Below are 55,287 nucleotides of genomic sequence, written 5' to 3'. Positions count from 1 at the left end.
GCAGGACCTTCAGCAGGTTGTCGGCGACGAAGCTCGCCAGACGCGCCACGGCGCGGGCCGGCAGGCGCGGCCGGCGCACCAGCGGGGCGTGCCAGGGCTCATGCTGCGGCGCTTGGTCGAGGATGCGGTCCAGCGTCTCCTCGCGGATCTGGGCCGAGGGGTTGGCGAGCAGAGCGGTCATCGCCGCCTCGTCGTCGGACCGCGCGATGGCGTCGGCGACGGAGGCCGAGATCTGCTTGCGTCCGGCAATGGCCGAGAGGGCGCCGGCCACCGGCCCGCGCATGATGATGTCCGACAGATCCTCATCGGTCAGGATCGGCGAGAATTGCAGGACCGGGGCGCAGACCGACAGTTCCACGTCGCGGGCCAGCGTGTTGATGACGCCGTGCGGCGCGCCGGGCAGCTCCTTCAGCGCCTCCGACAGGATGCCGCGCACCTCCGTCGCCTGATCGCGGGCCAGTGCCTCCAGGCACTCCAGCGTCAGCCGCTCGATCTGCGACGCTTGGTCGGCGGACAGGTCGGGCAGCAGCCGGGCGACCTTCTGGGCCAGGGCGCCGCGCACCGCGACCTCCCGATCCTTGGCCAGCATCAGGTCGGCCTGCCGCGGCGTTCCGGCGTTGGTGGCGATGGCCTGACGGACCTCCGTCACCGCGTCGGCGGCCAGGAAGTAGAGCAGTTCCGGGCGGGTCTCGGGCGACGCGGCGACGCGGCGGCGCACCGCCGGGTCGGCGCTGCGCGCCATCTGCTTGGCGGCCTCGTAATCGGCGGGATCGAGAAGCTGGGGGTCGGCGCGGTCACCGCGGGTGGTCATAGGGACGCCTCCGCCACGGGAGAGCTTTCCCCCCTGGGGGCCGGAGCAACGGCGTAATGGCCCTTCCCGCGCTTCTTGGCGTCGTACATCGCCGAGTCGGCGCGGTCGGTCAGCTCCTGCACGGTCTCGCGCCCCACCCGGTGGACGGCGATGCCGATGGACAGCCCCAGCGGCTTGTCCGGCCCGGCGGAGAGGTGGCGCAGCGCGGCCATGCCGGCCAGCAGCCGCTCGGCCACCGCCACGGCCTGCGCCTCGTCGGTGCGGCCCAGCCACAGGACGAACTCGTCGCCGCCCAACCGCCCCGGCAGGTCGCCGGGCCGGACGCCGTTGGTCAGCAACCCGCCGATGGCCATCAGCACGGCGTCGCCCTGCTGGTGACCGTGCAGGTCGTTCACCGCCTTGAAGTTGTCGAGGTCCACATAGAGCAGCGCGGACGGCCCGCTGTCCGAACGGCCGAGCACCTCCTCCAGCCGCTCGAAGAAGGTGCGGCGGTTGAACAGGCCGGTCAGCCCGTCGCGCTCCGACAGGCGGCGCAGCCGCTCCTGATAGGCCAGATGCGCGTGGGCGATGCCGATGTGGTCGGCCACGCCGGACAGCAGCATCCGGTCCTCCTCGTCCCAGGGATCGGAATCGTCGCCACGCCAGACCACCACCGCGCCGTTGACGGCCTGACGGTGCTCCGTCCGGGCGGCCAGCAGCCGGTTCGCTCCCAGGGTCAGCTCCTGCGCGTCCTCGCCGGCGGCGATCTCCTCCAGAACCGGCCGCGACAGGTCGGACAGCAGTTCCTCCGGGATTTCCGCGGCGAAATCGGCGGCGGGACGCAGGGTGCCCGTTTCCGTCGCGCGGTAGATGCGGCAGCCGTCGGCGCCCAGCGCGCGGGCGGTCTCGACCGCGGCGACGCGCAACGCCTGCTGGGCGTCGAGCTGGTCGCGCAGCGTGTGGACGATGTGGGCGAGCATCTTCTCGCGGTTGCGCACCCGCGCCAGCTCGGCGGAGCGCAGCACCTGCTCCGTCGTCTCCCGGCAGACGCCGCGCGCGCCCACCCAGTCGCCCTGCGGCCCGAACAGCGGCACCGCCGACACGACGAAGCAGGCGGGCAGGTCGTCCACCCGCTTCAGCCACAGCTCCGCCTGATCGACCGGGCGGCGGCTGTCGAACGGCAACGGCAGGTCGCCCCACTCGGTCACCGCCAGATCCTTGGGGTTGCGACCAATCAACGCATCGGGGGTGTAACCCAGCGCGCCCTTGGGTGTAACGAAGACAAATCGCCCGTCGCTGCCCGTTTCCCAGGCAAAATCGCTCGAAACCTCGACCAGATCCTTGTAGCGGCGGCGCGACTCGATCAGCGTCTGGCGGAGCTGCCGCTCCAGCGTGGCGTCGCGTCCGAGCAGCAGGATTTCCCCATCGGGCAGCGGCGTGGCCGCCCATTCGACGATCATCACGCCGCGCGGCAGTTCCACCGGAAGGGAGCGCAGGCCCGGCGCCACGCTGCAGGTCGCCAGCCACCCCTGGATGTCCGCCAGCCAGCGCCCGCCGGCAGACAGCAACTCGTCCGCGGCGGCGTTCGCGGCGGCAACCGCGTGGGCGGAATCCAACCGGATCGCCGGACCGGGGAAGGCGGCCAGAAGCGTGGAGGTCGGAAGGGGGCCGGGCGGATTGACCGGCGGAACGTCGGATGTTGGGTCTGCGGACACGGTGCGAACCTGAGACTGCGCGGCGCGGAGTATACCGGAAAAATGCGCAACCATCCTGAATCTTTCTTCAGGCGGTCCGGATAGCTGCCATACGCAACCTCCCATTGAGCCCGGCGCCGCGCGCAAACGGAATCGGGCCGTGCGGCGAAGCGGCTTGCGGGCGGGCCGGCGAAGCCCCATTGTTCAGGCCATGATGGCTTCCCTTCGCGACACCGGGGTCTGGATCTTCGACCTCGACAACACCCTCTATCCCGCCTCCTGCAACCTGTTCGCCCAGGTGGATCGGCGCATCGGCGATTTCATCGCCGGGCATTTCGGCATCACCTACGACGAGGCGCGCGTCATGCAGAAGCGCTTCTTCCGGGAGCACGGGACGACGCTGCGCGGCCTGATGGTGGAGCATGACGTCGATCCGGTGCCCTTCCTGGATTACGTCCACGACATCGACGTCAGCCCGGTGGCCCCCTGCCCCAGCATGGCGGGCGCGCTGAACCGGTTGCCGGGGCGCAAGATCATCTACACCAACGGCTCCGTCCGTCACGCCGAGAACGTGACGCGGCAGCTGGGCATCGACGGCTGCTTCGAGGCGACCTTCGGCATCGTCGAGGCCGGCTATGTGCCCAAGCCCGACCCGCGCCCCTACGACATCCTGGTGGATCACTACGACATCGACCCCGCCCGCGCCTGCATGGTGGAGGACATCGCCCGCAACCTCGTCCCCGCCCACGCCCTGGGCATGACGACGGTGTGGGTGCGCAGCGAAGCCGACTGGGCCCGCCCCGACGAGGGCGGAGTCGGCACCGGCAGCCACATCGATCACACGGTGGACGATCTGCCGGCGTGGCTGGAGGAGATCGCGGGCTGAGCGGCGGCCGCAAGGCCCCTCCCTCCCCCGTGGAAACCCTTTAAGAACAAGGCAACGTTGACAAGGCAACGTTGACAAGGCGGCGCGGCCCGGCCCATGTTCCGAACCCTCGAACAGACAGCCCAGCGAATGCCGCCATGAGCCACGCCAGCCTCGAATCCGCCGTCAACGCCGCGTGGGAAACCCGCGACACCCTGAATGTTTCGACCAAGGGCGCCGTTCGCGACGCCGTGGAGGAGGCCCTGTCCGGCCTCGACTCCGGCGACCTGCGCGTCGCGCAGAAGACGGACGCCGGCTGGGTCGTGAACCAGTGGCTGAAGAAGGCGGTCCTGCTGTCCTTCCGCCTGAACGCCAACGAGACGATCCCCGGCGCGCCGGGCGGCGCCTCCTGGTACGACAAGGTGCCGCCGAAGTTCGAAGGCTGGTCCGAGGCGCAGTTCCAGGCCGCCGGCTTCCGCGCCGTTCCGGGCGCGGTGGTCCGCCGCTCCGCCTACGTCGCGCCGAACGTCATCCTGATGCCCAGCTTCGTCAACGTCGGCGCCTATGTCGACAGCGGCACCATGGTGGACACCTGGGTCACCGTCGGCTCCTGCGCGCAGATCGGCAAGAACGTCCACCTGTCGGGCGGCGTCGGCATCGGCGGCGTGCTCGAGCCGCTCCAGGCCAACCCGGTCATCATCGAGGACGATTGCTTCGTCGGAGCCCGCTCCGAGGTGGTCGAGGGCGTGATCGTGGAGCGCGGCGCCGTGCTGTCCATGGGCGTCTTCATCAGCGCCTCCACCAAGATCATCGACCGCAACACCGGCGAGGTCTTCGTCGGCCGCGTGCCGGCCTACTCCGTCGTGGTGCCGGGCACCCTGCCGGGCAAGCCGCTGCCCGACGGCACGCCGGGTCCGGGCCTCTATTGCGCCGTGATCGTGAAGCGCGTGGACGAGCAGACCCGCGCCAAGACCTCCATCAACGACCTGCTGCGCGACTGACGCCGGGGAAGACGCCACGATGAGCACCGCCGCCGCCGCTCCCTCCTTCGACCCCTGCGATCCCGTCGCGGTGGCGCAGGCCCTGATCCGCTGCCCCAGCGTGACGCCCGAGGACGGTGGCGCTCTGGGCGTTCTGGAGGCGGCGCTGGCGCCGCTGGGCTTCGTCTGCCACCGCCTGCGGTTCGAGGAGGAGGGCACGGCGCCGGTGGACAACCTCTACGCCCGTCTGGGCACGGAGGGGCCGAACTTCTGCTTCGCCGGGCACACCGACGTGGTGCCCCCCGGCGAGCTGAAGGGCTGGTCCATCGACCCCTTCGCCGCGGAGATCTGCAACGGCCGCCTCTACGGCCGGGGTGCGGTGGACATGAAGGGGGCCATTGCCGCCTTCGTCGCCGCCGCGGCCCGCCACGTCAAGGCCGTCAAAGAAACGGGGGACGCGCCCAAGGGCTCGATCAGCCTGCTGATCACCGGGGACGAGGAAGGGGTCGCCATCAACGGCACCCGCAAGGTGCTGGACTGGCTGCAGGCCAAGGGTGAAAAACTCGACGCCTGCGTGGTCGGGGAGCCGACCAACCCCAAGGCGCTGGGCGACATGATCAAGATCGGGCGGCGCGGCAGCATGACCGCCTTCCTGACCGTCCACGGCGCGCAGGGGCACGTCGCCTACCCGCATCTGGCCGACAACCCGCTGCCCCGGCTGGCCCGCATGCTCACCGCCATCACCGCGGAGCCGCTGGACGCCGGCACCCCGCATTTCCAGCCGTCGAACCTGGAGCTGACCACCATCGACGTCGGCAACCCGGCGCACAACGTCATCCCGGCGCAGGGCAAGGCGACGCTGAACATCCGCTTCAACGACCTGCACACCGCCGACACGCTGCTGGCGTGGCTGCGCGAGCGGCTCGACGGGGTGGGCGGCTCGTACGAACTGGACCATTTCGTGTCGGGCGACAGCTTCCTGACCCCGCCCGGCCCGCTGACCGAACTGGTGGCGGACGCCGCGGAGCGCGTCACCGGGCGCCGTCCCGAATATTCGACGACCGGCGGCACGTCGGACGCCCGCTTCATCAAGAATTTCTGCCCGGTGGTCGAGTTCGGCCTCGTCGGCCAGACGATGCACAAGGTGGACGAGCACACCGCGCTGGACGACCTGACCCGCCTGACCGACATTTACGGCGAGGTTTTGCGGAACGTCTTCGACCGGATCGGTTGACGTAAGGCTTCCTCCGCCCGTTCCCACCACCCTCCGGTGACCGCAACATGCCGCTGACCGCCCGGGACGTCGCCTCTTCCGTCTTCGGCGCCTATCGTCTGGCGCGGTTCGACCCCACCGGATTGCAGCATCTGGACCGCACCCCCGAAGGGGCGTGGAAGTCCTTCTACGCCGCTGTGATCGTCGCCCCGGCCTGGACGCTGCTGCTGGCGATCCGGCTGTGGGGCCAGGTGCCGGACACGCCGCTGTTCCAGCTCGTGGTGGTGGAGGCCATCGCCTACGTTATCAGTTGGACGGCCTTCCCCGTGGTCATGCACGGGGTGAGCGGGCTGCTGGACCGGCAGAGCCGCTACATCGATTTCCTGTGCGCCTACAACTGGTCGTCGGTCGTGCAGATGAGCATCTATCTGCCGGTGGTGATCCTGGCCGCCACGGGGATTTTGCCCGGCCCGATCTCCGAAGGGCTGGTGTTCGGCATCATGCTGGCAATGCTGACCTACCAGTGGTTCGTCATGCGCACGGCGCTGGACATCTCCGGCGTCGCGGCGGCGGTCCTGGTGCTGCTGGACCTGTTCCTGTCGGCGCTCATCACCGATTTCGCCGACGGGCTGCTGTAAGAGACCTTTTGCCCCCTCCCTTAACCCTCCCCCGCTTCGCGGTGGAGGGGATCAAGCCCCCTCTCCCGCGCAAGCGGGGGAGGGCCGGGGAGGGGACAAGAACGCTCGCCCTCTCTCACACCCCGCGGGTGCTGACGCCCGCGTCGGCGAAGGTCGCCATGCCGGCGTGGCAGGCGCAGGCCGACTTCACGATGTTGATGGCCAGCGCCGCGCCAGAGCCCTCGCCCAGACGCATCCCCAGATCGAGCAGCGGCTCCTTGCCGATGGCCGCCAGCAGATGGTCGTGGCCCGGCTCGACGGAACGGTGGGCGACCATGCAATGATCGAGCGCCCGGCGGTCAGCCTTGAACAGCACCGCCGCCGCCGCCGTGCAGGCGTAGCCGTCGAGCAGCACCGGCACCCGCGCCATGCGGGCGGCCAGGATGGCGCCGGCGATGGCCGCCAGCTCATAGCCGCCGAAGCAGCGCAGCGCCTCGAACGGGTCGTCCTTGGCCTGCGGGTTGGCGGCCAGACCGGCATCGACGGCGGCGACCTTGCGGGCCAGCCCCTCGTCGTCCACCCCGGTGCCGCGGCCCGTCCAGTCCTTGGCCTCGCCGCCGAACAGCGCGTGGCAGAGCGCCGCCGCCGCGGTGGAGTTGCCGATGCCCATCTCGCCGAGCGCCAGAAGCTGGACGCCCGTTTCCACGGCCATCATGCCGTAGGCCATGGCTTGGCAGCAGTCCTCCTCGCCCATCGCCGGGCCTTCGGTGAAGTCGGCGGTGGGGGTGTCGAGGTCCAGCTCGTAGACGCGCAGGTCGGCGTCGGCCACCTCGCAGAGCTGGTTCACGGCGGCGCCGCCGTTCTGGAAGTTCTGGACCATCTGGGCGGTCACCGCCGCCGGGTAGGCCGAGACGCCGCGGGCGGCGACGCCGTGGTTGCCGGCGAAGACGGCGACGCGCGGGCGGCGCACCTCCGCCGGGTGCTGGCCTTGCCACGTCGCCATCCACTGGGCGATCTCCTCCAGCCGGCCGAGCGCGCCCGCCGGCTTGGTGAGCTGCCGTTCGCGCTGGAGGGCCGCCGTGCCGGCGTCGAGGTCCGGCCCCGGCAGGTTGCGCACCAGCGCACGGATTTCCTCGAAGGTGATGGCGGGCTGCGTGTTGCTCATGGCGAAGGGTCCTGGCGCTGACGGCAGAGGATGTGATCGGGAAGCGATGAAAAAAGCGGCGCGACCTTGGACCATTCCCGACCCGCTGTCAAAGCGCCTCTCGTCCGGTCTGTCATCCATTGCTGGGCTGTTATCCGTTGCGGCGGGCCTGGGGTTGCCGTACTCCGAAGCGCCATGTCCGCCGATTCCCCCGCCCCGTCCTTCTCCCGCTGGACCTCCGATCTGGCGCTGGCCGTCGTCTTCCTGACGCGGCTGCCACTGCGCCTGTCCGGCCCACTGGCCGAGGACGCCCACGCCCGCGCCATGGGCTGGTTTCCCCTGGTGGGCGCCGGGGTCGGGCTGTTCGGCGGCGCCGTCCACGGACTGGCCGCGCTGGCCCATCTGCCGCCGCTGCCGGCGGCGCTGCTGGCGCTGGGCGCCATGGTTTGGCTGACCGGCGCCCTGCACGAGGACGGGGCGGCCGACGTCGCCGACGGCTTCGGCGGCGGGCGCGACAAGGCCCGCAAGCTGGAGATCATGCGGGACAGCCGGGTCGGCAGCTACGGCGTGCTCGCCATCGTCTTCTCGCTCGCCGTCCGCGCCTCAGCGCTGGCGGCGCTGGCCGAACCGCGCATTGTCATCCCCGCCCTGCTCGCCTCGGGCGCCCTGTCGCGCGGCGGCATGGCGGTGATCGCCCGATTCATGGACCCGGCCCGCGCCGACGGCCTCGCCGCCCGGCAGGGACGCCCGTCGCCCGGCACGATGGCCTTGTCGCTCATGCTGGCGCTGGCCGTGGCCGTGGCGGCGCTGAAGGGGCTTGCCTTTGCCGCTGTCCTCGCGGCCGCGCTGGCCGTCCTGGCGGTGGCGTGGCAGGCGCGGCGGCAGATCGGCGGCCACACCGGCGACGTGTTCGGCGCCGCTCAACAGGTAGCGGAGACCGCCGTTCTGCTCACCCTGGCCGCGACCGTTGCATGAAAAACACTCGCTGGTGGCTCATCCGCCACGCTCCCGTCCCGAATCCGGGAAACATGATCTACGGACGGAGCGACCCGGCCGCCGACACCGGCGATTCCGACGCGCTGGCGACGCTGGCGGCGCGGCTGCCCCCGCAGGCGGTCTGGGTAACCTCGCATCTGCGCCGCACCCGGCAGACGGCCGCAGCGCTGCGGCTGCCCGGCAGCGACATGGCGCTGGTCGAGCGGGCGCTGGCCGAACAGGATTTCGGCCGCTGGGAAGGGCTGTCCCACGACGCCGTGGCGGAGCTGCATCCCGAGGAGACCCGCCGATTCTGGAGCGACCCGGCAGCGGAAGCCCCGCCGGAGGGCGAAAGCTTCGCGGCGGTGATGGAGCGGGTGGCCGGCGCCATCGGCCGGCTGACCGACCTCTACGCCGGGCGCGACATCGTGGCGGTGATCCATGGCGGGTCGATCCGCGCGGCGCTGGCGCTCGCCCTGGACCTGACGCCGCAGGCGGCGCTGCGGCTGGCGGTGGCGCCGCTCTCGCTGTCGCGGATCGACCATTACGCCAACGAAGGGGACGGCTTCTGGTCGGTCGCGGCCATGAACGCGCTCGGAACCTTTCCGGGCAGCGGGCGTTGACCGGACTCCGTTGGGCTACCAATAGAGGGTCAGACCATGGCAAGAAGTGCTGACGATCGCGAGGCCGCCGAGAAGCTCTGGGGCATGATCAAGGGCGTCCGCATCTGCATGATGACGACGCTGGATGAGAACGGCATTTTGCACTCCCGCCCGATGGCCACCCTGCCGCACGCGGGATTCGACGATGGAACCTTGTGGTTCTTTACGCGGGCCGACTCACCGAAGGTCCATGAACTGAAGACGCACTGGCGCGTCAACCTGTCCTACGCCGACCCCGACAAGCAGGATTACGTGTCGGTGTCCGGTGTGGCGGAGACGGTGCGCGACCGCGACAAGATCCGCTTCCTGTGGCGGGACATCCTGTCCACCTGGTTCCCGCAGGGGGTGGACGACCCCGACCTCGCGCTGCTGAAGGTCAGCGTCGATCAGGCCGAATATTGGGACAGCCCATCGAGCGCGATGGTCTACGCCTACGGCTATGTCAAGGCGAAGATCACCGGCGAGCCGCCGAAGCCGGGCGATCACGCGAAGATCGCGTTCCAGTAGGAGCATCACAGGGGGCAGGGTTTGCCCCCACCCTTCCCATACTTCGCATGGGCCCCTTCTCTCCCCCGCTGGGCAGGGGAGGGAGTCATCTCCCGCGAACCTCTTCCCTCCCCTGCGTCCGCGGGGGAGGGTCAGGGTGGGGGCAAGTGCTCCCTCACTTCTCCTCGACCGCCGGCTTCCCGCCGCCATCCAGCGCCCCGACCCGCTTCTTCAGGTCGGTTACATCCGCGTGCATCCGCTTCAGCCGGGCCAGCCCCTTGTACTGGTCGAAGGCGCGGTCGCGCGGCACCGCCGGGTAGCCCATGTAGACGGCCTTTGCCGGGATGTCCGTCCCCACGCCGGAGTTCGCCGCCACCACCGCGTCGTTGCCGATCTTCACATGGTCGGCCACGCCGACCTTGCCGGCCAGCACCACGCGGTCGCCGATGGTCGTGCTGCCGGCGATGCCGACATGGCCGCACAGCATGCAATTGGTGCCGATCTGCACGTTGTGGCCGATCTGCACGAGGTTGTCGATCTTGGTGCCGGAGCCGATGCGGGTCGCCGTGATGGTACCGCGGTCGATGGTGGCGTTCGCCCCGACCTCCACATCGTCGCCGAGGATCACCGTGCCGATGGAGTTCACCCGGTGGATCAGCACGTTGGTGCCGACCACCTTGCCCGTCGCCTTGGCCGACTCCACGCTGCCAGGCTCGGGCGTCACGAAGCTGAAGCCGTCGTTGCCGACCGCGGCGTTGGGATGGATGATGCAGCGCTCGCCCATAACCACCCGCTCGCCGATGCGGGCGCCGGGGTGCAGCAGGCAGTCCTTGCCGATCACCGCCTCCGCCCCGACCGTGGCATGGGGCATGACGATCACGCCCTCGCCCAGCACCGCCCTCGGCCCGACATAGGCGAAGGGACCGACCGACACGCCCGCGCCCAGAATCGCTTCCGGCGCCACGAAGGCGGCGGGGTGGACCCCCGGCTCGGCGTGGACCGGCTTTTCGAAGACCGTGGTCAGGCCGGCCATGGCGAAGCGCGGGCGCTTCACGACGATCCAGCCCTGGAGGTTGGCCGGCACCTCCGCCCCTTCCGCGATCACGGCAGCGACGGCCTTGCCGTTGGCCAGCAGCTCCGTCAGGCCCTTTTCCATGGCGAGCGCCAGATCCTCCGGCCCCTCGGCCTCCGACGGATGGACGGCGCGGGAGATTTGCAGGGTGCCGTCGCCCTCCAGCGCCGCGCCCAGGGCGGCGGCGATCTCGGCGAGGGTGACCGGGGCGGCGGGGGAAACGGGAGTCATGGCTGGGCTCTGGCTGTCGGTCCGAAGTGGCCGGGACGCTAGCACGGCGGGCCGGTGCTGGCGAGGGCCGGCGCTTTTTGTCATTCCCCGGTCTGCAGCAGCGCCCCGCGCACCCGCGCCTGATGGAAGGAATAGAGGAAAGCCGCCGTGCACAGCCCCATGAACAGCGCGTTCAAGCCCACCGCCCAGGCCAGATGATCCCAACGCATCGTGCCGTCGAACAGGATGGCGCGCATCCCCTCGAAGACGTGGGCGGAGGGCAGCGACAGGGCGACCCATTGCAGCCAGCCCGGCAGGACGCTGACCGGGTAGTAGACGGCGCTGACCGGAGCCAGCATGAAGACGACGATCCAGGCCAGCCCTTCCGCCCCCATGCCGTAGCGCAGGATCAGCGCCACGATGACCAGCCCCAGCGACCAGCCGAAGACGATCAGGTTGGCGAAGAAGCCGGCCAGCGGCAGCCCGAGGTCGAACAGCGAGTAGCCGAACAGCGGAATCGCCAGCAGCGCCGCCGGCACGACGCCGATGACGGTGCGGATCAGGCTCATCCCGAACAGCGCCGCCACCCATTCGCCGGGGCGCAGCGGGCTGACGAAGAGGTGGCCGAGGTTGCGCGACCACATCTCCTCCAGGAAGGACACCGACACGCCGAGCTGCCCGCGGAACAGCACGTCCCACAGCAGCACCGCGCTGACCAACACCCCCGCCCCCTGCGCCACCCAGGCGCTGGAGGAGGCCATGAACTGGTTGATGTAGCCCCACAGGATCATCTGCATGGTCGGCCAGTAGGCCAGCTCCAGGAAGCGCGGCCAGGAGCCGCGCAGCAGATACCAGTAACGCAGCACCATCGCCCCGACCCGGCGCAGCGAGAAGGCCGGATTCGGGTGAACCATCGCAGCGGCGTCACTCGGCAGCATCGGCGGCCTCCCGCCGGCCGGCCCGACTGGCGTCCCGACTGGCGTCTTCTCCATTGGCACGGTCGCGGGCGATGTCGAGGAACACGTCCTCCAGCGAGGTCCGGCCATAGCGCGCCAGCAACCCCGACGGCGACCCGCGGTCGACGATCCGCCCCTGGCGCATCATCAGCACGTCGTCGCACATGCGCTCCACCTCCAGCATGTTGTGGGAGGCGAGCAGGATGGTGGCTCCGGACTCCAGGCGGTAGCGCTCCAGATAGGTGCGGATCCAGTCCGCCGTGTCGGGGTCGAGCGAGGCGGTCGGTTCGTCCAGCAGCAGAAGCTCCGGCCGGTTGAGCAGCGCCTTGGCCAGCGCCACCCGCGTCTTCTGCCCCGCCGACAGCCCGCCGGAGGGGCGTTCGAGAAAGCGGGTCAGCTCCAGATGCTCGGCCAGCTCCTCGACCCGCCGTTTCACTCCCTTCAGCCCGTAGAGATGGCCGTAGACGGTCAGGTTCTCCCGCACGGTCAGCCGGTGCGGCAGCTCGACATAGGGGGACGAGAAGTTCATGCGGGGCAGCGCCGCGTGGCGATGGCGCACCATGTCCACCCCCAGCACCTCCACCGTGCCGGAGGTCGGCAACAGCAGCCCGAGCAGCATGGAGATGGTCGTCGTCTTGCCGGCCCCGTTGCCGCCGAGAAGCCCGGTGACCGACCCCGCCGCGACGGTGAAGGAGATGCCGTCCACGGCGGTGACCTCGCCGGACCGGGCGGTGCCGTAGCGTTTGGTCAGGTTCACGGCCCGGATGGCGTGCTGTTTTGCGCATTGATCCATAGGCGGAGAATATGGCCGCTTGGCGTGCAAACGCCAGAGTGGCAAAACAGCACCCAGCCATTCGATGTGACGCCGCGGGAAGAGCGGCCTTGCCGGAAAGTCCGTCCCCATGACCGTCGGTTCCGCAACCGCCGCCACCTCCCTTCGCCACGCCATGACCCAGGCCGGCCGGCCGGGTCCGGCCCAGTGGACCAACCTGGACGGGCGCGTCACGCTGCGCACCCTGATCCTGATCCGCTGGATCGCCGTGATCGGGCAGCTCGCCACCGTGGCGACGGTGCAACTCGTCATGGGCTTCCCCTTGCCGCTGGGGCCGGTGCTGGCGGCCATCGGCGCCTCGGTCCTGCTGAACCTCGTGGCGATGGCCCAGCGCGGCGGGCGGCTGCGGCTGGCCGACCGGGACGCGGCGCTCTATCTCGGCTATGACATGCTGCAGCTCACGCTGCTGCTCTATCTCACCGGCGGCCTTGCCAACCCCTTCGCCATCCTGCTGCTGGCCCCGATGACGGTGGCCGCGGCGATCCTGTCGCGCTACAGCGTGGTCCTGCTGACCGGACTCAACCTCGTCTGCCTGACCGTGCTGGCGATGTGGCACTTCCCGCTGCCCTGGCCGGAGCCGATGCCCTCGGTCGCCCCGCTCTACGCCTTCGGCATCTGGCTGTCGCTGTCGGTGTCGGCCGGCTTCATCAGCGGGTACGTGTTCCGCGTGGCCGAGGAAGCGCGGCGCTTCGCCAACGCCCTGTCGGCCTCGCAGGTGGCGCTGGCGCGCGAGCAGCGGCTGTCCTCGCTGGGCGCCCTGGCCGCGGCGGCGGCGCACGAGCTGGGCTCGCCGCTCGGCACCATCGCGGTGGTGGCGAAGGAGCTGCTGCACGACATGCCGCCGGACAGCCCCTTCACCGAGGACGTGGCGCTTCTGCAAAGCCAGGTGATGCGCTGCCGCGAGATCCTGGCGGAGCTGGCCCGCAAGCCGGAGGCCGACGGCGGCGACCCGTTCGAGCGGCTGCCCCTGACCGCGCTGGTGGAGGCGGCCGGCGCGCCGCACCGGCTGGGCCACATCCAGTTCACGGTCGAGCGCAGCGACGGCTCCATGGGGGAGGAGCCGATCGTCCGCCGCAGCCCGGAGATCATCCATGGCCTGGGCAACTTCATCCAGAACGCCCACCAGTTCGCCGACGGGCGGGTGACGGTCGCCGCCTCCTGGGACGCGCGGTCGGCCACGGTGGTGGTGATGGACGACGGGCCGGGCTATCCCGCCCATCTGCTGAGCCGCATCGGCGAGCCCTACCTGTCCGCAAGAAGCGAGCGGTCGGGCCATATGGGGCTGGGAATCTTTATTGCACAAACGCTGCTAGAGAAAACGGGTGCCCTTGTAGCCTTTAGCAATAACCGTAGCGGCGGCGCGCGAGTTGTCGTACGTTGGGACCGTGGTGTCTTAGAACCAGAGGACTAGTGGTGGATAGCGCGATGACCACGGACGAGAGTCCAACGGGCGAAACCGCCAAGCTGACGTTCACGGGTGACGTTACCCGCAGCCTCCTCATCGTCGACGACGACGCGCCTTTCCGAACCCGCCTCGCGCGCGCCATGGAAAAGCGCGGTTTCAACGTGGTCGCCGTGGACAGCGTGCAGCTCGGCATCGACGTCGCCCAGGAATCGGCGCCGGCCTTCGCCGTGGTCGACCTGCGGCTGGCCGATGGCAGCGGCCTGGACGTGGTCAAGACCCTGCGCGACGCCCGCCCCGACGCCCGCATCGTCATGCTGACCGGCTACGGCAACATCGCCACCGCGGTCGCCGCGGTGAAGGCCGGCGCGGTGGACTATCTGCCGAAGCCGGCGGACGCCGACGCCGTGGAATCCGCCCTGCTGGCCGACGGCCGCCCGCTGCCCTCGCCGCCGGAGAACCCGATGTCCGCCGACCGCGTGCGGTGGGAGCACATCCAGCGCGTGTTCGAGCAGTGCGACCGCAACGTCTCCGAAACCGCCCGCCGGCTGAAGATGCACCGCCGCACCCTGCAGCGCATCCTGAACAAGCACGCCCCGCGCGGCTGATCCTTCTCCTTCCGACACGAAAGCGCCCCCTCTCCACACCGGTGAGGGGGCGCTTTTGTTTCAAGGCCCGGCCGTCCTCACGCCGGGGCCGGCTGCCGCGCGGTCTCCGGCGGCTTGGGGCGGTGGGCCGCGACGCAGGACAGGACGCTGCCGGTCACGCAGACCAGGGCGGCCAGCTCCATCCCCGTCGGCAGCCGCTGTTCCCAGAGAAAGCCGTAGAGCAGCGCGAACAGGGTCTCGAACAGGATCATCTGGCCGACCAGGGTCAGCGGCAGCAGCCGGCTCATCCGGTTCCAGAGGGCGTTGCCGACGATCGAGGCGAGGATGGCCAAGCCGGTCACCACGGCGGCGAAGCGCAGCCATTCCCCGGCGGCGTGGCCGCCTTGGGCGAACAGGAAGGCGGGAACCGCGAGCAGCAGCGCCTGCGCGCCGGTCACCACCCCGGTCAGCAGGCTCCAGTCATGCGCCGAGACATGGCCGAGCCGGGCGAGCCAACGGCTGTTGCCCACGGCGTAGACCGTCCAGGAGACGAGCGCGCCGACCGCGCAGAGCAGACCGGTCATCTCGGCCATCGGCATTCCCGTTTGGGCGTCGCCCAGCGCGCCGCCCACCGATTGCCAGCCGATGCAGAGGATGCCCGCCGCGCCGAGCAGCAGCGACGGCACGAGCTTCCGGACGGGAACGGCCCCATGATCCCGGCTGCCAATGACGGTGACCGCGACCGGCAGGAAGCCGATGATTAGCGAGGTCATCGCCATCCCGCCCATTTGCACGGCGGTGGCCAGCAGGGCGTAGTAGAGGATGTTGCCGAGCAGGCTCAGCCAAGCCAGAGCCCACCACTCGCGCAGGCCGAGCCCGGCGCGCAGGGCGCGCCAGCGCGGCAGCACGAGCAGGACGGCGAACAGGCCGTAGGCGAGATAACGCCCGGCGGCGAGCTGGAGCGGCGTGAAGGCCGAGGCCAGTTCCGGGGCGAGGAAGACCAGCCCCCACAAGGCCCCCGCGCCGATGCCGCAGGCGATCCCCAACCACGTCGCGCCCATCCTTGCTCCCAACCCTCTCTGATTTCCGGGGCGAGGATGGCATGGGACACCGCTGTGGTCTTGTCCCGGGCTACGGACTTTTGTGCCGGGTCTTGCGGCTTTGGCGCCGGTAGGCCGCGGGGGTCAGGCCGGTGGCCCGCCGCATCGCCCGCGTGAACGCGCTCTGGTCGGCGTAGCCGGTGCGATAGGCGATCTCCGCGATCGGCAGCTCCGACCGCGCGAGCCAGCCGCAAGCCCGTTTCAGCCGGACCTCCGCGAGCCAGGCCCGCGGGGTGGTGTCCAGTTCGGCGCGGAACAGGGCGTGCAGCCGGCTGACGCTGACGCAGGCCCGCTCGGCCATCGTCTCGGCGGTCCACGGCTTGGCAAGGTCGGGCTCGACCGCGGCCAGCAGGGTTCCGAGCCGCGACCGGGGCCGCGCCGGTTCCTCGGCAAGCGCGTCGAGCAGCAGGGGCACCCAGAGGCGAAGGTTGTCCGCCGACACGCCACGGCTGTCCAGCATCAGGCCCATGTAGTCGATCAGCTTGCCGGCCACCGGGGTCAGCGCGACGAAGGGATGGCGGATCAGCCGGTCGCCGACCGCCGGTTCCAGGAGAGCCGGATCGAGGTCCAGGATGAGCGAGCGGTTCGGCCCGTCGCTCGTCTGGGTGTGCGAGGAGCCGGCCTCGACGAACGCCGCCCGGCACGGCCCAAGACGGCCACCCTTTCCGGCGATGTCGATCTCCAGGGCGCCGCTCAACGGCAGGACGAGTTGAGCGAAATCGTGCCGGTGGGCGCTGTGCGCCGCGCCGTAGCTGCGGACATCGATGCTGAGGCGCGGCGATGTGGACATCGCCTTCCTATAACCGAAATCCGGCGCGCCGACCACCCGCCGAAAGGGGCGGTGGGGGTGGAGAGGGGCGGTTGGTGCGCCCATCCAAGCCCCTTTCCGCCCTCCGGTCTGTGACTCCGTCACACCCCGCCCGCGCGCTCCAGCGCCAGCAGCGCGTCGGGATCGCGCACCCCGACGCGGCCGCGCGACAGCTCCACGAGGCCCCGCCGCTCGAACTCCTTCAACTGGCGGCTGACCACCTCGCGCGCCGTGCCCAGCTCGACGGCCAGCGTCTGGTGGGTGGTGTCCAGCCCGCCGCGCGCGTCGCGGTGGTCGACCAGGAAGCGGGCCAGCCGCAGGTCGATGCGCCCGAAGGCCACCTCCTCCACCAGCATCATCATGCCGAGCAGACGCGTGCCGAAGGAGGCGAAGACGACGTCGCGGAACACCGCGGACCGCGCCAGCAGCTCGTGAAAGGCCCCAGCCCCGAGCGCGATGGCGTCGAGGTCGGTTTCGGCCACGCCCTCGGCGCTGTAGTCGGCGCGCGTCATCAGGCAGGCGGTGGTCAGGATGCAGGTTTCGCCCGCCCCGACGCGGTAGAGGACGATCTCCCGCCCGGTTTCGGCGGTCATCTGGACCCGCACCGTGCCGTCCAGCAGCATGAGAAAATTGTGGCACAGGCCGCCGATGCGGAACAGCACCGTGCCGCGCGGCACCGCCATCCGCGTCCCCTGCGCGCGCAGGACGGCCCGCGCGTCGGGCTCCAGCGCAGCCAGCGCCGGAAACGCACCCGCCCAGATACCGTCAATCTTTTCAATATGTTGCGGCAGCATGTCCGGCCCCCTTCGATCGGCGATGACCATTATCCGCGAAGGGGCTTCCCCGGTCCACCCCGCACCCTCGCCCTGGGCCACTCCACCCAATGGAGACTCCGGGGAGGGTACCCAATGAGCGTGTCTTCCCCACCATATGCACTGCGGGCAGCATGAAACGGCCGGACGGTCGATGACGTTCTAGGCACCGTAACGCCCCGAACGGGGTGCCGTTCGGCATGCGAGGAGGACCCGCTTTGGCGACCCAGGACATTCAGGATCAACCCCAGCGGCGGCAGTCGGCACCGGTCCCGGGACCGGTTTCGTTCGACCTGTCGACCGCGGCGGCCAGCGCGGTGCGCCGCACCACCGGCATGCTGCTGCGCCACAAGCTGCTGATCGGGACGGTGATCGTGCTGGGGACGGGCATCGCGGGTCTCGTCGCGCTGCGCATGACGCCGCTCTACACCGCCCAGACCCTGATCATGGTCGAGCACCGCAAGAACCAGGTGATGAACTACCAGGAGGTCGTCTCCGGCCTCTCGACGGAGCTGGGCGCCCTGCAGAGCGAGGTGGCGATCCTGAAATCCCCCGCCTTCGCGGAAAAGGTGGTCGACAAGCTCGGCCTGATGAACGACCCGGAGTTCAACGCGGCGCTGCGGCCCGAGCAGACCAACTGGTTCTACTACCTGAACCCGAAGAACTGGGTGCCCGACTCCTGGTGGAACAGCGCCCGCGGCGACCGCCCCGAGATCACGCTGAGCCCGGAGGAGAAGACGGCCAACGAGCGGACCTCGGTCGTCAACAACTTCATCGAAAATCTGGCGGTGCGCCCGCAGGGCCGCTCCTACGTCATCGCCGTGGATTTCGACAGCGAGGACCCGCGCAAGGCCTCCCTCATCGCCAACACCATCGGCGAGATGTACCTCGTCGACCAGCTCGACGAGAAGTTCAAGGCGGCCAAGCGCGCCACGGCCTGGCTGGAGGAGCGCATCACCGAGCTGCGCCGCGAGGCCAAGACGACCGGCGAGGCGGCGGAGAAGTACCGCGCCGAAAGCGGCCTGACCAACGCCAACGGCGAAACCACCCTGATCGCCCAGCAGCTGGCCGAGCTGAACACCAGCTATGTCCTGGCCCGCACCAAGCGGCAGGAGGCGGAGGCCAAGCTGCGCGAGGTGTCCACCCTGGCGCAGAGCCCGCGCGGCGTCTCGGCCATCGGCGACGTGCTGGGCTCTCCCCTGATCCAGGCGCTGCGCCAGCAGGAGGTCGAGCTTCAGCGCAAGATCGCCGACGCCGCCAACAAGTACGGCGCCCGCCACCCGACGCTGACCGCGCTGCAGAGCGAGCTGCGCGACCTGCAGGGCCAGATCAAGGCCGACGTGGGCCGCATCGTCCAGAACCTGAGCAACGAGGTGGAGCTGGAGCGCGGGCGCGAGGCCGCCCTGAAGACCAACCTCGACCAGCTCCAGGCCCAGCGCAACCAGCAGCAGGAATCCAACGTGACGCTGCGCACGCTGGAGCGCGACGCCGAGACCTCGCAGACCATGTACGAGGCGATGCTGACGCGCTTCCAGGAGATCGCCGGCCAGACCGAGATCCAGCAGCCCGACGCCCGCATCGTGTCGGAGGCGGCGATCCCGCTGAACCCGTCGCAGCCCAACAAGAAGATGATCGTTCTGCTGGCCCTGGTCGCCTCGGCCACGCTGGGCGTTCTGCTGGCGATGCTGCGCGAACAGTCGGAGCGCGGCTTCCGCAGCCCGCACCAGTTCGAGTCGGCGACCGGCGTGCGCTCGCTGGGCATCGTCCCGGCCATCGGGCGGCGGCGGCGCGGCACCTCGCCCGCGGCCTACGCCATCGACAAGCCGATGTCGGCCTTCGCGGAGGCGATGCAGAACCTGCGCACCACCCTGCTGCTCGCCAACCCGGACGGCCACCAGCGGGTGATCCTGTTCAGCTCCTCCGTCCCCGGCGAGGGCAAGAGTTCGATCGCCGCGGCCTTCGCCCGCATCTGCGCCAACGCCGGCCAGAAGACGATCATCCTGGACTGCGACATGCGCCGCAAGGGGCTGCACCCGATGCTGGGGCTGGAGAACCGGCACGGCCTCTACGAGGTGCTGTCCGGCGAATGCGCGCCGAACGAGGTGATCCAGACCGACCCGCGCACCGGCCTGCATTTCATCGCGTCGGGCCGCGGCTCCGCCCTGCCCCAGGACATGCTGGGCTCCAGCCGGATGCACCAGCTCATCTCGCGGCTGGCGCTGGAATACGACCGGGTGATCCTGGACAGCCCGCCGGTGCTGGCGGTGTCGGAGGGCAAGCTGCTGGCGGCGCTGGCCGACCAGACGGTCTTCATCGTGCATTGGGGCAAGACCAAGCGGGAGACCGCCATGGCCGGGCTGAAGGAGATCGTCGAGGCGGGCGGCGAGGTCGTCGGCGTCCTGTTCTCCCAGGTCGATATCCGCCGCCACGCCCAGTACGAGTTCCCGGACAGCGGGCGCTACCACGGCTACCGCCGCTATTACGCGAACTGACGGCGGCGCTTGAGAAAAGCGGGCGCTGGCCCCCACCCAACCCTCCCCCGCTTCCGCAGGGGGAGGAGAAAAAGCCCTCCCCTACGACAGCGGGGGAGGGTTGGGTGGGGGCCCGACGCCCGCACTTGCCATCACACCCAGAAAAGACCCGATGACTGCCGCCAAATGACCGCCGGACGACGCATTTTCCTGAACATCCGCGCGCTGGGGCTGGCCCGCGTCGCCACGCTGCTGAGCGGGCTGATCACCACGGCCTGGACCGCGCGCGCGCTCGGACCGGACGGGTTCGGCGTGCTCGGCTTCGGCACCTCCATGCTGGCCTACGCCGCGCTGTTCGTGAATCTCGGCCTGTCCACCTACGCGGTGCGCGAGATTGCCCGCGACCGGGAGAAGGCCACCGATCTCGCGGACCATGTGCTGACCCTGCGGATGCTGCTGGCCGTGCTGGTCGGCGGGCTCTACGTCCTGTTCGTGCTCCAGCTCGACAAATCGGCGCTGGTCAAGGCGGTGCTGCTGGTCCAGGCGGTGCAGTTGCTGGGCAACGCGCTGCTGCTCGACTTCGTCTATCAGGCGACGGAGCGGATGAGCGTCATCGCGGTGCGCGAGATCGGCACGTCGCTCGGCAACATGGTCGCCGTGCTGGCGCTGGTGCACGGGCCGGACGATTTGGCCGTCGCCGCCGGGATCACCGCGGTTTCCTTCGTCATCAACGCCGCCCTGATGCTGGCCCGCTTCAGCCGCGATTTCCGGATGCCGCGGCCGCGGGTGGACCTCGCCAAGTGGCGGGCGATCCTGAAGACCTCCGCCCCGATGGCGGTCAGCGTCTTCGCGTGGGCGCTGTTCTCCCACCTCGATCTGGTGATGCTCGGCTTCATGGCGCCGCAGACGGAGGTCGGCTGGTACGCCGCGGTGACCAAGCTGCTGGTGCTGTCGCTGACCGCGGGGAACATCATCCTCAGCGCCTTCATGCCGCAGCTCGCCGCCGCCTACGGCGACCGCGAGGCGATGCGGGCGCGGATGCGCGACTACGCCGCGACCATCCTGTCCATCGGCGCGCTGATCGCGGCGGGCGGCTTCACCCTGGCCCCGGCCATCCTGGGCACCGTCTTCGGCCCGGCCTACGCGCCGGCCGCCGACACGCTGCGGCTGCTGATGATCGCGGTCGCCATCGTCCACATCAACCTGACGATGGGCAACCCGCTGCTCGTCTGGCACCGGCAGTCCGGCTACATGACCGCCATCCTGATCGGCGGCCTGACCAACGCTGCGCTGAACCTGATCCTGATCCCGCGCTACGGGATCGAGGGCTCCGCCGCCGCCACCATCGTTGCGGAGCTGACCGCCATGACCGGCCTCGCCTGGCTGCACCGGCGCGAGGTCGGGCAGCTCTACCTCGGAATCGTCGCGCGGGCGGCGCTGTGCGCAGCACTCGCCATGGGGGCCACGCTGGGCTTGACCCACGCGCTGCCGGACCTGATGGCTCCCGCGCACCCCCTGCCCGCGTTGCTGATCGGCGGCAGTGTGCTGGTCGCGGTCTACGCGCTGGCGGCGCTGCTCACCGGGCTGGTGCGTCCGTCGCGGCTGCGTCGCCTGATCGTGGCGGCGGCATGACCCGTACGCCTCATCCCGAATCCCGAAGGACGCCGACCGGACGCACCCTTGCCGCCGGTCCGGGGTACCACGAACAAAACAATGCCCGATCAACGGCATAGCCATTTCACGCCATCCCGAACGGCCGGAACAATGCCGCGTTGCAAGACGTTCGGATTGCGCATGGCGCGGGTGGCGGATGGCGGCGCCTTTGGATGCATGCTCCAATCACTAGCAGGATCGAAAGACTATGCTCCCAAAGTCCTTTCCCGACCGGAACGTCTGCGTGCTTGGTCTCGGCTATGTCGGGCTGACGCTGGGCGTGGCCATGGCGGACGCGGGGTTCCAGGTGCACGGCGTGGAGGTGCGGGACGAGGTGCTGGACAAGCTGGCCCGCGGCGTCCCCCATTTCCATGAGCCGGGCCTCGCCGAGAAGCTGCGGCATGTGATGGAGCGCGGGCGCTTCACCTTCGGCCGCACGCCAGAGAGCGCCCGGGACTGCACCGTCTTCATCATCACCGTCGGCACCCCGCTGGACCGCGACGGCCGCGTGCGCACCGACATGATCGAGGCGGCGACCCGGCAGGTCGCCGACTGCATCCACGACGGCGATCTCGTCATCCTGCGCTCCACCGTGAAGCTGGGGACCACGCGTGAGGTGGTGGCGCCGATCCTGCGCCGCACCGGCAAGCGCTTCGACATCGCCTTCTGCCCCGAGCGCACGCTGGAGGGGCAGGCGCTGATCGAGCTGAACCAGCTTCCCCAGATCATCGGCGCGGAAAGCGTCGAGGTGGCGGCCCGCGCCTCGCAGATCTTCGGCATGCTGACGCCGACGACGGTCAAGGTCTCGACGCTGGAGACGGCGGAGATGATCAAGCTGGTGGACAACACCTACCGCGACGTCACCTTCGCCTTCGCCAACGAGATCGCCCGGCTGTGCAACGCCATGGAGGTCTCGGCGCTGGAGGTGTCGCGGGCGGGCAAGCTGGGCTACCCGCGCACGCAGCTGCCGCTGCCCGGCCCGGTCGGCGGCCCCTGTCTGGAGAAGGACCCGCACATCCTGATCGAATCCGCCCGCGGGTTCGGGGTGGAGATGGACATCACCGCCGCCGGGCGCCGCATCAACGAAAGCCAGCCCCACGAGGTGTCGGAGTTCCTGGAGAGGCTGACCGGCTCCATGCAGGGCTTCCCGCAGGAGCCGACCATCAGCCTGATGGGCCTCGCCTTCAAGGGCCGCCCGGCGACCGACGACCTGCGCGGCACCATGGCCAAGCCGCTGTTCGAGGAGCTGCGCACCCGTTTCCCCAAGGCACGCTGGCGCGGCTTCGACGCGGTGGTGGCGGCGGACGACATCCGCGGCTTCGGGCTGGAGCCGGCCAACAGCATGACCGAGGCGGTGGATGGCGCCAACCTCGCCGTCATCCTGAACAACCACCCGGTCTTCACCTCCATGCCGCTGCCGGATCTGGCGCGCCGCATGGACCGGCCGGGGGTGATCTACGACTTCTGGAACAACTTCAACAGCCGCGAGGTGGACCTGCCCGAGGGCACGGCCTACGTGGCGCTGGGCAGCCACGGCGCCGCCCGCTTCGCCCATGTCGCCTGAAGACATATCGCCTGAAGAAACGTCGCTTGAAGAAGCGTCCCCTGACGCTGTCGCCTAAGGAAAAAACAATGCCGAAACATTATCTCGTGACCGGGGGCAGCGGCTTCATCGGCGCCGCCCTGGTCCGCCGGCTGGTGCGCGACGGGCACCGCGTCCGCGTCCTCGACGACAACTCCCGCGGCCACCCGCGCCGGCTCGGCGACGCCGTGGACGCGGTCGAATTCGTGTCCGGCGACATCCGCGACCCGGCGGCGGTGGACAAGGCGGTGCGCGGCGTCGACGGCGTGCTGCATCTGGCCGCCGTCAACGGCACCAAGCACTTCTACGAGAAGCCGGAGGTGGTGCTGGACGTCGGCGTGCGCGGCATGCTGAACGTGCTGGACGCCTGCCGGTCGAACGGGGTGGGCGATCTGGTCGTCGCCTCCTCCTCCGAGGCCTACCAGACCCCGCCGATGGTGCCGACCCCGGAGGACATCCCGCTGGTCGTTCCGGACGTGCTGAACCCGCGCTACAGCTACGGCGGGTCGAAGCTGATCTCGGAGCTTCTGGCGGTCAACTGGGGCCGCACCGGCTTCGACCGCGTCGCCATCTTCCGCCCGCACAACGTCTACGGCCCCGACATGGGGTGGGAGCATGTGGTGCCGGAGTTTGTCCGCCGCGCCGTGGCCGCCATCGACCGCAGCCCGGAGGTCCTCGTGCCCTTCCCCATCCAGGGCGACGGCACCCAGACCCGCGCCTTCGTCCACATTGACGACGCGGTGGACGGCATCATGACGGTGATCGAGCGCGGCGAGCATTTCGGCATCTACCACGTCGGCAACCCGGAGGAGATCTCCATCGCCGAACTCGCCCGGCAGGTCGTCGCCGCGCTGGGGCGGGTGGCGGACATCCAGATCGGACCGCCCGCCCCCGGCGGCACCCAGCGGCGCAGCCCCGACATCGCCCGCCTGTCCGCGCTCGGCTTCACGCCGCGCATTCCGCTGAAGGACGGTCTGCCCGGCGTGGTGGACTGGTACGCCGCCCGCAGCCGCGACGGCGACGCCCCGATCGCCAGCGCCGCCGAATAAGGGACACGAGAGCCATGGAGCGAAACAGCCGCATCTTCGTCGCGGGGCACCGCGGTCTCGTCGGCTCGGCCATCGTCCGCCGTCTGGTGGAGGGCGGCTACGACGACCTCGTGCTGCGCGGCCGCGACGAGCTGGACCTGACCGACCAGGCCGCGGTGCGCGCCTTCTTCGACCGGGAAAAGATCGACTACGTGATCCTGGCCGCCGCCAAGGTCGGCGGCATCCTGGCGAACGAGCGCTTCGGCGGCGACTTCATCCGCGACAACCTGCTGATCCAGACCAACGTCATCGACGCGGCCTGGCGGGCGGGGGTGAGGAAGCTGCTGTTCCTCGGCTCCTCCTGCCTCTACCCGAAGTTCGCGGAGCAGCCGCTGAAGGAGGAGGCGCTGCTGACCGGCGCGCTGGAGCCGACCAACAAGCCCTACGCCATCGCCAAGATCGCCGGCATCACCCAGTGCCAGGCCTACCGGCGGCAGTACGGCTTCAACGCCATCTGCGCCATGCCGTCGAACCTCTACGGCCCCGGCGACCATTTCGACCCGGAGGGCTCCCACGCCATCCCCGGCATGATCCGGCGCTTCCACGACGCGAAGATGGAGCAGGCGCCCAGCGTCACCCTGTGGGGCACCGGCACGCCGCGGCGCGAGTTCCTCTATGTGGACGACATGGCCGACGCCTGCCTGCACCTGATGGAGCGCTACGACGGCGAGGACATCATCAACGTCGGCCCCGGCGAGGACATCGCCATCGGCGATCTGGCCCGGCTGATCCGCGGGGTGGTCGGCTACGAGGGGGCGCTGACCCAGGATCTGAGCAAGCCGGACGGCCACCCGCGCAAGCTGATGGACGTGTCGCGCCTGTTCGCCACCGGCTGGCGGCCCAAGGTCGGGCTGGAGGAGGGGCTTGGCCGCACCTACGGCTGGTTCCTGGAGAACGCCGCCCCGCCGGCTCCCCGGCCCGCCGCCACCACGACCGGCGAAGCCGCGGAGTGACCGCCGATGCCCGATGATTCCACACCCCTGCGCACCCGGACCGTGGATCCGGCCGCTCTCCCGCCATCGGTCCTGCTGGTGGCGATGAGCTACTGGCCGGAGCCCGCCGGCAGCGCGCCGATGATGACCGACCTCGCCACCGCCTTCGCCGCGGCGGGGACGGACACGACCGTGCTGACCGCGCGTCCCAACTATCCGGGCCAAGCCATCTACGACGGCTACGCCGACGGGGCCGAGGACCGCCGCACCGTGAACGGCGTTCGCATCGAGCGGCTGTTCACCATCCCGCCGAAGGGCGGCGGCATGAAGGGCCGGCTGATCCACGAGGGGGTGCTGCACGCCGGCTTCCTGGCGGCGCGCGCCCGCGGGCGCGTTGGGCGGCACAGGGCGGTGCTGTCGCTCTGCCCCTCCATCTTCAGCGTCGCCGTCGCCGACCGCTTCCGCGCGCCGGGTGGGCGGCACATCGCCATCGTGCACGACATCCAGTCGGGCCTTGCCGGCGCGCTGGGCATGGGCGGCGGGGCCGCGCTGAAGGCCATCCAGGCGGTGGAGCGCACGGCGCTGAACCGCGCCGACGGCATCGTCGTGCTGTCGGAGGCGATGGCCGACGTGCTGCGCGACCTCGGCGTGCGGCGACCGATCACGGTCATCCCGCCCCACGTCGATGCCGAGGCCATCCGCCCCCTGCCCCGGCCGGAGGGCCAGCCGCCGACCGTCCTCTACAGCGGCGCCTTCGCCCGCAAGCAGGGGCTGGACCAAGTGCTGGAGATGGCCCGCCACCTCCACGCGCTGCGCCCCGACGCCCGCGTGCTGCTGCGCGGTCAGGGCGGGCTTGAGGAGGAGCTGAAGGCCCAGGCCAAGGCGATGGCGCTGCCCAACGTGGAGTTCGCGCCGTTGATCGCCTCCGACCGGCTCGCCGAGGGCTTGGCCGAGGGCGACGTGCATCTGGTGCCGCAGCGTCCGGAGGGGGCGGCCTTCGCCATGCCGGGCAAGGCGGTGACCATCCTGGCCGCCGGGCGGCCCTTCGTCTGCACCTGCCTGCCGGGCTCGGCGCTCGACCGGCTGGGGACGGAGATCGACGCCTTCCGGCGCACCCCGCCCGACGCGCCGGAGGCCATGGCCCAGGCCGTGGCCGACCTTCTGAACGATCCCGCCCGGAGCGCCGCCATGGGCCGCCGGGGCCGCGCCTGGGTGGAGGGCAACGCCAGCCGCAGCGCCGTCCTGGCGCGCTACGCCGCGCTGCTGCTGGGAGACGACGCCGCATGACGAAGCCCGCCCTGGTCTTTTCCTGGGAGATGTTCGGCCCCTACCACATGGACCGGCTGGAGGCGGTCGGGCGGCGGCTCGGCCATCTCTACGACGTGGTCGGTCTGGAGATCGGGTCGAAGTCCCACACCTACGCCTGGGACTCCACCGGAGAGGGGCAGCATTTCCGCAAGATCACGCTGTTCCCCGGACGCTCCAAGGCGGACATCCCGTCCTTCCAGGTCTACCGCGCCCTGCTGCGCGAATGCCGCAAGGCGGGGGCCAGCCACGTCTTCCTGTGCCATTACGAGGAGCCGGACGTCTTCGCCCTGGCGGTGACGATGCGGCTGATGGGCCGGCGCGTCGTCAACATGAACGCCTCGAAGTTCGACGACAAGCCGCGCGTCCTCTGGCGCGAGGCGCTGAAGTCCCTGCTCTACAAGCCCTATCAGGCGGCGATCGGGGGCAGCCACCGCACCGTCGACTACTACCGCTTCCTGGGACTGCCCAAGGACCGGCTGTTCATCGGCTACGACACCCTGTCGCTGGAGCGGGTGCGCCGGCTGTCCGGCATGACCCCGGCCCCCGACGGCGTGCCCTTCGCCGAGCGGCACTTCACGATCATCGCCCGCTTCGTGCCGAAGAAGAACCTGTTCCGCGCGGTCGAGGCCTACGATCTCTACCGCCGGCTGGCCGGGGACGCGGCGCGGCCCCTGCACCTCTGCGGCTCCGGCCCGCTGGAGGCCGAGCTGCGGGCGGAGGTCGCCCGGCGCGGGCTGGAGGGGCACATCCTGTTCCGCGGCTTCCTTCAGGAGAAGGGGATCGCCGAGACGCTGGGCTCCACCCTGTGCCTGCTGCTGCCCTCGCTGGAGGAGCAGTTCGGGCTGGTGGTGAACGAGGCGCTGGCCATGGGCGTGCCGACGATCCTGTCCGACCAGTGCGGCGCCCGCGACGTACTGATCCGCAGCGGCCTGAACGGCCACATCGTCGAGCCCGACAACCCGGAGGGTTTGGCCCGCCACATGCTGTCCGTCGCGTCGGACGAGGCGGAATGGCGGCGCCTCAGCCTCAACGGACGTCCCTTCCAGGCGCTGGCCGACGCCGGCTATTTCGCGGAGGCCGTGGAGAAGGCCCTGCACAGCCTGGGCGCCCGCAAGGATGCCGACCAGGGCGCCGCCCAAAGCACCGATGAAAGCGCCCGCAAGGGCACCCGTGAAAGCGAAGCGTGATGACCGACCGCCGCAACACCCCCCACATCGTCGTCTCGGGCCGCCTTCCCCCGCCCATGGACGGGATGAGTCGGGTCACCGCCCTGGTGCTGGACCGCCTGCGCAACCGCGGCCCGGTGGAGGCCACGGTGGAGGTCGCGGACCTTTCGCCGGGCTGGAACGGCGGCGGCCTGCGCTACCACGCGGCCAAGGCCATGCGCGTCCTGCTGGCGGGCTTGCGACTGGCGGCCGGGGCGACGATCCCCGGACGGCGTTTCTACATGCCCGTCGATTCGGGGCTGGGGATCTTCTACACGGCGGCGCTGGCCGGAACGGCGCGGCTGTTCGGCTATGAACGGACGCTGCACCACCATTCCTTCGCCACCATCTCCAAGCCGACCTGGCGGATGAGCCTGCTGACCCGGCTGGCCGGCACGGACTGCATGCATGTGCTGCTCTGCCCGGCCATGCAGGCGCGCTTCCAGGCGCTCTACCCGGCGGCGAAAACGGCGATGAGCGTGTCCAACGCCATCTTCACCCCGCCGGTGCCGCGCCCGCGCCACGGCAAGTCCGGCCCGCTGCGCATCGGCCACCTGTCCAATCTGTGCGCCGACAAGGGGCTGGACACGCTGTTCACCCTGCTGCGCGCCCTGCGGTCGGAGGGGGTGGACGTCAAGCTGGTGCTGGCCGGGCCGGGCTTGGGCCGCATGGACAACGCGCTGGTCGCGGCGGGGCTGGTGGCCTTCGACGGCGACGTGGAATATCGCGGCCCGGTGGACGACGACGCCAAGGCGGCCTTCTACCGTGACATCGACGTCTTCGTCTTCCCCACCCGCTACCGCAACGAGGCGCAGCCGCTGGTGCTGTTCGAGGCGATGGCGGCGGGCGTGCCGGTGCTGGCCTACGACCGCGGCTGCATCGGCAGCGACATCCCCCGCCCCGGCCTCGTTCCGCAGGACCGGGACTTCATCCAGGCGGTGCTGCCGGCGCTGCGCCTGTGGGCCAAGGACCGCGACGCGCTGGCGCTGGCCTCAGAGCAGGCCCACGCCCGCGCCCGCGCCGCCCATGAGGCCGGGCACAGCGGCATGGACGCGCTGCTCGACCGCATCGCCGGACCGCTGCCCGAAGCCGCCGGGCCAGCCGTCCGGCCAAAACGCGCCATGGGCTGAGCGCGCCAGGGTCTGACCGCCCTCACACCCAGCGCGCCGCCCTCACCCCCACACGGGACAGAAACACCGCCAGCCCGGCCAGCGCGCGGGCGGTCCAGGGCGGCGCCGGGTCGAGGCGGGCGGCGTCGCGGGCGTGAAGGCGCTCGTCAAGGCGGCAGGCCTCCAGCAGGTTCAGCAGGTCGGGATCGGGGGCGAGCCGCCGCGCCAGGGCGATCTGCCGGGTGTAATGCCCATCCACCCAGGCCTCCACCCCGGCGACCACCGCGTAGAAATAGGGCGGGCCGAGCCAGGCCGGCAGCCCGCCCATCACCCGGCCCGACCAGCGCCAGAAGGCCGGAAGCGCGCTGCGCTTGTCCGGCGGCAGAACCGCCTCGAACAGCCGCAGGTGCCGCCGCTCGACCCTTCGGTGGGACGCGGCGAAGCGCAGGACCTTCGGGTCGCTGGTGGCGCCGGCGACGCCGTCGTAAAGGGCGACCGCCACGGTCTCGCCGACATGGCTGGCGCGCAGCTCGCGCCGGATGCGCGGCGGCAGGACGGACAGGTCGAGTTGCGGCGGCGCCAGCCCGATGGTGGCGGACGGCGGGGCCTCCGGCGAGGGGGCGGGCGACGGACTGAGCGCGTCCACGGGCTCAGCGCGCCCCTTCCGGACCGATGCGCGACCAGGGAATCTCCTGGAAGCCGATCTTCAGGGCGGGGGAGTTTGGGCGCAGGCGGTAGTCGTCCTTCGACGGGTTCATGAAATAGGGGTCCGGCTGATTGCCTCCTTGAACGGAGCGCGCCTGCGTGCGTTCCACGGGCGCCCCCGGCGCGCGCAGGCCGCGGCCCGGCCGGTCGAAGATGTTGTTCTCCAGCCTGTACTCCCCGCCGGTCAGCGCCGTCACCAGCTGCTCCACCGGAACGCGGGCGTGGATGATGTTGCGGCTGGCCTCGTTGTCGCGCAGGAAGCCCGCCGTCCCCGCCTTCGGCACCCATTCGAAGCGCAGGAAGCGGTCGCGCTCGTCGGTCAGCACGGCGATGTTGTTCTCCACCCGGTTGCCGTCGCCGCCATGGATGAACACCGACGCCCAGCCGGTGTCCTCAAGGAAGTTGCCCTCGACCCGCACGCCGTTGGTCAGGTCGTCCAGATAGACGCCGAACCCCTTATAGCGGGTCATCCAGCGCCCCGCCGCGTCGGTGGCGATCCCGCCGGTCCCCCGGATGTCGTTGAAGCGGATGACCAGCTTGGTGTCGATGTCGCTGCGCCCCAGCGTCTCGATGGCGCCGAGGTCGGCGGTCTCCCGCCCGATGTCGCGGATGCGGTTGTACTCGATCACGTTGTCGGTGTTCTTCGTCTCCGGGTTCCAGTTCTTCATGGAGATGCCGTAGCGCGCGGCGTGCCGGATGTCGTTGTGGGCGATCTGCGTGCGGGTCACCCCGGCGCTCATGATGCCGCCGCCGTAGAAGTTCACCTCACCGACATGGCGGATGGTGTTGGCGACGATCCGGTTGCCGGCGCTGCCGGGGGTGAGCTCGATCCCGCTGCGCCCCAGATGATCCAGCCGGTTGCCGCGCACCTCGCTGTCCGCGACGCCGACCAGTAGCACGCCGGTTCCGACGGCGGTGAAGCGGTTGTCGAGGACGCGGTGCCCCGAGCCGCCGGCCAGCCGCACCGCCGCCCCGTTGTAGGGCACGTCGGCGAAGGACAGCCCGTCGAGGGTGATGGAATCCGCCTTCTCCGCCTGGATCAGCGGGGCGGTGCGGGCCACCACCGCCTCGCCGTCGCGGGCGAAGGCCGCCGGGTCGTGGGGGCGGAGAAGCAGGCGCCGGTCCTTGGCGCTCCAGGCGAACTGGCCGGGGAATTTCAGGAAATCGGGATGGCCGAGCAGGCGGAAGGTGCTGCCGTCGCGAAACGGGTACCAGCCGTCGCGGTCGAGCACCAGCGTGCCGTTGCGGTCGATGCGCTCGATGCCGCGGATGTCGTCGGCCTGCCGCTCGCGGTCGAGCGCCTGGACGCGCACGCCGGGGACCGCCCAGGCCGCCTGGACGGTGCCGGGCGGAAAGCGGAACTGCCGCTTGTCGCCGCCGCCCTTGGTCTGCTGGGCGACGAACCAGCCGCTGCGGATCGGGTCCTGCGGGTCGAAGGCGCCGCTCTGCGCGGCGCGAAGCCGCACGCCGCCGGCGCTGACGTCCAGCCCCGGCTCGCGCGCCAGCGGGGCGGAGACGACGCCGTCCCGCTCCGCCTTGAATCCCGTCACCACTTCGCCGCCCGACAGGACCGGGGTCTCGCCGGGAAAGGCGGCGATGCGCAGCCCGGAATCCTCCGGACCCAGCGTCACCGTGTCGGTCAGCCGGTGGGTGCCGCCGCGCAGCAGGATCAGGTGCAGGCCGCGCTTGCGCGCCTCCTCCACCGCGCGGGCCAGCGTGGCGACCGGGCCGTCCCGCCCGTCCGGGGTGGGGGCGGCGACCCGCCCGGACCAGCGGTCGTCGCCCTGGGGGGAGACGTGGATCGCCGGCTCCGCCGCGAAGGACGGGGTGGGACCAGCCAGCAGCAGGACCAGCCACAACAGCCCGCCCGCGAAGAGTCCAGGAATCCGGCGCGTCATATCACCTCCGTTCCGCACCCCAGCGAAACTGGCGGCGGGGGGCGGATGAAGCAAAAGCGCGGACGGGGTGCCTCGAAGGTGCCGCGCGGATAGCCCTGACCGAACGGCCCTCGCCGTCTGCGCTCCCGGACGGGGGGACCCGAGCGGGGCCGGCGGTGTTGCTTTCCGGAGTGCCGCCTTCGCTCCCGGGGGCCGGCACGACGACACCGCCCCACCGGCCGTCACACCACCGGCCGTGGCCGGCGGTGACGCGCGTTCACGAGGTAAGGCGGAGTCCGGCATGATCGAAACGGCGTTGATCGCGCAGGTGCTGGTGGTGGCCCTGGTCGCCGTGGTGTTCCTCAGCACCGGCACCGCGTCGATGTTCCACCCGCTGACCTACTATCTGATCTTCCACACGCTGGTCTTCGTGATCCGACCGCTGCTGGTCCACGGCTTCGGCATCGACAACGCCTGGCTGTTCATGGGCTACTGGCCGAGTGCGGCGGAGTTCGTGAAGTCGCTGACGGTCAGTTCGGTCGCGCTCGTCGCCTTCTCCGTCGCCTGCGGCTGGGCCGGGCGGGTCAAGCCGGACCTCAGCCGGGCGCCCACCTTCACCTTCGACCGGCTGGACATCACCGCCTTTGCCCTGACCGTGGCGGCGCTGGGTCCGCTGGCCATCTATTCGGCGATCCTGCGCCAGGACGGCGCCGACTTCACCGGCACCGGCGACGTGCAGATGGAGCGCGACCCGCTGACCGGCCAGCCGGTCTACGTCAACACCACCGGCTACATCGCCGAGGCCCATTCGATGGGCCTGCCGCTGACGCTGGGCATCATCTGGGTCAGCCGCTTCCACCCGCTGTCCTTCATCCCCTTCATCGCCTTCGTCAGCTACCGCGCCTATCTGGGCTGGGGGCGCTGGGCGATCATCATGGGCGTGCTGGGCATGGTGCTGCTGATCCTCTACCACACGCGCACCAAGTGGTTCCGCTGGTGGCAGCTCGCCTGCGGCCTGCCGGTGCTGCTGCTGTTCCACACGCTGGGCAACAACCGCGACTTCCTGCGCGGCGTGCTGGCCGGCACCGAGAATCCGGGCAAGCTGTTCAGCATCTTCCAGGGCGGCGAGGGCTCCTTCGTCGAGAGCGTGTCGAACCAGGACATCGCCAACTTCGACTTCCTCGCCTTCATCCTGTGGGCGGTGCCGCAGCAGTCGGGGACCTACACCTGGTTCACCCAGTATCTCCAGCTCTTCACCGAGCCGATCCCGCGCATGCTGTGGCCGGACAAGCCCATCGGCGCGCCGGTCAAATGGGTGTCGCTGCACGATTTCGGCAACTTCTCCAACCTGACCACCTCGCTGGCCGGCGACGGCTGGATGAGCGCGGGGTGGATCGGCGTGATCGTCACCATGGTGGTGGTCGGCCTGATCCTGGGCCGGTTGCACCGCTGGTTCTGGGAGTCGGGCTTCACCAACCGCTACGCGGTGCTGTTCTATTGCGCCTTCATCCCGCTGTCGCTGCAATGGTACCGCGACGGCAACATCACCATCGTCAAGTTCGGCTTCTTCTCGCTGCTGCCCATCCTGCTGTGGATCGGCGCGACCAAGGCGCTGCGCCTGTGGATCGGCGACTCCGCCGGATCGCCGCTCGCGCAGAGCCGCATGTCCGTCTTCCACAAGCCCGCCTTCCGCCTGCCCGGCGTCCGGTTCCCCGCGGACCGGGCGTGAGGCGACCGGTGAAGGGCGGGTTAAACAGGATCGTTCTGCGCGGGCTGGCCCTCGCCGCGGCTCTGGTCCTGCCGCTGGCCTTCGTGCTGGACCCGCCCGACGGCGACCTGACGGAGTTGGGCGGCTACGCGGAGAATCGCTTCGGCCCCAGGACGCCCCAGGCGATCTTCGTGCCGCCGCTGGCCGAGGCGGCGCGGCCCGGCGCCGATTACGACGCGCTGGTGTTCGGCGACGGCTTCTCCCGGCCGGAGGCGGAGGAGCGCCACGGCCGCTACGGCCGTTACTGGACCGACCATCTGCGCAACCTGACCGGCCTGACCGTCGGCGTGCGGGCCGCGGGCGCCGCGCCGCTGGCCGCCTATCTGGCCTCCCCCGACTTCCGGGAGCGCCCGCCGCGCGTGGTGATCCTGCAGTTATCGGAGCGCGACCTGGGGGAATCCGTCGGCGGGCTGGACCTGTCCACCGTCACCACCCCCCGCCCCCACGGGGTGACGACGCCGCGCCCCCTCGCCGTCCAGCCCCTGCACCGCCAGCCGCTGACCCTGGAGCGCGCCCGCGCCCAGGCCTGGAACCCGCCGCCCATCGGCCACGCGCTCGACCTGCTGGTCAAGGCGCTGCCACGCGCGCTGCTGAACGTGGCCGGCGGCCCGGTCGAGGAGCGGTCCCTGGCCTATGCGGGCCTGTTCAGCTCCGCCGCCGCGACGACCAGCCTCTTCCGCGCGGAGGATTTCCAGCCCTGGCGCACCGACCGCCGCCTGCTGGAGGAGCGCCGCGCCGGGCTGCACGCGATCCAGGACGCGGTGGAGGCCAACGGGGTGACGCGCTTCCTGCTGCTGATCGCCCCGGACAAGGGCACGGTCTATGCCGATTTCCTGCTCGATCCGCCGCCCCAGCGGTCCGCGGTGGACGAGGTCATGGCCGCCGATCCGACGCTCCAGGCGGTGCCGCTGGCCTCCGGCCTGACGGCGCTGGCCGCCGGCGGGGTGCGCGACCTCTACGCGCCCAACGGCAGCCGCTGGGGGCTGGAAGGGCAGCTCTACGCGGCGCGGACGGTCGCCCGCACGCTGGGGCGGCTGGGCGTGCTGTCCGGCGCCGATCCCTCGCCCGACGTCGCCATCCTGCCCTGCCGGCCGGGTCAGGGCGATTGCACCCCCACGCGCACCCAAACCGACTGATGGACAGGACCAGGAGGAACCGCCAAGCCATGGCTCACGACACGTTTCCCGCGGACAATGTTTCGGCGGGCATCGCCCACGGCGTCGTGGCGATCGTCGTCACTCACAATCGCCTGCCGCTTCTGGCCACCTGCGTCGCGGCGATCCTCGGGCAGCACCCGCGGCCGGAGCGGCTGGTCGTGGTGGACAGCGGCTCCAGCGACGGCACGCCGGAATGGCTGGCCGCGCAGGCGGAGGAGCGGGACGACGCGCTGGTCGTGGTGCGGCAGGCCAATTGCGGCTCCGCCGGCGCCTACCACACCGCTTTCGAGACCGCGCTCGGCCTCGGCGCCCGCTGGATCTGGAGCACCGACGACGATGGCATCCCGCAGCCCGGCGCGCTGGCCGAGTTGCTGGTCCAAGCGCGGCACCACGGCCTGTCCATGGTCGGCCCTCTGGTGCTGGCGGCGGAGGACCGTTCCACCCTGGCCTTCCCCATGCAGGGCACCCGCGACCCGGACAGCCTGATGGCGCGGGCGGTGGACGGCTTGGCGCCGGGCACCATCGCCCTGTTCAACGGCACGCTGATCGGGCGGGCGGTGTTCGAGCGGATCGGCAACGTGAAGCGTGAGATGTTCATCTGGGGCGACGAGTACGAGTTCACCCTGCGCGCCCGCCGCGCCGGGCTGAAGGTCGGCACGGCGGTGAAGGCGCTCCACATCCACCCCGGCATGTCGCGGACGGAGCACAAGGTGCTGGGTGGCCGGCTGGGCACGGTGGAGACGATGCGCGCCGACCGGGCGCCGCATTTCTTCCGCAACATGGGCTACATCCACGCCAACTACGAGAAGGCCGGGGTGATCCCGCGCATGATCGCCAAATACACCGCCCATTATCTGGTGAACCGGGACTTCCGCGGCCTGCGGGTCTTCCTGGACAGCTACCTGTCCGGCCTGCGCGACGAGTATCCGGAGGAGTTGAAACGCCCGCCAGTCCGGCTGCCCCTGCCCGAGCGGCCGCGCGCCGCGCCGTCCTCCTCCAGCGAGGTCGCCTGATGCCCAGCGTCAGCGCCGTCATCGCCACCTTCAACCGCGCGCCGGAACTGCGCACCGCGCTGTCCCGCCTGCTCGCCCAGACGCACCCCGTCGCGGAGATCCTGGTGGTGGACGACGGGTCCACGGACGGCACCGACGTCATGGTGCGGGGGGAGTTCCCCACCGTCCGCTACGTCCGGCTGCCGCACAACGCCGGGCTGATCTACGCCCGCAACTTCGGCTTCGTGAACACGGCGGGCGACTATGTGCTGTCGGTGGACGACGATTCCTGGTTCGCCGAGCCGAACGGCCTCGCCCGTGCGGTGGCCTACATGGAAACGCACGCGGACGTGGCGGCGGTGGCCTGCAACATCGAGACACGCGACGGGCTGGTCTATTTCCCGCCGCAGGCCGATCCCTTCGACGCGCCCTGGTATGTCGGCTGCGGCCATCTGCTGCGCCGCAGCGCGGTCGCCGCCGTCGGCCTCTACATGCCGGAGCTGTACCGCCAGGGGGAGGAAAAGGACCGCTGCCTGCGGCTGATCGGCGCCGGCCACCGGGTGGTCGCCCTGCCCGGAATCATGGTCTACCACGACAAGAGCGAGAAGGGCCGCAAGCCGGGGCTGGAGCGTTTCTACAACCATCGCAACGACCTGATCCGCGAGGTGGCCCGCTGCCCCGCCGGCCTGCTGCCCTGGCGCTTCGCGCGGAGCTGGATCGGCAACAGCTGGAAGAACCTGCGCCACGGCCCGCGGCTGACCGACTTGAAGGTTCTGCTGGCCCTGCCGCAGATCCTCCGCATCGGCCTGAAGCACCGCGCCCCCGTCAGCGAGGACGCCTACCGCCGCTGGCTGCACCTGTCCAAAACGGCCGCACCGTTGTCCACAACGGTCCTTTCATCCCCTCCCCCGCCCAGCGGGGGAGGGTCAGGGAGGGGGCCGGCCGGCATCCACCGCACCTTCCCCTGAAGCCCTCCCCTAAGCCGACGTCCGCGCCAGATGGTGCCCGATCGCCGTGCGCAGCTTGTTCAGGCGGCGCGGCAGCTTGCGGAGCTGGCGCAGCACGGCGGGCTGCGGCGGGTTGATCGGCTCGCTCAGCAGGTCGGGGGCCATGCGGCGGATCAGCTCCGCCTGATGCTGGCTGGAGCGCCGGACGTCCACCGGCATGGCGAGCGCAATCGCCAGGAAGTCCGCGCAGTTGCCAACCTGGAAGAGCTGTCGCCCGGTCAGGTCCACCCCCTGGTCGATGGCCGACAGCCAGCCGGCCACCCGCTGCTCCAGATAGAAGCGGTCGCGCAGGTCCATCGTACCACCCGGCAACACGTCCGGCGTCTTGACCACCCAGGCCAGCCACTCGCGCAGCGCCTCGCAATGGGACGGTGGGTTGTAGAGCTTGCCGCGGAAGGCGTCGAAGATCCGGGCGGCGGTATCCTCGCCGTCGGCGGCGAGCCCCGGCGGGATCTGGCCCCAGTAGAAGCAGCGCGCCACCTCGAAAACACCGCCGTGCAGGACCACCGCGCCCTCCGGCACACCGTCCCAGGCGCCGTTGGCGTAGAACTCGCCGTCCATCGCCGCGGTGTGCCCGCCGGTGTGGGCGGCGTAGTCGCGCTGGCGCTGGGCGTCCAGCGGCGGGCAGGGGATCAGGTGATGCTCCACCCCGGCCAGCCGGGCCAGCTTCGGCGGCAGCTTGCGGTCGCCCGGCGTCAGGTCGCGGTGGTCGAAGGTGAAGGTGGCGAAGGGCACCTCGGCCTTCTGCGCCGCCGCCAGCAGCAGCCGGGTGTCATAGCCGGCGGTGAGCTGGAGCATCAGCGGGCGGTTGCCGCCCTCCGGCCCCGCCAGGGTCCGGTGCAGGTTGCGGATGGCGGTGACCAGGATCGATTCCATCCGCTCATAGGCGAGCGAATCGGAAAAGCCCGGCGGAACCGCGGGAAAGGGCCGGCGGAAGGTCAGAAAGCCCGGATCGTCCATCGGGCGGGCGGGGTCGAGCACTTGGGTCGGCAGCAGCCGGCGCACCCCCGTCAATCCGGAGCCGGGCAGCGGGTACCAGTCCAACCCGGCCTCGTGCGCCAGCGGGCGGCGGAAGCTCGCCTCCTCGCCCAGCAGTTCGGCCATCACCCCGGCACTGGAGGTGAGGGTCAGGGCGCCGTCCACCATCCCGTAGAAGCAGCCGAGCGTCCCGCCGGTGTCCAAGTGGACCGCCCGGTTGTTGAGCAGCAGCCAGCGTCCCGTCCAGGAGCGGCACAGTTCCGCGATGTCGCCGGCGCGCGACGCGGCCAGCGCCTCCACCGGGTCGGGGCGCGCCGGGTCGGTCTGCACGGGCAGCCCCAGCAGATGCCAGACCGTCTTGTCGGCGCCCAGCACGCGCCGGACCGGCAGGTCGGGACAATGGGACAGGACGAGCCCGCCGATGTCACGGCTCACCCAATCCGGACGGAGCGCGTGGGTGTTTTTGGACACGATGAATTGCCGCCGGTGCAGCATGCCGACTTCCCCCGGACCTTTCGCGAATGTCAGGGGGTAAACACGCCGCACGGCAAGGGAGGCAGGGCCCTACCCCTTTTCACCCTCCTTTGCGCCACCCTTCTTGCCTCTGCCCATCCGAACGGAGAATATTTCCCACGCTTGGGTGGCAGCGCGTGATTGACTCCGGGGGTCGGTACCTCTATACAGCGGGGCTCATTTTTTGCCCTGAGATCGAGGAGTATGGTGCCGTGAAACGCACGTTCCAGCCCAGCAAAATCGTGCGCAAGCGCCGGCATGGCTTCCGCGCCCGCATGGCGACCGTCGGTGGCCGCAAGGTGATTGCCCGCCGTCGCGCCAAGGGCCGCAGTGTCCTGAGCGCCTGATACGCATGGCGGCGCCGGACCCCAGGGTCGGGCGCCTGAAGCGGCGGCCGGAGTTTCTGGCCGTGGCCGGTACACGGCGCAAGCATGTGGCTCCCGGCCTTATCCTGCAGGTGCGCCGACACGACGAACGGCAGCGGCCCGCCCCTGGCGAGCCGCCGATTCGTCTTGGCCTGACGGCGAGCCGCAAAGTGGGGAACGCGGTCGTGCGCAATCGCGCACGCCGCCGCCTTCGCGAAGCGGCCCGCCAAATTCTGACCGCCCACGCGGCCCCCGGTCACGATTTCGTGCTGGTGGCACGCGCCGCGACGGCCGAAAGGCCGTGGACGGAGCTGGTGGGCGATCTGATCGCGGCGCTGAAACGCCTCGGTCTGTGGCGCGACGTCTCCAAGAGCGAGGCGCCAAAGAACGAGGTGAATGGCGGGCCAAACGCCGTCACTTCCAACGGCGGGACCGGCAACGGTTCCGGCGGCGGGGAGGTCGGCGCGTGAGCCCGCTCGCCTATTTTCTGCGCGCGCTCGTGGTCGGTTATCAGTGGACCCTGTCGCCCTTCATCGGGTGGCACTGCCGATTTCAGCCGACCTGTTCAAACTATGCGCTGGATGCGCTATCTAAGCACGGAGCAATCCGGGGCAGTTGGCTGACCGTCCGGAGGCTTCTGCGCTGCCATCCCTGGGGCGGGTGGGGATATGATCCCGTGCCCGAGCCGGGGCGGTCCACCCGCTGTTCGCACGGGCCGGACGAAGCGGCGCATCGATGCAGCAATTCGCATGCCGGCCTGAAAACCGGCGTTCGGCCCCCTTCTTAACAGAAGGCCCACGGCAACCGGGATGCCATGACCGATCAACGCAACCTCATCCTCGCGATCGCTCTGTCGATCGCCATCCTCCTGGGATTCCAGTATTTCTACGATGGACCCCGGGTGAAGCAGCAGCAGGCTGCGCAGCAGGCCGCCCAGACGGAGCAGTCGGTCGCCCCCGGCGCCGCGCCCGCTCCGGGCGCCGCTCCCGGTTCGGTGCCCGGCACGGCGGCTCCCGCCACGGTTCGCGACCGCGCCGGCCTGCTCGCCGAGCAGATGGCCGCCGGAACGCGCGTCAAGATCAACACGCCGTCGCTGCACGGATCGGTCAATCTGGTTGGGGGCCGTATCGACGACCTGACGCTGGCCGACTACCGCGTCACCCCCGATCCCAAGAGCCCGGAAATCGTCCTGCTGGCCCCCGCCGGCACGCCCGAGGCCTACTACGCCGAGTTCGGCTGGGTTCCGGAGGACAAGTCGCAGCCGGTTCCCGGCGCCGACACCCGCTGGACCGCCGCCGGCACCGCGCTGACGCCGGACCAGCCGCTGGTCCTGACCTGGGACAACGGCAACGGGCTGGTGTTCGAGCGCACCATCGCGGTCGATCCGAACTTCATGTTCACGATCACCCAGAAGGTGCGCAACACCGGCTCCGCCCCGGTCAGCCTGCTGCCCTACAGCCTGGTCAGCCGCGCCGGCACGCCGCACACCGACGGCTACTACATCCTGCATGAGGGCCCGCTCGGCGTCTTCGACGGCAAGCTGAACGAGCACAAGTACGACGATCTGCGCAAGGCCGGCACCATCTCCGCCCAGTCGACCGGCGGCTGGATCGGCATCACCGACAAGTACTGGCTGGTCTCGCTGGTCCCCGACCAGAAGGCTCCGATCACCGCCCGCTTCGTCCACTCCGCCCCCGGCGCCGCCGACCGCTATCAGGTCGACACGCTCGGCAAGGCCGTGGAGGTCGCCCCCGGCGCCACCATCGAGCTGACCGACCGCCTGTTCGCCGGCGCCAAGCAGGTCCGCCTGCTGGACGACTATTCGGACAAGCTGGGCATCGCCAACTTCGACTTGGCGATCGACTTCGGCTGGTTCTACTTCCTGACCAAGCCGTTCTTCTACGGGCTTGACCTGCTGGGCCGCCTGTTCGGCAACTTCGGCGTCGCCATCCTGGTCTTCACCGTGATCGTCAAGGCGGCCTTCTTCCCGCTGGCCAACAAGTCGTATCACGCGATGGCCAAGATGAAGAAGCTGCAGCCCAAGATGATGGAGCTGCGCGACCGCTTCGGCGACGACAAGGTCCGCCTGAACCAGGAGATGATGGCGCTCTACAAGCGCGAGAAGGTCTCGCCGGTGTCGGGCTGCCTGCCGATCCTGATCCAGATCCCGGTCTTCTTCGCGCTGTACAAGGTGCTGTTCGTGACCATCGAAATGCGGCACGCGCCGTTCTTCGGCTGGATCCACGACCTGTCCGCGCCCGATCCGACCACCATCTTCAACCTGTTCGGTCTGATCCCGTGGCAGCCGCCGCACATCCTGATGCTGGGCCTGTGGCCGATCATCATGGGCATCACCATGTACTTCCAGCAGAAGCTGAACCCGGCACCGCCCGATCCGGTGCAGCAGAAGGTGTTCCAGTTCCTGCCGATCATCTTCACCTTCATGCTCGCCAGCTTCCCGGCTGGTCTGGTGATCTACTGGGCCTGGAACAACACCCTGTCCATCGCCCAGCAGTGGATCATCATGCGGCAGGACGGTGTGAAGGTGACCTGAGGGTCCTTCCCATCTGATACCCGGCTTCCCTGACTTCCCTGTTTGATTTCAGGGCATCGACCGCCGGCAAGCGCCTCCCTTGACGGGCGTTTGCCGGCGGTTATGTTTTGGGCCGGTCACGATCATTCGTACCCCGTGTCTTTCGAAAGCGCCGTCCATGACCTCTTCCAGCAACTCCCCGATCTCCGGTTTCGACGAGGAGGCCCTGGAAGCGGGGCGGCTTCTGTTCGCCAAGGAATGCGATTTCATCTGGGGCGCCCAGACGGCGGAGCAGCTGCCGGAGGCCGACCTGCCGGAGGTCGCCTTCGCCGGGCGCTCCAACGTCGGCAAGTCCAGCCTCGTCAACGCGCTGACCGGGCGCAAGACGCTGGCCCGCACCTCCAACACGCCGGGCCGCACCCAGCAGCTCAACTTCTTCAACCTCGGCAACCGGCTGAAGCTCGTGGACATGCCCGGTTACGGCTACGCCAAGGAGTCGAAGGAGAAGATCGAGCTGTGGAACGACATGGTCCGCCGCTTCCTGCGCGGCCGCGTCACGCTGCGCCGGGCGCTGGTGCTGGTCGATTCGCGTCACGGGCTGAAGCCCAACGACGAAGAGATCATGACGATGCTCGATCAGGCGGCGGTGCCCTACGTCGTCGTCCTGACCAAGTCGGACAAGGTGCGGTCGCAGGAGCTGGCCGAGGTGAGCAAGCGCACCGTTGCGGCCCTGAAGAAGCACCCCGCCGCCTTCCCGGAGATCCACGCCACCAGCTCCGAGAAGGGCCAGGGCATCGCGGAGCTGCGGGCCAGCCTCGCCCAGCTCGCCAACCTGGGATGACCCGATGCCCTTCGAGCTGACGCCGGCCCTGCTGTTCCTCATCCAGGCCATCCTGCTGATCGCCGGCCCGTTCCTGCTGTGGCGGTTGTCCGGCCTGAAGCATGTGGCCCCGATGGTGGTCATCCAGATCCTGTTCGGGATCGCGCTCGGTCCGTCGGTTCTCGGGCAGGCCGCCCCGGAGCTTTGGCAACCGCTGTTCGCCAAGGGATCGCTGGCGCCGCTTTCCGGGCTGGCTCTGCTCGCCGTGGTCTTCTTCGCCTTCCTGACCGGGCTGCATCTCGATCTGGAGGAGTTCAAGGGACGCGGGCGCGCCTTCGTCGGGATCAGCCTGTCGAGCATGCTGGTGCCGACTCTGCTCGGCGGGGCGCTCGGCTGGTGGATCGTCAGCGCCTTTCCCGAGATGGCCGGGCCGAAGGCCGACCCGCTGCTGTTCGCCGCGGGGTTCGGCATCTGCGTCGGGGTGACCGCCCTGCCGGTGCTGGGCGCCATCCTGCGCGAAATGGGGCTGATCGGCGAGCGGGTCGGGAGGCTGGCGCTGGGCTACGCGGCGGTCAACGACGCGCTGCTGTGGATTCTCATCACCGCCGTGCTGGCCCTGGCGGCGGGGGGAAGCGGCGGCTTCGCCGGGGTGGCGCAGATCGCCGTGCTGGGCTTCGCCTATCTCGCCGCGACGGAGCTGTTCGCCCGCCCCTTGCTGACCCGGCTGATGAACCGCATCGCCCCGGACGGCGACGTCGGCGACATGGTGGTGGTGGTCACCTGCGCCGCCCTTCTCGGCTCCGCCGCGGTGACGGAGCTGATCGGGCTGCATTACATCCTGGGCGCCTTCGTCGCCGGCACGGTCATGCCGCGGCGGCTGGCGGCGGCCATCCTGGACCGGCTGGAGCATTTCGCCACGCTGATCCTGCTGCCCTTCTTCTTCACCCTGACCGGCCTGAAGGTCAATCTCGACCTCGCCGCCTCGGCGCAATGGTGGGTCTTCGCGCTGGCGACGGTGGCGACCATCGCCGGCAAGGTCCTGGGCACCGCCCTGCCCGCCTGGCTGTCAGGCGAGAGCGCCGCCGATTCCTGGCGGCTCGGCACGCTGATGTCCTGCAAGGGGCTGATGGAGGTGATCGTCCTGACCATCCTGCTGGAAGCCGGGGTGCTGTCGGAGGCCTGCTTCTCCGCCATGGTGCTGATGGCGGTGGTGGTCACCGCGCTGACCCAGCCGATGACGTTGCTGGCCGGACGGATCGCCGGCCGCCGGGCGGGCCACGCCGGCGCGTCCTGACCTCTCAGCCGGGCTTGCGCACGTTCCCGGTCACCACCGGATCGGCGCCCGGCCCCTCCGACCCGGCCTTTCCACCCCCGCGCGCCTGCTCCTTCAGCGCCTTGTTGGCCTCCGTCACCTCCTGGGCGTCGGGGGAGCCGTAGATCTCCTCGGCCCGCCGGGCGGTCTCCTCCATCTCGGCCTTGTGGGCCTCGGTGAACGGGTTGCGCGGCGTCGGCATGATGCGGTCGTTCATGGCACCGTCCTTTGCGGTTCATCCTACCCCGGGCGAACCGCCGGGCGCGGCAACGGTTCCCGGACGCGGCGCCCCCTGAAAAAGCCCCCTAGGCACCCCCGGCGCTTTCCGTTAAAGAGTCGGCGGAATCTCACCCGATTGGCCCACCCCGACGAACGGCTCCATCCCGTGCAGAACACGACCCGCGACGAGTGGCTCGCCAAGGCCCGCACCCTGTCCGAAGCCCTGCCCTACATGCGCCGCTACGCCGGGCGCACCTTCGTCATCAAGTACGGCGGCCACGCCATGGGTGACGACAGCCTGGCGGAGAAGTTCGCCCGCGACATCGTCCTGCTGAAGCAGGTCGGCATCAACCCCGTGGTCGTGCACGGCGGCGGCCCGCAGATCGGCCAGATGTTGCAGCGGCTGGCCATCAAGTCCAGCTTCATCGACGGCCTGCGCGTCACCGACAAGGAGACGGTCGAGGTGGTCGAGATGGTGCTGGCCGGCTCCATCAACAAGCAGATCGTCGCCGCCATCAACAACGCGGGCGGCCGCGCCGTCGGCCTGTCGGGCAAGGATGGCAGCCTGATCACCGCGCGCAAGCTGCGCCGCACCCAGCGCGACCCGGACAGCAACATCGAGAAGGTGCTGGACCTCGGCTTCGTCGGTGAGCCCTATCAGGTGAACCCGCAGATCATCACGTCGCTGGCCCAATCGGACATCATCCCGGTCATCGCCCCCATCGGCTTCGACCGCAACGGCGACACCTACAACATCAACGCCGACACCGCGGCGGGCGCCGTCGCCTCGGCGCTGGGCGCCACTCGCTTCTTCCTGCTGACCGACGTCGCCGGCGTTCTGGACAAGAACAAGGAGCTGGTGCCGCGCATGTCGCTGGACCAGGCGCGCGCCGCCATCGCCGACGGCACCGCGACCGGCGGCATGATCCCGAAGATCGAGACCTGCATCGACGCCGTCGAACAGGGCGTGGACGCCGCCGTCATCCTGGACGGCCGGGTGCCGCACGCCCTGCTGCTGGAGATCTTCACCGAGGGCGGGGCCGGCACGCTGATCGGCCGCGAGTGAGCGCATAAGCGAAGGGGACCCGCCATGTCCGACGTGCGCAAGGACCTGCTCCGCCAGATGAAGGCCATCCGCGAACGGATGGACCCGAAGCTGCTGGAGCGCGCCAAGCTGTCGGTCTTCGGCAAGGTCCCCTACGACCGCGACTCGGCGAAGGAAGCCGTCGGGCATTTCCTCGACTCCAAGGACGACGGCGGAGCCTTCCGCCGCAAGCTGGAGGACGCGCTGCGCCAGGACGGCGCACCCGTCGACCTTCCGGAAGGGGACGGCGCCGCCAAGGACGCCGATGGCCCCACCGGGCCGCCCCAGCCGCGCAAGCCGCGCCGCTTCGGCCGTCTCCTCTAAGGCGGGCCGCCATGCTCCACGTCTTCGCCTGCGACGGTGACCGGCTGCGCTGGGCCCGCGAGGCCGAGGGCGTCCGCACCCCGCTGCCCGCCGAGACCGTCTGGCTCGACCTGCAGAACCCGACTCCGGAGGAGCTGGCCCGCGCCGAGGCGCTGATGGGCATCAAGCTGCCGACTCGGGAGCAGATGGCGGAGATCGAGGAATCGAGCCGCCTGCGCCTCACCCCCGGCGCCGTGCACATGACCGCGCTCGTCCTGGTCTGGGCCGACACCGACCAGCCGCGGATCGTGCCGGTCAGCTTCGTGCTGGCCGGCGGGCGGCTCGCCACCATCCACGCCGTCGATCCGCAGCCCTTCCTGGCCTTCCGCCGCCGCGTCACCCGCAACGGCGGCGCGGAGCTGACGGCCGAGGCGGTCCTCGCCGCCCTGCTGGACGGGGTGGTGGAGCGCACCGCCGCGGTCCTGCGCCGCGTCGGGCTGGAGCTGGACACCATGGGCAGCCGCGCCTTCCGCGGGCGCGCCCTGCCGGTCAAGGGGGAGCGGCGGAACGACACCCGGACGCTGAAGCGCATCGGCCACACCGGACACCTGATCGGCAAGGCGCATGTCAGCCTGTCGACTCTCAACCGCCTGCTGACCTTCCTGGCCCGCGGCGAGGGCTGGACCCCGGCCAAGCGGACCCGGCGCTGGGCGCGCGCCGCCCTGCAGGACGTGACGGGGCTCGGCGAGTACGCCCAGTTCCTGTCGGGCAAGGTCAGCCTGCTGCTGGACACCACGCTGGGCCGCATCAACGTGGAGCAGAACGAGATCATCAAGATCGTCTCGATCCTGACGGTCACCCTGTTCCCGCCGACCCTGGTCGCCAGCATCTACGGCATGAACTTCGTGAGCATGCCGGAGAAGAACTGGACCCTCGGCTATCCGCTGGCGGTGATGCTGATGATCCTGTCGGCGACGCTGCCGATGATCTACTTCAAACGGCGGCGCTGGCTGTAAAGGACGCTCCGGCGCTCAACCGGCTTGCGAGGCCGCCCCCCGGCCCCGCGCGCCGCCCAGCTTCTCCCGTGCTTCGGAATACTCCTTCCGCACCTCAAGCCACTCCTTGAGCATCTTGCCGGCGGCGAACAGGAACAGGCCGTGCGCGGTGGTGATCTCCACGCCGACGAGATCCTCCAGCAGGGTGTCGAACAGTTCGAGCACCGCGCTCAGCAGAAGCACCGCGGACAGCGCGACCTGAAGCAGAGACGGGCAGCGTGACAGGAGTTTCATGGCATCTCCAACGGTCGGAAGGCAAAAGGCCATCTATGCCATAAGCCCGACGCGCCGGGGAGACGGGGTGTGAAAAAAGCGAAGCTTTAAACGATGGCGAGCACCAACGCCCAGCCGAGCACGACGAGGTTGACGGTCAGCGTGACCGCCATGCCCGGCGCCCGCACATAGGGGTGGATCAGGTAGCCGGCCCAGAACAGCAGGCGGCCCAGCACGAACAGCGCGGTCGCCAGCCGGGCGAAGCCGAGGTCGGGCAGCGGCATCTGCGCCACCAGCGCCGCCAGGGCGGGCACGAAGATCAGCGTCTGCTCCACCGTGTTGGTCAGCACGCGCTGGCTGACCCGGTAGAAGCGCGACTCGGCGTCGTCGATGGGATTCAGGGCGACGGAGCGGGCGCGGGCGACCAGCACCCCGCCCACCGTCAGGAACAGCACCAGCGCCGGCCACAGCGCGAGCCGCCCCCAGAAGGCCATGCGCGCGCCCGGATCGGCGATGCCGGGCGGCGGCGCGAACAGCGGCGGCAGCAGCCACAGGGCCAGCAGCGCCACGGCCACCGCGGCAATGTTGACGGTGGCCGCCAGACGCAGAAGACGGGTCTTGGAGGGACGGGTCTCCGGTGCGGCGGCCATGGAGTCTTACCCCAGGCCCTTCTGGCCCATGTCGAGGAACTTCTGGCGACGCTGGGCGCGGATCGCCGCGCCGTCCAGCCCGTCGAGATCGCCCAGCGACTCCTCGATGGCGTCGCCCAGCGCCTTGATGGTCTCCGCCGGGTCGCGGTGGGCGCCGCCGATCGGCTCGCTCACCACCCGGTCGATGACGCCGAGTTCCTTGAGGTCGTGGCTGATCAGGCGCAGCGCGACGGCGGCCTCGCCGGCCATGTCGGGGTTGCGCCACAGGATCGACGCGCAGCCCTCCGGCGAGATGACGGAGTAGATGGCGTGCTCCAGCATCAGCACCCGGTCGGCCGTCGCGATGGCGATGGCTCCGCCCGAGCCGCCCTCGCCGATCACCGCGGCCACCATGGGCACGGACAGGCGCAGGCAGCGCTCGATGCTCTTGGCGATGGCCTCGGCCTGGCCGCGCTCCTCCGCCTGGACGCCGGGGAAGGCGCCGGCGGTGTCGACCAGCGAGACGACCGGCAGCGTGAAGCGGTCGGCGAGGTCCATCAGGCGCTGAGCCTTGCGGTAGCCCTCGGGCTTGGCCATGCCGAAGTTGTGGCGCACGCGCGTTTCGGTGTCGTGGCCCTTCTCCTGCCCGATCACCACGACCGAACGGCCGCGGAAGCGGCCCAGCCCGCCGATGACCGCGCGGTCTTCGGCGAAGCCGCGGTCGCCGGCCAGCGGCGTGAAGTCGTCGATCAGCCCCTTCACATAGTCCAGACAGTGCGGACGGTTGGGGTGGCGGGCCACCTGCACCTTCTGCGCCGGGGTGAGCTTCGCGTAGGTCTGCCGGAGGAGCTTGTCGACCTTGGTCTGCAGCTTCGTCACTTCGTCGGCGATGTTGATGTCGCCGGCGTTGGTCAGGTGGCGCAGTTCCTCGATCTTGCCTTCAAGCTCGGCGATCGGCTTTTCGAATTCCAGGAAGGTTTGCATGCCGGAAGGATCACGGACCGAATAGGATAGGACGCGGACGTCGCGGACCGGCCTTGGTACCACGGTGCGCGGCGGCGATGCCACAGCTTATCGCGCGAATCGCCGGCCAAAACTGACCAGAAGCACGCCCAGGACGATCACCGCGGCCCCGCCCCACACCCAGGGGGAATAGCGCTCGCCGAACAGCAGCGTCCCGGTGCCCAGCCCGACCGAGGTCGCCACGTAGCCGATCTGGCTGAGATAGACCGGCCCGGCGACGACCTGGAGCCGGAAATACAGCACATAGGTCAGCGCCGTCACCGCGATCTGGAGCAGGGCGAGCCAGGGTGCGAGACCCAGCGCCGGCAGGTCCGCCACGGCCCCGGTTGCGAGCAGCGCCAGCAGGACCCAGCCCGCCCCGCCCAGCATGGTCCCCGCCGCCAGCGCCACCGGCTGCCCGCCCGGCGGCCAGGCCACGGTGCGGTAGACGTTGCCCGCCGCGACCGCGGCCGGCATGACGAAGGCCAGCGCCATCCAGCCCGCCAGATCGGGCGAGGGCAGGCTGCCGCGCGGCCCGACGATCATCAGCGCGCCGACGAATCCGAGCAGGATGCCCGCCACCCGCCCGCGGTCGGGCTTTTCGATCCGCACCGCCACGGCCATCAGCAGCGTCAGGATCGGCGGCAGCGTGTAGACCACCGCCGACAGCCCGGCCCCCAGCCAGGGCATCACGAAGAACAGCACCACGTTGGGCAGCGCCATGGACAGCAGCCCCGACACCGCGAAGTAGCGCAGGTACCGCCCGGTCAGGGGCCCAGCGGGAAGCATGGCTTGGCCTTTGACGCGCGCCATCCCGGCCAGGATCACCCCGGCGCCCAGCATCATGGAAAAGGCCCAGGGCAGCGGCGGCACGCCGGCCGCCTGCGCGATCTTGGTGACCGGAAAGATCACCCCGATCAACCCGCCGACCAGGAGCAGCAGCGCAAGCGATTCGGCCCCGCGCGACGCCGGCGGGACGGTGGCGGATGGAAGGGTCAATGTCAGACCCGCGGGGTCCGGGAGCTGCGACGCCAGCCGTCTTCCAGATCGTCCGGAAAAGCCGGGTCGAGGGTCTGCTCCACCGTGAAGGGGCTGTCCTCGGAAAAACGCTCCACCGGGAGATCGGTTTCGCGGGCGGCCTCACGCCGGGCAAGCTGGTAGGCCTTGGCGAACAGCGCGGGCAGCTTGGGCGTCAGGCTGGGGTTGTCCTCCAACACAAGGGCCGCGTTGTCCCGTTCCCGCTGGATGCTGTTGCGCCAGCTCCGCGACCGGCGGGCGGGTTGTTCCTGCCATTTCAGAAGATGCAAAAGAATCAGGCGCAGGCAGCTTCGCAGACGGTCGGCCTCGCTGCGGCCCATGCTCTCGATCTCCTCCGCGAGGTTTTCGGCGTCCACTTCGGACAGCTTGCCGGCGCGCAGAAGCCCGGCCTGCTCCTGCGTCCAGCCGTAGAAATCGTCTCCATACGCGGCGGCGTTGCGTCCCATGGCGGCCCCTTCGGGTGGTGTGCCGACACCAATATGGTGAACACGCCGTGGGCTTGGCAACGCCCTCACGCCCCCTGCGCGACGATGCGGTCGTAGGCCGGCAGGGTCAGGAAATCCACGAAGTCGTCGCGCTCCACGAGGTCGCGCAGCATCACCGCGGCGTCCTCGTACAGCCCCCGCTCGAAGGCGCGGTCGCCGACGCGGGTCTTCCAGGCGGCCAGCTCCTCGGCGATGGTCTCGTCCACCAGTTCCATGGTCACCGGGCGTCCGTCGTCCAGCGCGGCGCCGTGGTGGACCCACTGCCAGAGCTGGGTGCGGCTGATCTCGGCGGTGGCGGCGTCCTCCATCAGGTTGAACAGCGGCACGCAACCGATGCCGCGCAGCCACGCCTCCAGATAGCCGATGGCGACGGCCACGTTGTTGCGCAGGCCGCGCTCCGTCTTCGGCCCCTCCGGGACGGCCAGCAGGTCGGCGGCGGTCACGCTGACGTCGGCGCGCTTGCGGTCGATCTGGTTGGGCTTGCGCATGTAGGCGTCGAAGACCTCCCGCGCGACGGGAACGAGGCCGGGATGCGCCACCCAGGTGCCGTCATGGCCGTTGGACACCTCGCGCTCCTTGTCGGCGCGGACCTTGGAGAAGGCGACCTCGTTGGCCGCGGGATCGTCCTTCACCGGGATGTAGGCGGCCATGCCGCCGATGGCCGGGGCGCCGCGGCGGTGGCAGGTCTTGACCGCCAGCAGGCTGTAGGACTGCAGGAAGGGCGTCGCCATCGTCACCTCCGCCCGGTCGGGCAGGACGGCGGCGGGGTCGTTGCGGAAGGTCTTGATGAAGCTGAAGATGTAGTCCCAGCGTCCGCAGTTCAGCCCGGCGGAATGGTCGCGCAACTCGTAGAGGATCTCGTCCATCTCGAAGGCGGCCAGGATGGTCTCGACCAACACGGTCGCCTTGATCGAGCCGTGCGGGATCTTGAGATAATCCTCGGCGACCGAAAACACCTCGTTCCACAGCCGCGCCTCGAAATGGCTTTCCAGCTTCGGCAGGTAGAAGTAGGGGCCGGAGCCGTGGGCCAGCAGCTCCCGCGCGTTGTGGAAGGCGTAGAGGGCGAAGTCGAACAGCGCGCCGGACACCGGTTCGCCGTCGAATCGGACGTGCTTCTCCGCCAGATGCCAGCCGCGCGGGCGGACCTTGAGGACGGCGGTCTTGTCGTTCAGCCGGTACTTCTTCCCCGACGCGGGATCGTCGAAGGCGATGGTCCGGCGCACGGCGTCGCGCAGATTGATCTGCCCGTCGATCAGGTTGGCCCAGGACGGGCAGTTCGAATCCTCGAAATCCGCCATGAAGACCTTCGCGCCGGAATTCAGCGCGTTGATGACCATCTTGCGGTCCACCGGCCCGGTGATCTCCACCCGGCGATCGAGCAGATCGTGCGGCAGCGGCGCGATGGTCCAGTCGGCCTCGCGGATGGCGCGGGTTTCCGGCAGAAAGTCTAGCCTGTGGCCCTGGTCGATCAGCGCCCGCCGCTTGGTCCGCACGTCGAGCAGGCGCAACCGCTCCGCCCCGAACCGCCCTTCCAGCTCCGCCAGGAAGGCCAGCGCCTCCGGCGTCAGGATCGTCTCGACGCCCGGCGTGATCGGACCCAGGATCTCAAGCCCGGAGATGGTCGTGGCCATGCGGTTCCCCCTGTTCGTCGCGAGGGCGGTCCGGCGCACTCGCCGGGCAACCCCATTGGAACAAGGGCTATACCACAGCGGGAGGAGCGGCCAAAGCCGCATCGGCATTATGCGAAAGGAAAAACCCACACATACGCAACACTATTGCGTACGAACGGTTTTTCGCCGGGCCAGCGGGTGATGCTCGTGCACGACCTGTTTCAGCCGCTCCGACACCACGTGGGTGTAGATCTGGGTGGTGGCGATGTCGGCGTGGCCCAGCATCTTCTGAACCGAGCGCAGGTCCGCCCCACGGTCGAGCAGATGGGTGGCGAAGGCGTGGCGCAGCACGTGAGGGCTGACCTTCTCCGGGTCGATGTTCGACTCGATGGCCAGTTCCTTCAGAAGCTGGGCGAATCGCTGGCGCGTCAGATGCCCGTTGGTGGAGCTGCGCGACGGGAAGAGGAAGGCGATCGGCCCGTTCTCCCGCCCGGCCAGGATGAAGTGGTTCCGCCAGGGGAGATAGGCGTTCAGAGCGGCGGAGGCCGGTTCGGACAGCGGCACCATGCGCTCCTTCCCGCCCTTGCCGCGCACGATCAGCCCGCGTCCGTCGCGCAGGATGGCCGCCATCGGCAGGCCGACCAGCTCCGACACGCGCAGCCCGGTGGCGTAGAGCACCTCCAGAAGCGCGACCAGCCGCAGCCCCTCCGGCCCGCCGCGGGTCTGGGCGGAGTCGATCATGCGGGTGACCTCCTCCACCGTCAGGATCTTGGGCAGCGGGCGGCCCTGCTTGGGGCTGTCGAGCGCCGAAGCCGGGTCGTCGACGCGCCGGCCTTCCGAAACCAGGAAGCGGTAGAACTGGCGCATCGCCGACAGGCGACGGGCCAGCGTGCGCGGCGCCGGCTTCTGCCCGCCCTCCACATACTGGAAGGCGAGGTAGGCGCGCAGATCCTCCGTCACCGCCTTCTCCAGCGGCTGGCCGCGCTGGGCCAGCCAGAGGGCGAGGTCGGCGAGGTCGCGCTCGTAGGCCATGCGGGTGTTCAGCGCGGCGCCGCGCTCCGCCGTCAGCATGTCCAGAAAGGCGTCGACATGGGGCGAGGCCGCGATCGGGCGCGGTTTGCAGGGGCGCCCGCGCCGCTTCGGCTGGGCTTTCGGCAGGGGTGTTTTGGGCATGGGACTCATCCGGCCAGGGCCGCGGCGGCTTCACGGGCGATGGCGCGGGCATCGCTGTCCAGACCCACGGCGCGCAGGGCACCGACCACACGCGCCACCACCGCGGGCGGCGTGCCCGCCGGCCCGGCGTTGCCGAGCAGCAGCAGGGCGGCCAGCGCCGTCTCGCCGACACGCCGGTCGGCGGAGGCCTCGGCCAGCCGCTGCCACAGGGCGGGGTCGGCGGTGGGGGGACGGGCGTCCGCGGGCATGGGCGCCGTCTCCTCGGGGTCGGCGGTCCGGCGCCACGCTTCCTCCGGCACGGTGACGCCCATCGCCTGGAGCAGGGCCAACTGCCCGCCGCCCGGCGGCGGACCGAGCGCGATGACGGCGAGCGGCCACAGCCGCGCCACCTCCGCCGTGGGGCGGCCGCGCAAGGCGAGATCGTACCAGCGCTTGCCCGTGTCGGCCCGATCCAGCGCGAAGCAGAGCCGCGCCGCGGCGGGGGCCAGGGCGGCGGCGTCTGGAGTCGGCGACAGGGTGTCGAGCATGTCCGCCACCACCGCCCCCACCGGCCCAGCCAGCATCGGCGGGTCGAGAAGCTCCAGCGCCAGCCCGGCCAGTTCCACCCGCCGCCCGCCGCCCATGGCGGCGAGCATGGCCTGCTGCACCAGCGCGCGGGTGCGGGCCGTGCGGTCGCGGGCCGCGGCGTCCTTCAGCCGCAGAAGCTCGTCGCCCTTGGCCGGCGCGGCGCGGTAGGCCTCCGCCAGCCGCCGGGAATCGAGAAACAGGGCGACGGCGGCGCGCTCCGCCGCGGTCACGCGGGTCGCCGGGTCGGCGCCATTGTTGGACGCCACCGCGGCCAGACGGGCCGGGTCGGTAAGGGACAGCACGTCCGGCGGCAGCCCGGCCTGGAGCGCCCACAGGGCAGCCAGGGTCAGCGGGCTGGGATCCTTCAGGCTGCGCAGCCGCGGCGCCGGGCCGCCGGCCATCGCCTCGGCCACCCGCAGGAAATCGGGGTCGCCGCCCGGCTGTTCGCGCAGCATCTCGAAGGCGAGGTCGTCGCCCACCGGCGCAGCCCCGGCCTCGGTGGGCATTCCCCCGCCGATCCGCCCGGCGCGCAGGCGGCAGAACAGCTCCAGCCGCTGCCAGTAGGGGCCGGAGAAGGGCTTGGCGCGCTCCGTCGCGGCGGCGCAGTCCAGCGGGCCGGCGAGCAGTTCGGCGTCGGTCAGGGCGCGTGCGGCGGCCTCGTCGGCCGTCATCGCCTCGGGCAGCAGAGCGGCGAGGTCGGCGGCGCCGCGCGGGTCGCCCATGGCCGCCAGCGTCTCCACCCGCAGCGCGCCGAAGCGGCGCGCCGGCTCGGGTTCGCCCGGAGCGGCGGCGGGCGAGCCGCGGCTGAGCAGCAGCCGGCGCTGCAATTCCTTCACAGCGGGCGACGGGGTGAGGGTGGGCAGTTCCGGCAGCAGGGCCAGCACCTCGGCGCGCGGGATGCCGCGCCAGGGGTCGTTGCCCAGCCCGGCGGTCCCCGCCAGGGGTCCGGCGCCGTCGGGGTCGAGCGGTCCCAGCGTCTCCACCGCGATGGCTGAGGGCGGCACCACGATGGGCACCACGTCGAAGGACGGCGTATGGGCGGGCGGCGGAGTCGGGAGCGGCATCAGGGCCAGCGGGGCGGCAGACGGCCCCGGCGAAGCCAGCGGATCGTCCAGGACCCGCCCGGCCCCGGCACCAACATCGGGCACGGCCATCGTTTCCGGCGGCGGAAACAGGCGGATCGGCGGCCCGGAAGGCACGGCCTGGGTATAGGCCTGGGCCCGGGCCGGCGTTGCCACTCCCGTCACGACACCGGACAGAGCCAGCACCAGGGAAGCGGCGGCAAACATGGAAACGGCGCCGGCCCCGGCCCGTCCGCCCCGTGGCGGAGCGGCGAACCGGCGGCGGCGCCCAGCGGCGTCCCCGGCGTCAGCGGGGGAACCGCTCATCCGGAATGACCTTTTCCACCGTCTTGGACGGTGCCGGCATGTCCCAGGAGGCAAGGAAGGCCATGCCACCCCCGATGACGAAGAGGAACAGGACGAAAAGAACGGAAATAACCCGGCTCATGGCGATCGGAGTCGTGTTTCTGTGGAAGGAACGGCGGCGCTGTATCACGGTCTGCGTCCGTGCGGCTTGGGACAAGGGTGCGCTTTCATGCTAATCATCGCACACCGTCCGCACCGCTGGCCCGATGGCCGATGAACGCAGGACGTACCACTTTAGCCACGGGGGCGCCGCTGCGCAACATGCGCAGGCCCCTGCGACCGAATCGAACACCCGCCCTCCGGCCGCATCAGGCCGGAACAGCATCAGGAAAGTCCACAGCACCATGACCGCCCGCCCATCACCGCAGGGACAGCCGCCGGACCCGTCGAAGACCCTTCCGAGGACGGTGGTGCTGGTCGGCCTGATGGGCGCGGGCAAGAGCGCGATCGGCCGGCGGCTGGCCGCGCGGCTGCACCTGCCTTTCACCGACGCCGACACGGAGATCGAGACGGCGGCGGGCTGCTCCATCGCGGAAATCTTCGCCCGCGACGGCGAGGCGGTGTTCCGCTCGGTGGAGCGGCGGATCATCACCCGGCTGCTGACCGAACAGCCGGTGCACATCCTGGCGACCGGCGGCGGCGCCTTCATGGACCCGGAGACGCGCGCGGCCATCCGCGCCCACGGCCTGTCGGTCTGGCTGCGCGCCGAGCTGGACGTGCTGCTGGCCCGCACGGCGCGGCGCACCCACCGCCCGCTGCTGAACGCCGGCGATCCCAAGGAGATTCTGAGCCGGCTGATGACCGCCCGCTACCCCGTCTATGCGGAGGCCGACCTGACGGTGATCAGCGACGAGCGCCCGCCGGAGGCGACCGTGGAGCAGGTGATCGAGGCGCTGGAGGCGCATTTCGGCATCACCCTGCCCCACGCGCACCATCATCATCACCGCCACCCGGCGCACCACCACCACGACAAGCCCTGATCCCGCCATGACCTCAGACACCCCCACCTCAGACACTCCCGCCGCCATCGACACCGTCCGCCTCGACCTCGGTCCGCGCAGCTACGACATCCTGGTCGGCGACCGGGTGCTCGACGGCGCCGGGCCGCGCATCGCCGCGATCACCGGGGGCAAGGCGCCCATCGTCGTCACCGACGAGAACGTCGCCCCGCGGCATCTGCCGACACTGGAGCGCACGCTGCGCGACGCCGGCATCGAGCCGACCCAGGCCATCGTCCTGCCGGCGGGCGAGAAGACTAAGGACATTGCCCATTTCGAACGGCTGATGGACGCCGTCCTGGCGCGCGGGATCGAGCGGTCGGCGGTCCTGCTGGCGCTCGGCGGCGGGGTGATCGGCGACATCACCGGCTTCGCCGCCGCCTCGGCGCTGCGCGGCATCGACTTCATCCAGGTGCCGACCACGCTGCTGAGCCAGGTGGACAGCTCGGTCGGCGGCAAGACCGGCATCAACAGCCCGCACGGCAAGAACCTGATCGGCGCCTTCCACCAGCCGCGTCTGGTCATCGCCGACACCGCCACGCTGGACACCCTGCCGCGGCGCGAGGTGCTGGCCGGCTACGCCGAGGTGGTGAAGTACGGGCTGATCCGCCTGCCCGGCTTCTTCGCCTGGCTGGAGGAGAACGGCGAGCGGGTGGTCGCCGGCGACAGCGACGCCCGCCGCCACGCCGTCACCGAAAGCTGCCGGGCCAAGGCCGCCATCGTCGGCGTGGACGAGCGGGAGAGCGGCGACCGCGCCCTGCTGAATCTCGGCCACACCTTCGGCCACGCGCTGGAGGCGGCGACCGGCTTCGGCTCCCGCCTGCTGCACGGCGAGGCGGTGTCGATCGGCATGGTCCTGGCCTTCGACCTGTCGGTGCGGCTGGGGCTGTGCCCGGCGGCGGAC

Annotated in this window: 54 protein-coding genes (2 of these 54 cut by a window edge); 32 read left to right on the top strand and 22 right to left on the bottom strand. The window is 70.4% G+C overall.

From position 1 onward, the window contains the following. Together ABAZ39_RS01565 and ABAZ39_RS01560 are read right to left on the bottom strand one after the other, a co-directional pair. A protein-coding gene (locus ABAZ39_RS01565; RefSeq protein WP_038526041.1) for a DUF2336 domain-containing protein crosses the window boundary here: on the bottom strand, positions 1-811 show its 5' portion. The gene continues 533 nt to the left of window position 1, outside the view; 811 of the gene's 1,344 nt are visible here — the first part of the coding sequence; it begins with the start codon at positions 809-811; its stop codon lies off the left edge, out of view. After that, entirely contained in the window at positions 808-2,505 is a 1,698-nt protein-coding gene (locus ABAZ39_RS01560) for a sensor domain-containing diguanylate cyclase (RefSeq protein ID WP_038530483.1), read from the bottom strand. The genes ABAZ39_RS01565 and ABAZ39_RS01560 overlap by 4 nt, the downstream gene beginning before the upstream one ends. A 193-nt stretch (positions 2,506-2,698) precedes the next feature. Between ABAZ39_RS01560 and ABAZ39_RS01555 the strand changes: the two genes are divergently transcribed. The 4 genes from ABAZ39_RS01555 (at position 2,699) to ABAZ39_RS01540 (ending at position 6,180) form a co-directional block, all read left to right on the top strand. After that, complete coding sequence (locus tag ABAZ39_RS01555) at positions 2,699-3,370, top strand: pyrimidine 5'-nucleotidase (protein ID WP_372441578.1); 672 nt, start codon at positions 2,699-2,701, stop codon at positions 3,368-3,370. 137 nt (positions 3,371-3,507) lie between these two features. Beyond that, positions 3,508-4,350: a 2,3,4,5-tetrahydropyridine-2,6-dicarboxylate N-succinyltransferase gene (gene dapD / locus ABAZ39_RS01550; protein ID WP_014239316.1), complete on the top strand. Its 843-nt coding sequence runs from the start codon at positions 3,508-3,510 to the stop codon at positions 4,348-4,350. Between the two features lie 19 nt (positions 4,351-4,369). Next, a complete protein-coding gene (gene dapE / locus ABAZ39_RS01545; protein WP_038526035.1) occupies positions 4,370-5,563 on the top strand; it encodes a succinyl-diaminopimelate desuccinylase in 1,194 nt (397 codons plus the stop codon). Between the two features lie 47 nt (positions 5,564-5,610). Beyond that, positions 5,611-6,180 carry a hypothetical protein gene (locus tag ABAZ39_RS01540; protein ID WP_014239314.1) on the top strand — a complete coding sequence of 190 codons (570 nt, stop codon included), beginning with the start codon at positions 5,611-5,613 and terminating at the stop codon, positions 6,178-6,180. A 115-nt stretch (positions 6,181-6,295) separates the two neighbouring features. Here ABAZ39_RS01540 and cobT read toward each other — a convergent pair whose 3' ends face one another. Continuing rightward, positions 6,296-7,324, bottom strand: a complete 1,029-nt coding sequence (gene cobT / locus ABAZ39_RS01535; RefSeq protein WP_038526032.1) for a nicotinate-nucleotide--dimethylbenzimidazole phosphoribosyltransferase — start codon at positions 7,322-7,324, stop codon at positions 6,296-6,298. A 174-nt stretch (positions 7,325-7,498) separates the two neighbouring features. Between cobT and cobS the strand changes: the two genes are divergently transcribed. The 3 genes from cobS to ABAZ39_RS01515 are packed head-to-tail and all read left to right on the top strand — an operon-like array spanning position 7,499 to position 9,447. Next, positions 7,499-8,278 (top strand): adenosylcobinamide-GDP ribazoletransferase, encoded by a 780-nt coding sequence (cobS, locus tag ABAZ39_RS01525; protein ID WP_038526027.1) that lies wholly within the window; start codon positions 7,499-7,501, stop codon positions 8,276-8,278. Next, positions 8,275-8,901 (top strand): histidine phosphatase family protein, encoded by a 627-nt coding sequence (locus ABAZ39_RS01520; RefSeq protein ID WP_038526025.1) that lies wholly within the window; start codon positions 8,275-8,277, stop codon positions 8,899-8,901. Before cobS ends, ABAZ39_RS01520 begins: the two co-directional genes overlap by 4 nt. 36 nt (positions 8,902-8,937) lie before the next feature. Beyond that, positions 8,938-9,447, top strand: coding sequence for a pyridoxamine 5'-phosphate oxidase family protein (locus ABAZ39_RS01515; RefSeq protein ID WP_014239309.1), 510 nt, complete (start codon positions 8,938-8,940; stop codon positions 9,445-9,447). A 154-nt stretch (positions 9,448-9,601) separates the two neighbouring features. Here ABAZ39_RS01515 and ABAZ39_RS01510 read toward each other — a convergent pair whose 3' ends face one another. The 3 genes from ABAZ39_RS01510 to ABAZ39_RS01500 all read right to left on the bottom strand — a co-directional run bounded on the left by ABAZ39_RS01510 (position 9,602) and on the right by ABAZ39_RS01500 (position 12,457). After that, positions 9,602-10,729 carry a UDP-3-O-(3-hydroxymyristoyl)glucosamine N-acyltransferase gene (locus ABAZ39_RS01510; protein WP_038526022.1) on the bottom strand — a complete coding sequence of 376 codons (1,128 nt, stop codon included), beginning with the start codon at positions 10,727-10,729 and terminating at the stop codon, positions 9,602-9,604. Positions 10,730-10,809: 80 nt separating this feature from the next. Next, the gene (locus ABAZ39_RS01505) at positions 10,810-11,646 is read right to left on the bottom strand and encodes an ABC transporter permease (protein ID WP_051657739.1); all 837 of its coding nucleotides are present in this window, start codon (positions 11,644-11,646) and stop codon (positions 10,810-10,812) included. Further along, the gene (locus ABAZ39_RS01500) at positions 11,633-12,457 is read right to left on the bottom strand and encodes an ABC transporter ATP-binding protein (protein ID WP_038526019.1); all 825 of its coding nucleotides are present in this window, start codon (positions 12,455-12,457) and stop codon (positions 11,633-11,635) included. Before ABAZ39_RS01500 ends, ABAZ39_RS01505 begins: the two co-directional genes overlap by 14 nt. A gap of 109 nt (positions 12,458-12,566) precedes the next feature. Between ABAZ39_RS01500 and ABAZ39_RS01495 the strand changes: the two genes are divergently transcribed. Together ABAZ39_RS01495 and ABAZ39_RS01490 are read left to right on the top strand one after the other, a co-directional pair. Then, positions 12,567-13,907 (top strand): ActS/PrrB/RegB family redox-sensitive histidine kinase, encoded by a 1,341-nt coding sequence (locus ABAZ39_RS01495; RefSeq protein ID WP_038526016.1) that lies wholly within the window; start codon positions 12,567-12,569, stop codon positions 13,905-13,907. 14 nt (positions 13,908-13,921) lie between these two features. Beyond that, on the top strand, positions 13,922-14,506 hold the full coding sequence (locus tag ABAZ39_RS01490) for an ActR/PrrA/RegA family redox response regulator transcription factor (RefSeq protein ID WP_014239303.1): 585 nt from the start codon (positions 13,922-13,924) through the stop codon (positions 14,504-14,506). 77 nt (positions 14,507-14,583) lie between these two features. Here the strand turns inward: ABAZ39_RS01490 and ABAZ39_RS01485 are convergent, their stop codons facing one another. From ABAZ39_RS01485 to ABAZ39_RS01475, 3 genes are all read right to left on the bottom strand, one after another. Then, positions 14,584-15,546 carry a DMT family transporter gene (locus ABAZ39_RS01485; protein ID WP_038526012.1) on the bottom strand — a complete coding sequence of 321 codons (963 nt, stop codon included), beginning with the start codon at positions 15,544-15,546 and terminating at the stop codon, positions 14,584-14,586. A gap of 70 nt (positions 15,547-15,616) precedes the next feature. Next, positions 15,617-16,375: a helix-turn-helix transcriptional regulator gene (locus ABAZ39_RS01480; RefSeq protein WP_038526009.1), complete on the bottom strand. Its 759-nt coding sequence runs from the start codon at positions 16,373-16,375 to the stop codon at positions 15,617-15,619. 119 nt (positions 16,376-16,494) lie between these two features. After that, positions 16,495-17,187 (bottom strand): Crp/Fnr family transcriptional regulator, encoded by a 693-nt coding sequence (locus tag ABAZ39_RS01475; RefSeq protein WP_051657738.1) that lies wholly within the window; start codon positions 17,185-17,187, stop codon positions 16,495-16,497. A gap of 236 nt (positions 17,188-17,423) precedes the next feature. Here ABAZ39_RS01475 and ABAZ39_RS01470 point away from each other — a divergent pair, with 236 nt between their 5' ends. The 8 genes from ABAZ39_RS01470 (at position 17,424) to ABAZ39_RS01435 (ending at position 28,574) form a co-directional block, all read left to right on the top strand. Beyond that, positions 17,424-19,697, top strand: a complete 2,274-nt coding sequence (locus tag ABAZ39_RS01470) for a GumC family protein (RefSeq protein WP_038526006.1) — start codon at positions 17,424-17,426, stop codon at positions 19,695-19,697. Between the two features lie 165 nt (positions 19,698-19,862). Next, entirely contained in the window at positions 19,863-21,308 is a 1,446-nt protein-coding gene (locus tag ABAZ39_RS01465; RefSeq protein WP_038526003.1) for a flippase, read from the top strand. Positions 21,309-21,537: 229 nt separating this feature from the next. Next, the gene (locus ABAZ39_RS01460; RefSeq protein ID WP_038525999.1) at positions 21,538-22,893 is read left to right on the top strand and encodes a nucleotide sugar dehydrogenase; all 1,356 of its coding nucleotides are present in this window, start codon (positions 21,538-21,540) and stop codon (positions 22,891-22,893) included. Positions 22,894-22,961: 68 nt separating this feature from the next. Further along, a complete protein-coding gene (locus tag ABAZ39_RS01455) occupies positions 22,962-23,960 on the top strand; it encodes an NAD-dependent epimerase/dehydratase family protein (RefSeq protein ID WP_038525996.1) in 999 nt (332 codons plus the stop codon). 14 nt (positions 23,961-23,974) lie between these two features. Then, positions 23,975-24,952 carry a GDP-L-fucose synthase family protein gene (locus tag ABAZ39_RS01450; RefSeq protein ID WP_038525994.1) on the top strand — a complete coding sequence of 326 codons (978 nt, stop codon included), beginning with the start codon at positions 23,975-23,977 and terminating at the stop codon, positions 24,950-24,952. Positions 24,953-24,958: 6 nt separating this feature from the next. Continuing rightward, positions 24,959-26,218: a glycosyltransferase family 4 protein gene (locus tag ABAZ39_RS01445; protein ID WP_038525992.1), complete on the top strand. Its 1,260-nt coding sequence runs from the start codon at positions 24,959-24,961 to the stop codon at positions 26,216-26,218. Next, positions 26,215-27,426, top strand: coding sequence for a glycosyltransferase (locus tag ABAZ39_RS01440; RefSeq protein ID WP_038525989.1), 1,212 nt, complete (start codon positions 26,215-26,217; stop codon positions 27,424-27,426). Before ABAZ39_RS01445 ends, ABAZ39_RS01440 begins: the two co-directional genes overlap by 4 nt. Then, positions 27,426-28,574, top strand: coding sequence for a glycosyltransferase family 4 protein (locus ABAZ39_RS01435; protein WP_038525986.1), 1,149 nt, complete (start codon positions 27,426-27,428; stop codon positions 28,572-28,574). Before ABAZ39_RS01440 ends, ABAZ39_RS01435 begins: the two co-directional genes overlap by 1 nt. A 22-nt stretch (positions 28,575-28,596) precedes the next feature. On the opposite strand, the gene ABAZ39_RS01430 is transcribed toward ABAZ39_RS01435, so the two are convergent. Further along, positions 28,597-29,199, bottom strand: coding sequence for a demethoxyubiquinone hydroxylase family protein (locus ABAZ39_RS01430; protein ID WP_038525982.1), 603 nt, complete (start codon positions 29,197-29,199; stop codon positions 28,597-28,599). A 4-nt stretch (positions 29,200-29,203) separates the two neighbouring features. Further along, positions 29,204-31,156 (bottom strand): right-handed parallel beta-helix repeat-containing protein, encoded by a 1,953-nt coding sequence (locus ABAZ39_RS01425; protein ID WP_038525979.1) that lies wholly within the window; start codon positions 31,154-31,156, stop codon positions 29,204-29,206. A gap of 280 nt (positions 31,157-31,436) precedes the next feature. On the opposite strand from ABAZ39_RS01425, the gene ABAZ39_RS01420 reads away from it, so the two are divergent. The 4 genes from ABAZ39_RS01420 to ABAZ39_RS32775 are packed head-to-tail and all read left to right on the top strand — an operon-like array spanning position 31,437 to position 36,020. Further along, positions 31,437-32,864, top strand: a complete 1,428-nt coding sequence (locus ABAZ39_RS01420) for a hypothetical protein (protein ID WP_038525976.1) — start codon at positions 31,437-31,439, stop codon at positions 32,862-32,864. An 8-nt stretch (positions 32,865-32,872) separates the two neighbouring features. After that, positions 32,873-34,039 carry an alginate O-acetyltransferase AlgX-related protein gene (locus ABAZ39_RS01415; RefSeq protein ID WP_038525974.1) on the top strand — a complete coding sequence of 389 codons (1,167 nt, stop codon included), beginning with the start codon at positions 32,873-32,875 and terminating at the stop codon, positions 34,037-34,039. 29 nt (positions 34,040-34,068) lie between these two features. Next, entirely contained in the window at positions 34,069-35,073 is a 1,005-nt protein-coding gene (locus ABAZ39_RS01410) for a glycosyltransferase (protein WP_051657737.1), read from the top strand. Further along, positions 35,073-36,020, top strand: a complete 948-nt coding sequence (locus ABAZ39_RS32775) for a glycosyltransferase family 2 protein (protein WP_051657736.1) — start codon at positions 35,073-35,075, stop codon at positions 36,018-36,020. The genes ABAZ39_RS01410 and ABAZ39_RS32775 overlap by 1 nt, the downstream gene beginning before the upstream one ends. 9 nt (positions 36,021-36,029) lie before the next feature. Here the strand turns inward: ABAZ39_RS32775 and ABAZ39_RS01400 are convergent, their stop codons facing one another. Further along, positions 36,030-37,532: a hypothetical protein gene (locus ABAZ39_RS01400; RefSeq protein WP_038525970.1), complete on the bottom strand. Its 1,503-nt coding sequence runs from the start codon at positions 37,530-37,532 to the stop codon at positions 36,030-36,032. Positions 37,533-37,762: 230 nt separating this feature from the next. Between ABAZ39_RS01400 and rpmH the strand changes: the two genes are divergently transcribed. The 6 genes from rpmH (at position 37,763) to ABAZ39_RS01375 (ending at position 42,562) form a co-directional block, all read left to right on the top strand. Then, positions 37,763-37,897 carry a 50S ribosomal protein L34 gene (gene rpmH, locus ABAZ39_RS01395; RefSeq protein WP_014239280.1) on the top strand — a complete coding sequence of 45 codons (135 nt, stop codon included), beginning with the start codon at positions 37,763-37,765 and terminating at the stop codon, positions 37,895-37,897. A gap of 5 nt (positions 37,898-37,902) precedes the next feature. Then, positions 37,903-38,385, top strand: a complete 483-nt coding sequence (gene rnpA / locus ABAZ39_RS01390) for a ribonuclease P protein component (protein WP_038525967.1) — start codon at positions 37,903-37,905, stop codon at positions 38,383-38,385. Then, on the top strand, positions 38,268-38,702 hold the full coding sequence (gene yidD / locus ABAZ39_RS33820) for a membrane protein insertion efficiency factor YidD (RefSeq protein ID WP_307832865.1): 435 nt from the start codon (positions 38,268-38,270) through the stop codon (positions 38,700-38,702). The genes rnpA and yidD overlap by 118 nt, the downstream gene beginning before the upstream one ends. Positions 38,703-38,729: 27 nt before the next feature. Beyond that, positions 38,730-40,469, top strand: coding sequence for a membrane protein insertase YidC (gene yidC, locus ABAZ39_RS01385; RefSeq protein ID WP_038525964.1), 1,740 nt, complete (start codon positions 38,730-38,732; stop codon positions 40,467-40,469). Positions 40,470-40,626: 157 nt separating this feature from the next. After that, positions 40,627-41,289 (top strand): ribosome biogenesis GTP-binding protein YihA/YsxC, encoded by a 663-nt coding sequence (gene yihA, locus ABAZ39_RS01380; protein WP_038525961.1) that lies wholly within the window; start codon positions 40,627-40,629, stop codon positions 41,287-41,289. Positions 41,290-41,293: 4 nt separating this feature from the next. Beyond that, complete coding sequence (locus tag ABAZ39_RS01375) at positions 41,294-42,562, top strand: cation:proton antiporter (RefSeq protein ID WP_038525958.1); 1,269 nt, start codon at positions 41,294-41,296, stop codon at positions 42,560-42,562. Between the two features lie 4 nt (positions 42,563-42,566). Here the strand turns inward: ABAZ39_RS01375 and ABAZ39_RS01370 are convergent, their stop codons facing one another. Beyond that, a complete protein-coding gene (locus tag ABAZ39_RS01370; protein WP_038525955.1) occupies positions 42,567-42,797 on the bottom strand; it encodes a hypothetical protein in 231 nt (76 codons plus the stop codon). Positions 42,798-42,965: 168 nt separating this feature from the next. On the opposite strand from ABAZ39_RS01370, the gene argB reads away from it, so the two are divergent. The 3 genes from argB to ABAZ39_RS01355 are packed head-to-tail and all read left to right on the top strand — an operon-like array spanning position 42,966 to position 45,202. Then, a complete protein-coding gene (gene argB / locus ABAZ39_RS01365) occupies positions 42,966-43,865 on the top strand; it encodes an acetylglutamate kinase (RefSeq protein WP_014239273.1) in 900 nt (299 codons plus the stop codon). Positions 43,866-43,889: 24 nt separating this feature from the next. Beyond that, positions 43,890-44,207 carry a hypothetical protein gene (locus tag ABAZ39_RS01360; protein WP_038525953.1) on the top strand — a complete coding sequence of 106 codons (318 nt, stop codon included), beginning with the start codon at positions 43,890-43,892 and terminating at the stop codon, positions 44,205-44,207. 11 nt (positions 44,208-44,218) lie between these two features. After that, complete coding sequence (locus ABAZ39_RS01355; protein WP_038525951.1) at positions 44,219-45,202, top strand: magnesium transporter CorA family protein; 984 nt, start codon at positions 44,219-44,221, stop codon at positions 45,200-45,202. Between the two features lie 15 nt (positions 45,203-45,217). Here ABAZ39_RS01355 and ABAZ39_RS01350 read toward each other — a convergent pair whose 3' ends face one another. The 9 genes from ABAZ39_RS01350 to ABAZ39_RS33815 form a co-directional block, all read right to left on the bottom strand. After that, positions 45,218-45,475, bottom strand: a complete 258-nt coding sequence (locus tag ABAZ39_RS01350; protein ID WP_038525948.1) for a hypothetical protein — start codon at positions 45,473-45,475, stop codon at positions 45,218-45,220. An 86-nt stretch (positions 45,476-45,561) separates the two neighbouring features. Then, positions 45,562-46,104, bottom strand: a complete 543-nt coding sequence (locus ABAZ39_RS01345) for an MAPEG family protein (RefSeq protein WP_038525947.1) — start codon at positions 46,102-46,104, stop codon at positions 45,562-45,564. 6 nt (positions 46,105-46,110) lie between these two features. Next, entirely contained in the window at positions 46,111-47,067 is a 957-nt protein-coding gene (locus ABAZ39_RS01340; RefSeq protein ID WP_038525944.1) for an acetyl-CoA carboxylase carboxyltransferase subunit alpha, read from the bottom strand. An 87-nt stretch (positions 47,068-47,154) separates the two neighbouring features. Beyond that, positions 47,155-48,084 carry a DMT family transporter gene (locus ABAZ39_RS01335; RefSeq protein WP_051657735.1) on the bottom strand — a complete coding sequence of 310 codons (930 nt, stop codon included), beginning with the start codon at positions 48,082-48,084 and terminating at the stop codon, positions 47,155-47,157. Between the two features lie 2 nt (positions 48,085-48,086). Next, entirely contained in the window at positions 48,087-48,569 is a 483-nt protein-coding gene (locus tag ABAZ39_RS01330) for a DUF29 domain-containing protein (protein WP_038525941.1), read from the bottom strand. A gap of 65 nt (positions 48,570-48,634) precedes the next feature. Continuing rightward, entirely contained in the window at positions 48,635-50,239 is a 1,605-nt protein-coding gene (gene aceB, locus ABAZ39_RS01325) for a malate synthase A (protein ID WP_038525938.1), read from the bottom strand. Between the two features lie 141 nt (positions 50,240-50,380). Further along, positions 50,381-51,400: a site-specific tyrosine recombinase XerD gene (gene xerD / locus ABAZ39_RS01320; protein ID WP_081862845.1), complete on the bottom strand. Its 1,020-nt coding sequence runs from the start codon at positions 51,398-51,400 to the stop codon at positions 50,381-50,383. After that, on the bottom strand, positions 51,397-53,346 hold the full coding sequence (locus tag ABAZ39_RS01315; protein WP_038525936.1) for a hypothetical protein: 1,950 nt from the start codon (positions 53,344-53,346) through the stop codon (positions 51,397-51,399). Before ABAZ39_RS01315 ends, xerD begins: the two co-directional genes overlap by 4 nt. Next, positions 53,327-53,515: a hypothetical protein gene (locus ABAZ39_RS33815; protein WP_103039827.1), complete on the bottom strand. Its 189-nt coding sequence runs from the start codon at positions 53,513-53,515 to the stop codon at positions 53,327-53,329. The genes ABAZ39_RS01315 and ABAZ39_RS33815 overlap by 20 nt, the downstream gene beginning before the upstream one ends. A 214-nt stretch (positions 53,516-53,729) precedes the next feature. Between ABAZ39_RS33815 and ABAZ39_RS01310 the strand changes: the two genes are divergently transcribed. Continuing rightward, positions 53,730-54,365: a shikimate kinase gene (locus ABAZ39_RS01310; RefSeq protein ID WP_051657734.1), complete on the top strand. Its 636-nt coding sequence runs from the start codon at positions 53,730-53,732 to the stop codon at positions 54,363-54,365. A 7-nt stretch (positions 54,366-54,372) separates the two neighbouring features. Continuing rightward, positions 54,373-55,287: the 5' portion of a 3-dehydroquinate synthase gene (aroB, locus tag ABAZ39_RS01305; RefSeq protein ID WP_038525933.1), read on the top strand. 234 nt of this gene lie beyond the right edge of the window; only the first 915 of its 1,149 coding nucleotides appear in the window; it begins with the start codon at positions 54,373-54,375; its stop codon lies beyond the right edge, outside the window.

This window comes from Azospirillum argentinense, from assembly GCF_000632475.1.
GTDB lineage: Bacteria > Pseudomonadota > Alphaproteobacteria > Azospirillales > Azospirillaceae > Azospirillum > Azospirillum baldaniorum.
The sequence above is the reverse complement of the archived record's forward strand: the minus strand, read 5'-3'. Positions and strand labels throughout refer to the sequence as shown.

Bases quoted from the DNA above. Each gene is read 5' to 3' on its own strand.
- cobS (WP_038526027.1), top strand. From the start codon at position 7,499: ATGTCCGCCGATTCCCCCGCCCCGTCCTTCTCCCGCTGGACCTCCGAT.
- xerD (WP_081862845.1), bottom strand. From the start codon at position 51,400: ATGAGTCCCATGCCCAAAACACCCCTGCCGAAAGCCCAGCCGAAGCGG.
- ABAZ39_RS01340 (WP_038525944.1), bottom strand. From the start codon at position 47,067: ATGCAAACCTTCCTGGAATTCGAAAAGCCGATCGCCGAGCTTGAAGGC.
- ABAZ39_RS01515 (WP_014239309.1), top strand. From the start codon at position 8,938: ATGGCAAGAAGTGCTGACGATCGCGAGGCCGCCGAGAAGCTCTGGGGC.
- yidC (WP_038525964.1), top strand. From the start codon at position 38,730: ATGACCGATCAACGCAACCTCATCCTCGCGATCGCTCTGTCGATCGCC.
- ABAZ39_RS01475 (WP_051657738.1), bottom strand. From the start codon at position 17,187: ATGCTGCCGCAACATATTGAAAAGATTGACGGTATCTGGGCGGGTGCG.
- ABAZ39_RS01485 (WP_038526012.1), bottom strand. From the start codon at position 15,546: ATGGGCGCGACGTGGTTGGGGATCGCCTGCGGCATCGGCGCGGGGGCC.
- ABAZ39_RS01520 (WP_038526025.1), top strand. From the start codon at position 8,275: ATGAAAAACACTCGCTGGTGGCTCATCCGCCACGCTCCCGTCCCGAAT.
- ABAZ39_RS01425 (WP_038525979.1), bottom strand. From the start codon at position 31,156: ATGACGCGCCGGATTCCTGGACTCTTCGCGGGCGGGCTGTTGTGGCTG.
- cobT (WP_038526032.1), bottom strand. From the start codon at position 7,324: ATGAGCAACACGCAGCCCGCCATCACCTTCGAGGAAATCCGTGCGCTG.
- ABAZ39_RS01505 (WP_051657739.1), bottom strand. From the start codon at position 11,646: ATGCTGCCGAGTGACGCCGCTGCGATGGTTCACCCGAATCCGGCCTTC.
- ABAZ39_RS32775 (WP_051657736.1), top strand. From the start codon at position 35,073: ATGCCCAGCGTCAGCGCCGTCATCGCCACCTTCAACCGCGCGCCGGAA.
- ABAZ39_RS01375 (WP_038525958.1), top strand. From the start codon at position 41,294: ATGCCCTTCGAGCTGACGCCGGCCCTGCTGTTCCTCATCCAGGCCATC.
- ABAZ39_RS01450 (WP_038525994.1), top strand. From the start codon at position 23,975: ATGGAGCGAAACAGCCGCATCTTCGTCGCGGGGCACCGCGGTCTCGTC.
- dapD (WP_014239316.1), top strand. From the start codon at position 3,508: ATGAGCCACGCCAGCCTCGAATCCGCCGTCAACGCCGCGTGGGAAACC.
- ABAZ39_RS01420 (WP_038525976.1), top strand. From the start codon at position 31,437: ATGATCGAAACGGCGTTGATCGCGCAGGTGCTGGTGGTGGCCCTGGTC.
- ABAZ39_RS01465 (WP_038526003.1), top strand. From the start codon at position 19,863: ATGACCGCCGGACGACGCATTTTCCTGAACATCCGCGCGCTGGGGCTG.
- ABAZ39_RS01500 (WP_038526019.1), bottom strand. From the start codon at position 12,457: ATGGATCAATGCGCAAAACAGCACGCCATCCGGGCCGTGAACCTGACC.
- ABAZ39_RS01455 (WP_038525996.1), top strand. From the start codon at position 22,962: ATGCCGAAACATTATCTCGTGACCGGGGGCAGCGGCTTCATCGGCGCC.
- ABAZ39_RS01370 (WP_038525955.1), bottom strand. From the start codon at position 42,797: ATGAACGACCGCATCATGCCGACGCCGCGCAACCCGTTCACCGAGGCC.
- rnpA (WP_038525967.1), top strand. From the start codon at position 37,903: ATGGCGGCGCCGGACCCCAGGGTCGGGCGCCTGAAGCGGCGGCCGGAG.
- dapE (WP_038526035.1), top strand. From the start codon at position 4,370: ATGAGCACCGCCGCCGCCGCTCCCTCCTTCGACCCCTGCGATCCCGTC.
- ABAZ39_RS01445 (WP_038525992.1), top strand. From the start codon at position 24,959: ATGCCCGATGATTCCACACCCCTGCGCACCCGGACCGTGGATCCGGCC.
- ABAZ39_RS01350 (WP_038525948.1), bottom strand. From the start codon at position 45,475: ATGAAACTCCTGTCACGCTGCCCGTCTCTGCTTCAGGTCGCGCTGTCC.
- ABAZ39_RS01440 (WP_038525989.1), top strand. From the start codon at position 26,215: ATGACGAAGCCCGCCCTGGTCTTTTCCTGGGAGATGTTCGGCCCCTAC.
- ABAZ39_RS01460 (WP_038525999.1), top strand. From the start codon at position 21,538: ATGCTCCCAAAGTCCTTTCCCGACCGGAACGTCTGCGTGCTTGGTCTC.
- ABAZ39_RS01400 (WP_038525970.1), bottom strand. From the start codon at position 37,532: ATGCTGCACCGGCGGCAATTCATCGTGTCCAAAAACACCCACGCGCTC.
- ABAZ39_RS01510 (WP_038526022.1), bottom strand. From the start codon at position 10,729: ATGACTCCCGTTTCCCCCGCCGCCCCGGTCACCCTCGCCGAGATCGCC.
- ABAZ39_RS01540 (WP_014239314.1), top strand. From the start codon at position 5,611: ATGCCGCTGACCGCCCGGGACGTCGCCTCTTCCGTCTTCGGCGCCTAT.
- ABAZ39_RS01315 (WP_038525936.1), bottom strand. From the start codon at position 53,346: ATGAGCGGTTCCCCCGCTGACGCCGGGGACGCCGCTGGGCGCCGCCGC.
- ABAZ39_RS01555 (WP_372441578.1), top strand. From the start codon at position 2,699: ATGGCTTCCCTTCGCGACACCGGGGTCTGGATCTTCGACCTCGACAAC.
- yihA (WP_038525961.1), top strand. From the start codon at position 40,627: ATGACCTCTTCCAGCAACTCCCCGATCTCCGGTTTCGACGAGGAGGCC.
- ABAZ39_RS01410 (WP_051657737.1), top strand. From the start codon at position 34,069: ATGGCTCACGACACGTTTCCCGCGGACAATGTTTCGGCGGGCATCGCC.
- ABAZ39_RS01495 (WP_038526016.1), top strand. From the start codon at position 12,567: ATGACCGTCGGTTCCGCAACCGCCGCCACCTCCCTTCGCCACGCCATG.
- ABAZ39_RS01355 (WP_038525951.1), top strand. From the start codon at position 44,219: ATGCTCCACGTCTTCGCCTGCGACGGTGACCGGCTGCGCTGGGCCCGC.
- ABAZ39_RS01345 (WP_038525947.1), bottom strand. From the start codon at position 46,104: ATGGCCGCCGCACCGGAGACCCGTCCCTCCAAGACCCGTCTTCTGCGT.
- ABAZ39_RS01310 (WP_051657734.1), top strand. From the start codon at position 53,730: ATGACCGCCCGCCCATCACCGCAGGGACAGCCGCCGGACCCGTCGAAG.
- ABAZ39_RS01490 (WP_014239303.1), top strand. From the start codon at position 13,922: ATGACCACGGACGAGAGTCCAACGGGCGAAACCGCCAAGCTGACGTTC.
- ABAZ39_RS01480 (WP_038526009.1), bottom strand. From the start codon at position 16,375: ATGTCCACATCGCCGCGCCTCAGCATCGATGTCCGCAGCTACGGCGCG.
- aceB (WP_038525938.1), bottom strand. From the start codon at position 50,239: ATGGCCACGACCATCTCCGGGCTTGAGATCCTGGGTCCGATCACGCCG.
- ABAZ39_RS01330 (WP_038525941.1), bottom strand. From the start codon at position 48,569: ATGGGACGCAACGCCGCCGCGTATGGAGACGATTTCTACGGCTGGACG.
- ABAZ39_RS01435 (WP_038525986.1), top strand. From the start codon at position 27,426: ATGACCGACCGCCGCAACACCCCCCACATCGTCGTCTCGGGCCGCCTT.
- ABAZ39_RS01360 (WP_038525953.1), top strand. From the start codon at position 43,890: ATGTCCGACGTGCGCAAGGACCTGCTCCGCCAGATGAAGGCCATCCGC.